The sequence below is a fragment of the Bacillus sp. SA1-12 genome, from assembly GCF_000981385.1.
Lineage (GTDB): Bacteria > Bacillota > Bacilli > Bacillales > Bacillaceae > Metabacillus.
Map to the genome: position 1 here is coordinate 115343 of NZ_LATZ01000009.1, position 43373 is coordinate 158715.

Consider the following 43373-nt stretch of genomic DNA (forward strand, 5'->3'; position numbering starts at 1 on the left):
ATATGGATTAGATGAAGAAGTTCTTGAACCAGAAGAAAGCCAAGAAGAAATGGATTTACTAAATGATTAAAAAAGGGCATCATTGCCCTTTTTTTATACGTTCATTAAGAAAATGTCCTTATATGAAAATAATATTTTCATCTGTTACGATCATGGAAATAACAGAATGTAATATAAAATGTAAAGAATGAGTATAGAAAAGGTTCATATTTGGATATAATCATGATAATTATTATTTATCCGCACTAAAATAATATGACACAATTCTACAAAATTCACTCTTGTCTTCTCGATTTTTAATAGGGTTATCACTCAAACAGTATACATGAGAGGCTATAATCGTTATAATGACAGGCTTGACAAGAAATTTTCACACATTTACAATTAGGATGTATATTTTACAATTTTGTAGAATGATGATTGAAGCATTTTGAAAGCAAAAATGTTGGTACTTGAATTAGTCTTCCTAAAAATGATTAAGACACAAAGTTCAACATGACAATTAAGCTTTGTGCTGTATGTTGACAACTTAAAATTGAACAATGTACATGCCGACACTTTAATCTAGAAAAACAAGTTCATAGCAAGAGGAGGTGTAATGATGGACATCGTTTCAATAATCATCTCCATTTTGCTTGGCCTAATCGTCGGTGCAGTTGTTGGCTATTTTGTTCGTAAATCCATTGCCGAAGCGAAAATTGCTGGTGCTAATCATGCAGCAGAGCAGATTCTTGAGGACGCAAAGCGTGATGCAGAAGCAACGAAAAAAGAAGCACTTCTAGAAGCAAAGGATGAAATCCACAAGTTGCGAACAGAAGCAGAGCAGGAAGTTCGTGAAAGACGAAATGAGCTTCAGAAACAAGAAAATCGCTTATTACAAAAGGAAGAGAATCTTGACCGTAAGGATGAGTCTTTAGATAAACGTGAAGTTATGCTAGAGAAAAAAGAAGATTCTCTGAATGAAAGACAACAGCATATTGAAGAGATGGAAAGCAAAGTGGAGGAGATGGTGCGCAAGCAGCAAACGGAGCTTGAGCGCATATCTAGCCTTACAAGAGATGAAGCAAAGTCGATCATTCTTGAAAAGGTTGAAAATGAACTTACACATGATATCGCTATAATGATTAAAGATAGCGAAAATCGTGCGAAGGAAGAAGCTGACAAGAAGGCTAAAGAAATCCTGTCGCTTGCTATTCAACGATGTGCAGCAGATCATGTAGCAGAAACTACTGTATCTGTTGTCAATCTTCCAAATGATGAAATGAAAGGTCGAATTATTGGACGTGAAGGACGGAATATTCGTACATTGGAAACATTAACGGGTATAGATCTGATCATTGACGATACACCTGAAGCTGTCATTTTATCAGGGTTTGATCCAATTCGCCGGGAAACTGCAAGAATTGCGCTAGACAAGTTAGTTCAGGATGGACGTATTCACCCTGCACGTATTGAAGAGATGGTTGAGAAGTCTCGACGTGAAGTTGATGAATATATCCGGGAAATTGGAGAACAAACGACATTTGAAGTAGGTGTACATGGCCTGCATCCTGATTTAATTAAGATCTTAGGTCGTTTGAAATTTAGAACAAGCTATGGTCAAAACGTATTGAAGCACTCGATGGAGGTTTCATTCTTAGCAGGATTGATGGCTGCAGAACTTGGAGAAGATGTGTTATTAGCGAAACGAGCAGGACTCCTGCATGATATCGGTAAAGCGATTGACCATGAAGTGGAAGGAAGCCATGTTGAGATCGGAGTGGAGCTGGCTACGAAGTATAAGGAGCATCCAGTCGTTATCAACAGCATAGCATCACATCATGGGGATAAGGAACCGACATCAATCATTGCTGTACTTGTTGCAGCAGCAGATGCGTTATCGGCTGCAAGACCTGGTGCTCGCAGTGAAACACTGGAAAATTACATTCGTCGCCTAGAAAAGCTTGAGGAAATCTCTGAATCGTATGAAGGTGTTGAAAAGTCGTTTGCAATTCAGGCTGGTCGAGAAGTTCGCATTATGGTTAAGCCTGACAGTATAGACGATCTTCAAGCCCATCGTTTGGCAAGAGACATTCGAAAACGAATTGAAGATGAACTCGACTATCCAGGACATATTAAAGTAACTGTTATTCGTGAAACACGAGCAGTTGAATATGCAAAATAGAGTGGTGCAGAAATGCGCCACTTTATTTTTTATGATGCTTATGCAAAAATTAATTTGGATATATAAAGAAATTCAATGATAACTAGAGAGGGCTTTAATGATGAGAATTTTGTTTGTAGGAGACGTATTTGGTTCTCCAGGACGAGACATGGTGAAAGAGTATTTACCAAAATTGAAAACGAAATATAATCCGCATGTTGTTATTATTAACGGCGAAAATGCCGCTCATGGTAAAGGAATTACCGAAAAGATATATCAGAAATTCATCGAATTAGGTGCACACGTTATTACGATGGGAAATCATACTTGGGACAATCGAGAAATTTTTGAGTTTATTGATCGTGCTCAGAAAATGATCCGCCCTGCTAATTTCCCGGAAGAAAACCCGGGAAAAGGAATGGTTTTTGTTAGCGTAGCGGGGAAGGAGATTGCTGTAATTAATCTGCAGGGTCGTGCATTTTTGCCTCCATCTGATTGTCCTTTTAAAAAGGCTGACGAGCTTGTTAAAGAAGCGAAAAAGCGCACACCTATCATTTTTGTTGATTTTCATGGCGAAGCGACAAGTGAAAAACAGGCGATAGGATGGTATTTAGACGGAAGAGTATCAGCTGTTGTCGGTACCCATACACATGTACAAACAGCAGATAATCGTATCTTGGAAAAAGGGACTGCATATATTTCAGACGTCGGTATGACAGGACCTTATGATGGGATACTTGGAGTGGACCGAGACATGATTTTAAAAAGATTCCTTACGAATCTACCTGTACGCCATGATGTAGCGAAAGGACGTACTCAATTAAGCGCTGTGGTAATTGATATTGACGTTAAAACAGGACAAGCGAAAAAAATTGATCGGATTTTAATAAATGACGATCATCTATTTTTTGAATAATGATTGCCAGCTGCTATTTGATCCTAAGAATAAATTTTCGAAATTATGTGCGAACAAGCAGGAATACTTTCCTTTTCTAGTGAATATAGTATCAATGGATGATGAACTAACACTGTTTAAAAGGGGAAATGAGGGGAGACCTTTTTAAACAAATTATACCAATGATGTTCTAATGAACACTCAAGGATTCATTGAAAATAAGGGGGAGCTAGAAATGGAAATATTAAAGGTATCAGCAAAATCTAATCCTAATTCTGTCGCTGGTGCATTAGCTGGCGTTTTGAGAGAGCGGGGAGCGGCTGAAATTCAAGCAATAGGTGCCGGGGCTCTTAATCAGGCAGTAAAAGCAGTAGCAATTGCAAGGGGCTTTGTAGCTCCAAGCGGTGTTGATTTAATTTGTATTCCAGCATTTACGGATATTCAAATAGATGGTGAAGAACGCACGGCAATTAAATTAATTGTCGAGCCGAGATAAGGATGTAAAGAATACGGACGAAGACATTTGTTATTTCGAGGGTTTGGCTCATAATATGGAGTCAAACCCTTGTTTTGTATATGGTGGAACATATTAGAAGGGGGACATTGACAATTGAGAGTGTTTGATGCGCATTGTGATATGTTATTTAAGTTATGGCGAGACAAAAAAATTAATGTTTATGATGATGAAAGCCTGCATGTCTCTATTTCCAAACTGAAAACAATGGATAAGCCAACTCAATGTTTTGCAATTTATGTTCCAGAGAATGTGCCATTTACACACCGTCTAGCTGTTGCCCATTCTCAAATCAACATCTTTTATCAAAAAATATTAAAAAAATATCCAGAAATAAAATTAATCAAAACGAAATCAGATATCGATCGTCTTACTGAAAATGAGATTGGCGCAATATTAACGTTAGAAGGCTGCGATGCAATCGGGGACCAGTTAGAACAGTTGGAAATCCTATTTCAATTAGGGGTACGCTCTGTTGGATTAACATGGAATTATGCCAACCTAGTTGCAGACGGTGCGCTAGAAAAACGGAATGGGGGACTTACAAATTTTGGGAGAAAGGTTATTTCCTATTTAAATAGTCAGAACCTCTGGACAGATTTATCCCATACTTGTGAACGAAGTTTTTGGGAGGCGCTTGATCTGGCGAACTACCCAATTGCTTCACATTCAAACGTATATAAGCTTTGCCCTCATGTTCGAAATTTAAAGGATGAACAAATCAGAGCTATGTTTAAAAAGAACGGAATGATTGGTGTGACATTTGTCCCATATTTTACAGCAAATACTCCACAGCCCATACTATCTGATGTTCTACATCATATCGATTATCTATGTTCTTTGGGCGGAGAGAACAATATAGGATTTGGCTCAGACTTTGATGGGATCGACTTAACAATAAAAGGCTTAGAAAATTATGCATGTTACTATGGATTTATCAATCATATGTTGAAATATTATCCGCAAAAATTGGTCAATAAGCTTGTTTATCAGAACTTTATTGATCACATTTCTTTTTAAATAATGTCTAGAATTGAAATGAATAAGCTCAACTCTTCAGACTGAGAATTCATCTAGGGAGAACCAAAGCCCAAAACGCTTAGGAGGCTCCCTTTCCTTTTCTAAAACCTTGTACATAAAGAAGACATCAATTAGCAAGTTTAAAGGATTATTTTAAGCTAAACTCTTGTTTTTTTTTGTTTAAGGGTCTAAAATTGTTAACGTTTAGTAAATTCCAATTAATAAACTCAGTTTTCTCAATGGTTAAAGAATAATAAAAAAATTGGACGAGATTATGATAAACTATAAATTATATGTACACAATTTATCCCGATCTTAATGGGCTGTAAACCACCATTTCAACATTCAAGAATAATTTATGCAGATAAGTGTGGTGGATAACAGCACGTTTAGCTTCGGAAAGTCTCACTTTATTTAGCATTTTTTAGAGGGGTGTAAATACACATGATAAATCAACTTTCCTGGAAAGTTGGAGGACAGCAGGGAGAAGGTATTGAAAGTACTGGTGAAGTCTTCTCTATTGCACTAAACCGACTAGGGTATTATTTATACGGATACCGCCACTTTTCATCACGAATTAAAGGCGGACATACAAACAATAAAATTCGTGTAAGTACAACACAAGTTCGATCAATTTCAGATGATCTTGATATATTAGTAGCTTTTGATCAAGAAACAATTGATGTAAACTTCCAAGAGCTGCGTGCCGGCGGGATTGTACTTGCTGATGCAAAGTTTAATCCAACGATACCTGAAGGTGCGGATGTTACGCTCTATTCAGTGCCATTTACAGAAATTGCAACAGAATTAGGTACGTCTCTAATGAAAAACATGGTTGCGATCGGTGCAACAAGTGCGATTCTTGATTTAGATCCGCGGGGTTACCATGAAGTTGTTAATGACACATATGGCCGTAAAGGTGAAAAGATTGTTGAGAAAAATATGCAAGCAATTGAAAAAGGTGCAGATTATTTAAAAAATGAGCTTGGTTATAACAGTCAGGACATGTTTCTTGAAAAAGCTGATGGAAAAAAACGTATGTTTATGATTGGGAATGATGCCATAGCATTAGGTGCGATTGCTGGCGGCTCGCGTTTTATGGCAGCATATCCAATAACTCCAGCATCTGAAATTATGGAGTATTTAATTAAAAAGCTCCCTAAATTTGGAGGAGCGGTAATCCAAACAGAGGATGAAATTGCTGCTTGTACGATGGCAATTGGGGCTAACTATGCAGGTGCTCGTACTTTTACTGCTTCAGCAGGTCCTGGTTTATCATTAATGATGGAAGCGATCGGTTTATCAGGTATGACTGAACAGCCATTAGTCATCGTTGACACGCAACGTGGCGGTCCAAGTACTGGTTTGCCGACAAAACAGGAGCAATCAGACTTAATGGCGATGATTTACGGTACTCATGGTGAAATTCCTAAAGTTGTCATGGCACCAAGCACAGTTCAAGAAGCGTTCTATGATACAATTGAGGCATTTAATATTGCTGAAGAATACCAGGTTCCTGTCATTTTGTTAACAGATTTACAGCTTTCATTAGGTAAACAAACAGTTGAACCACTTGATTATAGCCAAATAGAAATCCGTCGTGGCAAGCTTCAAACTGAAGAGTTGCCTGAAATTGAAAATAAAGGTTATTTCAAACGCTATGAGGTAACAGAAGACGGAATTTCACCTCGTGTAATTCCAGGTATGAAAAATGGTATTCACCATGTAACAGGTGTAGAGCATGATGAAACAGGCAAGCCGTCAGAGGCTGCAGGTAATCGTAAGGAACAAATGGATAAGCGATTAAGAAAACTTGCCAACATTCAATTTAATAACCCTGTTCATAAAAATATTCAACACGAAAACCCAGATATTTTACTTGTAGGGTATATTTCGACGAGAGGAACAATTGAAGAAGCGATGACACGTCTAGAGGCTGATGGTATTAAAGTAAACCATGCACAAATTCGCCTTATTCATCCGTTCCCAACGGAAGAAATGCTACCTTTAATTGAATCTGCAAAAAAAGTTATTGTTGTTGAAAACAATGCAACAGGCCAGCTGGCAAGTCTGTTAAAAATGAATGTAGGGTATGCGAACAAGATTTCTTCATTATTAAAATATGATGGCAACCCATTCCTACCTCATGAAATTCATACGAGAAGCAAGGAGCTGATCTAACATGGCAACAACGTTTAAAGATTTTCGCAATAACGTAAAACCGAACTGGTGCCCTGGGTGTGGTGATTTCTCTGTACAGGCTGCCATTCAGCGTGCTGCAGCAAATGTAGGGTTAACACCAGATCAGCTTGCTGTTGTTTCTGGTATTGGTTGTTCAGGACGGATTTCGGGTTACATTAATTCATATGGTTTTCATGGCATACATGGACGTTCATTACCGATTGCACAAGGCGTTAAAATGGCAAATAAAGATTTAACAGTTATTGCTTCAGGTGGAGATGGCGACGGATTTGCAATCGGAATGGGCCATACTATTCATGCGATTCGACGCAATATCGACATGACGTATATTGTCATGGATAACCAAATTTATGGTTTAACTAAAGGTCAAACATCACCCCGAAGTGATGCTGGTTTTGTGACAAAGAGTACACCTCAAGGCTCAATTGAGTCAGCCTTATCTGTAATGGAAATGGCATTAACAGCAGGGGCTACATTTGTTGCACAAAGCTTTTCAACTGATCTTAAGGATTTAACAGCCCTTATTGAGGCTGGTATTAATCATAAAGGCTTCTCACTTATTAACGTGTTTAGTCCTTGTGTTACTTACAATAAGGTGAACACATATGATTGGTTTAAAGAAAACTTAACAAAGCTTTCAAATGTTGAAGGCTATGATCCTCAAAATAAAGAAATGGCCATGCAAACACTTATGAGACATAAGGGATTAGTTACAGGTTTGATTTATCAAAATACAGAACAAAAATCATACCAAGAACTCCTAAATGGATATAGTGAAACACCTTTATCAAAAGCGGAATTAGCGATTGATGAAGAGGAATTTAATAAATTAGTTGCAGAATTTATGTAAGACTGTCTTAAAAGGGTTTGTCCCCAAACAAACATCTGTGAATGTGTTTGTGGGACTGACCCTTTTGTTTTTGACAGTCTTTTTGCTGTTTTTATCTTTAAATAAAAAATTTTATTTTCACAGCAACCATGTGTACGTATGAGATGGACTCTATTATTTACATTTTAATATGAGGTGATAAAATATTAATATGTAAGGGTTTACAATAAGAGGGGTGTACATCATGGGCGGAAAAATGAAAGCGGTTGTTAAGCATCACCAGGGGTATGGAGCTGAGCTTCAAATGGTGGAGATTCCACAAATAAACGAGGATGAAGTCCTTATTAAAGTAAAAGCCACATCAATTTGCGGGACAGATGTTCATATTTATAAATGGGATGAGTGGTCACAGAGTAGGGTAAAACCACCTTATGTTTTCGGACATGAATTTTCTGGAGAAGTTATACAAAAAGGAAAAAAGGTTACAAATGTTGAAATAGGAGATTCTGTATCAGCAGAAACTCATATTGTTTGTGGAAAATGTCAGCAATGTCTTACAGGAAGAGCGCATATATGTAAACATACAAAAATAATTGGCGTCGATACACAGGGCTGTTTTGCTGAATATATTGCTCTACCTTCAGTTAATCTTTGGAAAAATCCAAAGGAAATGCCCTTCGATATTGCTTCCATTCAAGAACCGATGGGAAATGCTGTCCATACAGTTTTATCAGGGGAAGTCACCGGAAAAACAGTGGCCATTATCGGCTGCGGACCAATAGGCATGATGGCAGTTGGTGTTGCTAAAGCTGCTGGTGCATCCCAAGTGATCGCACTTGATTTAAACGATTATCGTTTAAATTTAGCAAAAGAAATGGGGGCAACTAGAATCATTAACTCAAACAAGGATAAACCCCTTGAGGTTGTTGAATCTTTAACAAGAGGAATTGGTGTTGATGTTGTATGTGAAATGTCAGGACATCCGGTTGCGATCAATCATGGGTTTAAAATGGTTGCAAATGGGGGAAGAGTATCCATTTTAAGCTTACCATTACGTCCGGTTGAAGTTGATGTAACCAATGATATTGTATTCAAAGGGATAACCGTGCAAGGAATAACCGGCAGAAAAATGTTTGAAACCTGGCAGCAGGTTTCCGCACTAATACATTCAGGGCAGATTAATACAAGCCCGATCATAACCCATCACTTTTCACTTGACGAATTTGAAAAGGGTTTTGATTTAATGATTGAGGGTAACTGTGGCAAGGTTGTCTTACACCCTTAACGATAACTAATTTTCTCATAACATGTTGAATTGGAGGAATGAAAAATGAAAGGGTTCGAATATTTACAAGCCGAGCTTGATGAAATGAAAAAACAAGGTACATTTAGGAAATTAATTCCGTTGGAAAGTGATCAAGGTGCAAAGGTAATGATAAATGGAAAAGAGGTGATCCAGCTTTCTTCCAATAACTATCTAGGCTTAACCTCACATCCAAGACTGCGAAAGGCAGCCCTGGAAGCTGTTGAGAATTTTGGTGCGGGTACTGGATCAGTCCGGACAATTGCAGGTACGTTCACCATGCATAAAGAATTTGAAGAAAAGCTTGCACAATTCAAACATACAGAGGCGGCTTTAGTATTTCAGTCAGGTTTTACGACAAACCAAGGTGTTCTTTCTTCGATTTTAACAAAAGAAGATGTTGTTATTTCCGATGCACTTAATCATGCATCGATTATTGATGGAATTCGTCTAACAAAAGCAGCAAGAAAAGTATATAACCATGTTGATATGGCAGATCTTGAAAGAGCATTGCAAGAATCAAAGGATTTTAGAGTCCGGATCATCGTAACAGATGGTGTGTTTTCAATGGACGGAAACATTACACCACTACCAGAAATTGTTGAACTAGCAGAAAAGTATGATGCTTTAGTGATGGTAGATGATGCACATGCATCAGGTGTTTTAGGGGAAAATGGACGCGGTACCGTAAACCATTTTGGTTTAGACGGCCGAGTTCACATTCAAGTGGGAACACTAAGTAAGGCCATAGGCGTATTAGGGGGATATGTAGCTAGCTCTAGAACGCTAATAGACTACTTAATTCATAGAGGCCGTCCGTTTTTATTCAGCACATCACATCCTCCAGCTGTTACAGCTGCATGCAGTGAAGCAATCAGCGTACTCATAGAGGAGCCACACCTTATTGAACAGTTATGGGATAATACAAGATTCTTTAAGGATGGTCTTAGCCATTTGGGCTTCAATATTGGAAAAAGCGAAACCCCGATTACACCTGTGATTGTTGGTAATGAAGCCCTTTCACACCAATTTTCCGATAAGCTTTTAGAATACGGCGTTTTTGCGCAAGGGATCGCTTTCCCAACGGTAGCAAAAGGTCTTGCCCGGGTGCGAACAATTGTGACAGCGGAACATACAAAAGAACAGCTGCAGGAAGCATTGAATATTTTTGAGAAGGCAGGCAAAGAGTTAAAAATTATCTAAGTTTCATTCTTTAGTAACGTTAAAAGCAAATATTTATAACCTTAGGATGTCCCATTTAGTAAGAATTTCTGTCAATGGGGCTTTCTTCCCCACGCTTGTTTTTAAGTGAAGGGGTCGCTCAAGTACTTCTTTAGAGCTTCATCTAATGATCGGTATTTTTCATAGGTGTCTTCCTGAAAATTATCCAATTATAAACTTCTAAAAAATTAAACATACGAACATTAGTAGCACAGACCAAATCATTGGATTGTGCTATTTTTTTAGCAGAAGGAAAAGAAAAATGAATGGCCTTTCGGACCTTTTTGATTCGTATCAAAAATATGCTGTATCTAAGGGACGTGCAAAAGAAAATGGAATCGATAAGGAGCAGTGGAAACTCTTATGATTGGCAAAGAAGGTGTAAAGAGGATGAAATATGTATTGGCCTTTGACTTAAGAATTGGATTGAGTAAAAAAATTTAATAAAAAACTTAATAAAAAACTTGACCGTTGATAAGAAAAGATTGACTTAAAGTTCCATGAAATGAATATTTAGTCAGCCTTTAATGATTTTCCTTCCTATAATTTTAGTATCTAATCACGTTACGTATTTTTTATAAGCAGATTAGCCACTCTAAAATATGGGTTACACTATTTTAAATAAATATATAGATTAAGGAACGGAAAGGAGCATGGTAAATGATATTTTTTCAGCCGGAATTTCGCAATCACCAAGGTGAAATCCTAAATGTAGTGGATACAAAAGGTAAAGCGATTGGGTACATAGCTTATTTGTATAAAGATGACAAAGATCTTTATATCATGGGACAATTAGATAATCCTGGCGAAAAGCAAAACTTTATCGACATTACCTCTAAATACATCGACGGTCTTAAAAAGTCGATTCTCGGAGACGGGGAAAATGAACCAAATTTGTTTATTCATCTTGGCGGAGAATTGATTGATATTGATAAAGACAATCAAGAAGAACAAAGCGAATAGGATGCAAGGAAGAACTTCTTTAAAGTGTCATGCATAGGATGCTTCATAGACATTTTACCCACTAGGAGGGACCGTTCTGTGAAATATCCGCAAAATTTCTGTCACCCAAAGCTTTATGATCCGTCAGGAGAAAGGGTAAGTGAGTCAGAAGAACATGGTTTAACAATGCTGATTGATAAAGGAATAGGATTGGCTCTTTTCGAAGAATTGTTACAGTTTGCAGGTCAATATGTTGATTATATAAAACTTGGTTTTGGAACAACAATGTTGTATCCTCCAGAGCTTTTGAAAAAGAAGCTTGCTCTAGCTAAGAAAGAAAATATTGCCTTATATCCTGGTGGAACATTATTTGAAATAGCTGCCCATAAGGGTGTTTTAAGGGAGTATTTTGAATATATAGAAAGAATAGGCTTCAATCATATTGAAATCTCAGATGGCACAATTGAATTACCATATAGAAAGCGGAGAAAAGTGATTCAGGAGGCGGTAGCAAAAGGATTCACTGTCATCACAGAATGTGGTAAAAAAGCTGAAGGCAGCCATTTAGAAGTAAAAGAATTAGATAGAACTCTCTACTCTGACTTGGAATGCGGTGCTTCTTATGTAATTGTCGAAGGTCGGGAATCTGGGAAAAATGTGGGGATCTATAATGAGAAGGGTTTAATAGATAAGGAATTTCTTCATGATATTGAAAAAACGATTGCTAAGGATGTAAGAAAATATCTTATTTGGGAAGCTCCGCAAAAAAGCCAACAGATTGAATTAATACAATTTTGGGGAAGAAATGTTAATCTAGGAAATATTCAATGCGAAGATGCATATAATCTTGAATGCTTAAGAAGGGGCCTAAGATTTGATACATTTCCGCTGAATCGTTCTGAAACGATTCTACAGATTGAATAATGCAATGGAAAAAGGGCTATTTCAAGGGTCTGGGTTTTCTAATCATACACCAATATGTTTAGGAAGCTGTCCCTTTTAGCCCTATTTTTTTATCCTAATTAATGGTAAATTCTTCCATCCCACCGATACTTTTCCATTAATTCGATATCGATTTCGGTACCTATGCCAATACCGTCAGGAACCATCAAGCATCCGTTGTTTGGTTGAATGGAAACAAGGGATGTGAAAGGATTATCCATTACATCCCACTCAATAGGCTCAATGTCGTCCTTCTCCATTTTACTCCAAGGTGGCAGACAGGCTTGAGCAAATAACGCATAAAGCCTTGATAATGGTCCATCAAACGTATGAGGCGAACTTCGTAATCCGAAAGACCTCGAGAGATGCAATGTTTCAAGGTATTCATGTACCCCATTTTCATGCATGATATCCGGTTGTATAATATCAACCGCGCCATTTATTAATAATGGAAGAAATTGGACTGTAGAAGTAAGATTTTCTCCTCCGGCAATCGGTATAGAGATGTTGCCGCGAAGAAGTTTATAATCTGATATTTGTTCGATAGGAATCGGTTCCTCAAACCATAAGAAATTTTGCCACTTCTTAAAATATCTCTCCCATTTACGAGCAGTCGAAAAATCGTAACTTTGATTCGCATCTAGTGCAAGGTATATTTTTTCTTCAAGCATGCTCTGAATAGCTTGAATATGGCTGAAATCCTCCTGGAGCGTTCTTCCGCCAATTTTTATTTTTATCTGATCAAACCCCTTACTAATCGTTTGGTCAATTAACTGTAAGGAATGATTAACCCAATTCTTATCTTGAGAATACGATTGAAAAGATGCATAAACTTGTATAGACTCCCGTATCTTCCCGCCCCAAAGCTCACAAACGGAAAGTCCGGCAGACTTTGCTACAATTTCTGTCAATGCCATGCTAATTCCTGATGCAGCTCGTTTATTCCACTTTTTAACCACCTTGACAATTTGAGTCCGGTCTGTTGCTTTTTTTCCAATGAGGTATGGGATAATACGCTCATTAAATCCCTTTTCTATTGTAGGTAACCAGTCAATACATTCCCCCCATCCATGTATACCATCATTTGTTGTGATTTTAAACAAGAAACAACTGCGGTATTTCTTATAACCGTTTGCGTCACCGTAAGGTTCTGAAAGTTCATATAGCAACGGAAATGTTTCTATGTATTCAATTTCCAATGTAAAACCCATCCTTTTTGTTAGGTTATCTTAAACTTGACTATTGATATTGTCATCGGGCACTGGCTTTTCGTTCGTGGTTTGGTGGCATCCGCGTATCTATCTTCGGGGCGTTATCCCCTTGTTTCCTTACTAGCTTCTCACGCATTCTCCCCACTTTAGCGCATGCTAAAATCGCTAATGTTTAATAAGTTGTAGCATATGAAAAATTTAGAAAGAACATGTATTGTATCAAAATTTTAGTTAAGGGAAATGTAAACAAAGAAGTGATATTCTTTTTTGGAGGAAAGGGAAATGGCAGCAAAACAAGGAAAAGCAAACATAGTAGCGATCGCTCTCATTCCATTGGTCATGGTTTTGGGAAATTCTATGTTAGTCCCTGTACTACCGACAATGAAATCAAAATTAGGGTTATCAGAATTTCAAGTTAGTCTTACCATAACAGTATTTTCACTTGCTGCGGGATTAATCATTCCGTTAGTAGGGTATTTATCAGATCGATTTGGACGTAAGTGGATTATTGTTGCATCCTTGGTAATCTATGGGATCGGAGGCATCCTTTCAGGACTTGCGGCATGGTTAATTGATAATTCCTATACATGGATTTTGATTGGCAGAATCATTCAAGGAATTGGTGCGGCCGGCACTTCGCCAATTGCCATGGCCCTAATAGGAGATGTTTATTCGGGTGCACAGGAGAGTAAAGCACTCGGCATTATTGAATCAACGAACGGGTTAGGGAAAATTTTATCTCCTATCTTCGGATCATTGATTGCCCTTATTGTTTGGTTTGCCGTGTTTTTTACATTCCCGATTCTATGCTTTGCAACAGCCATCTTTGTTTGGTTTGGTGTAAAGGAAAAGAAAAAAATGAAGGGTAAGCCTCTGCCTCAGTATCTTGGGGATTTAAAACAAATTTTTAAACAAAAGGGGAAATGGCTGATTCCTTCGTTTTTTGTTGGTGCAGTCGGTTTGTTTATTCTTTTTGGTGTTTTATTTTATTTGTCAGATATTTTGGAAGAAACATTTAAAATTGATGGAATCATTAAAGGATGCATTCTGGCTATTCCACTATTTGGTATGGTGCTGACAGCATATATAACAGGGGCAAAAATAAAACAAAATAAACCTTTAATTCGAAAAGTCATGGTTATAGGGCTGATTTTGTTAACGAGCTCAATGGTAGCTGTATCTTTTTTTAAACAGATTGTACCTATGGTTGGACTATTAACGTTAGGCAGTATCGGAACGGGCCTTCTGCTGCCTTGTTTGAATACGTTAATTACCGGGGCTGTTGATAAAGCGGAAAGAGGAATGATCACCTCTTTATATGGCAGTGTTCGTTTCCTCGGCGTAGCATTCGGTCCGCCTTTATTTAGCTGGTTGATGAAAATTTCCCATCAAACGGTGTTTTTCAGTATGGCTGGTTTAAGTTTGTTGACCCTGATATTAGCCTTTTTCTTAATAAAGCCAAGTAAAAGCAACAAAGGAGAACCAGGCAAAACAAAGCAATTGGCTACCCTTTTTAAACAGAGGGAAAAGGTACCTACTTCATAATATTAGAAAATCTTCGCCAGTAAGTAGATGATTTTCATCAGTAATGCAGTGATTGCAGCTGCCATGAGGGGTCCTACCGGAATCCCGCGCAAAAAAACGATACCGACAATCGAACCAACAACAAGACCGACAATCATATGGGGTTCTACACGAAGCATTTCCAATCCTTTTCCGTTCATATATGTAGCAAGTGCTCCTCCTGCAAGGGCAACGGCACCAGAGAGTGTTGTCAGGAGGAGTAAAATATCCTTTCCTGTTATTTTTCCGCTAGCGAAAGGGACCAAAACTGAAATGGTTAAAAACATAAGCCCTAATTCCAATCCGCGCCGTTCCAGCATTGGGAAAAACCGCTCAAGTGAAGATAATTTTAATACGAGCAAAATGCTTGCAGCTGTTGCAATAATTGGAGAGCGGCCAATTAACCCTACTATAATTAGAATCACAAGTGATATTTCCCCAGCTGAAATATTCATTGATACCAACCCCTGTCCCATTTGCATTCCTGACATATTTGTATGTATAGGATGTAGAAAGTATTCTCTTTCCGTGATGAATTGCAAGAATCTTCTCCTATATAATTTCATTTTTCTCATTTTCCTATTGAACAAAAATAAAGTAAAATAAAGTGTGGTTTCTAACAGTGAAGGTTTAACTAATTGTAAAAGAATCATAGTTTCCTAACAAAATATAAGGTGATAAATAAATGAAGGTCATAATTGCAGAAAAGCCTGACCAGGCTTCCACTCTGTGTTCACAATTTCAGAGAGTCAAAAAAGATGGTTACTACGAAATAAAACCAAATGAACTTTTTCCAAATGGTGCATATTGCACTTGGGCTATCGGTCACTTAACTCAGCTTATGGCCCCTGAAGATTACCATTCAGAATGGAAGAAATGGACTTTATCAACGTTACCGATTATTCCTGAAAAATTTAAATATGAAGTAACGAAGTCTAAAGCTAAACAATATCAAATTGTGAGTCAGCTGATAAAAAATCCTGCGGTGAAGGAAATTATTCATGCAGGTGATGCTGGGCGTGAAGGAGAGCTGATTATAAGAAATATCATTCAGCTTTCTGGAGTAAAAAAACCGATGAAAAGATTATGGATTTCATCACTAACCCCTGCATCCATTCTTCAGGGCTTCCGCCAATTACTTAAGGAGGAGAATACGCGGAACCTCTATTATGAGGCCTATTCTCGTGCCTGTGCAGACTGGCTTGTGGGGATGAATGCATCAAGGGTTTATTCTATCTTACTAAAAGAAAAAGGAATGAACGATGTTTTTTCTGCAGGGCGTGTTCAAACGCCAACACTTGCATTAATTGTACAAAGGGAAAAGGAGATTGAAGAATTTAAGCCTGAACCATTTTGGGAAGTTGTCGCGACCTTTGGGATTGAGGGAAAAAAATATAAAGGGAAATGGCAAAAAGATCAACAAACAAGAGTAATGGATAAGGAGTTGGCTGAGAAAATTGCCGCTTTTTGCAAGGGGAAGCCTGCTAAAATTAAAGAACTGATTACGGAGCGTAAGGAGTATCAGCCGCCATTTCTTTTCAATTTATCATCATTGCAAGCAGCAGCCAATAAAGTCTATAAATTTTCCCCGAAAAAAACCTTGGATATTGTTCAATCATTGTACCAAAAAGGGATCGTATCTTATCCCCGCAGTGATTCTACTTTTGTAACAAAAGGGGAGGCAGAGCTCTTTCCGGAAATTCTAGCTAAATTAAGTGCTTTTGATGACTATAAAGATTTGTTTCCATTGCCAATGTCATCAATTTTAAACAATCCGCGCTATGTAAATGAAAAAAAGGTAACGGATCACTATGCCATTATTCCAACTGAACAAGTAAAGGATCCGAAAAAATTGTCATCAGATGAAGAGAAAATGTATGACATGATTGTTAGAAGACTCATTGCTGCTCACTACGATAAAGCAATATTTGATTATTCGACATTAACGACATTAGTAGACGGTCGTGCCGAATTTATCACTAAGGGTAAACAGCAAATTCAAGAAGGCTGGCGGAAAGTTATCTACCAGGATGAAAAAGAAAAGGATCAATTACTTCCAAATGTAAAGCAGGGAGATACTGGGCAAGTTGAAAAAGTAGAAACAAAGGAAAGCAAAACCCAGCCTCCAAAACGTTTTACAGAAGGTCAATTAATCACATTAATGAAAACTGCAGGAAAATATTTAGACAATGATGAATTAGAAAAGGTGTTAAGCAAGGTCGAGGGATTAGGAACAGAAGCGACAAGGGCCGGGATTATCACGATGTTAAAAGATCGTAAATACATCGAAATTAAAAAGAATCAAGTTTTCGCCACAGATAAAGGGAAAGTGCTTATTAAAGCCATTGGTGATCAAATATTAGCTTCACCGGAAATGACAGCAAAATGGGAACAGCGGCTGTCAGAAATTGGTGAAGGACAAGCTTCGCCATCAGTATTCATGGAACAAACAAAAAAACTGTCAACTAAAATAGTGAATGATGCAATAGCAGTTGCTCCAAACTGGAATTTTGAGGCATTTCAAATTGATACGATTCAACGTTCCTCGTCTCGTTACACATTGGGGAAGAAGGTCGGCAAATGTAAACTGTGTGATGGCAATGTTGTTGATAAAGGTCAATTTTATGGTTGTTCAAATTACAAGACTGCCAATTGTCATTTCACGATTTCAAAGCTGATCCTTGGAAAGAAAATAACTAAGACGAATGTTCAAAAGTTGCTTAAAGAAGGCAGTACAAATCTTATTAAAGGGTTTAAAAAAGGTGAGAAAACGTTTGATGCAAAGTTAGAATGGAAGAACGGGAAGATTGGATTCTTGATAGAAAAAAATGATTTGTAGGCAAACACCCTAATATTGAACCCCCTTCATGGAATTTTCATATGCTACATTAGTCCAGTTAGGAGGGGTGTTATGTATATTAAAAAGGAAATAATCAATCCTTTAAATAACCGGCAGATCGGTCCTGAAGCTATTAGATTTAAGCAAATAAAAGAAATTGATGAAGATGAATCTCTCATTCTAGAAGTTGAAGGTACAATTTGTCATGTAGGACTAAACTTTGTTGATTTAGTTCATAAAGATGGCAGGATTATTACGGTTTTAACTGACCGAATTTCAAAAGTTGAATGGCTGGATAAAAACTGTCAACCAAAATTCGAAGAACACCTTAAAGCTACAAATTGCAGATGTATTGAATTTCAGCGTTTTACACAGATCATGAGACATCTAGAATGTCCGCATTGTAAAGACAAGCGCCAAGGCTGTATTGAACTATGTCCGCACTGCCAAAACAGAAAAGATCAAAGAGAACACTGTCCAAAATGCCAAAACAAGAAACAGCGAGAAGAGCAATGCCCACATTGCCAAGACAAGAAACAGCGAGAAGAGCAATGCCCACATTGCCAAGACAAGAAACAGCGAGAAGAGCAATGCCCACATTGCCAAGACAAGAAACAGCAAAGAGAGCAATGCCCGCACTGCAAAGGCAAGAAACAGCAAAGAGAGCAATGCCCGCACTGCCAAAACAGAAAAGATCAAAGAGAACACTGTCCGCATTGCCAAAACAGGCAACGTCAAATCGAGCCATGTCCACACTGCCAAAACAAACGGCCAAATCATCTTGATCCTTGCCCGCATTGCCAAAATGAAAATCGAAACAGGTTCATTGCATTTAATCTTGAGCATAATCAAAATGAATTATGTCAGCCAAAATTTACATGTTTTTTCGATCATCCCATCCCATTTTGTGATGATCGATTTGAATTGCGCCTAGCAGGTTTAACAGATGATCTAAATTTTCAATTACTGAAGCATAAGGGCTGCAAAGTCAGATTTGATTTATCTTAAATATGTTAAAAAGAGTGAAATAAAAGGGTCTGATCTAACCAACAAACATTTATGCTGTGTTGGTTAGTCAGACCCTTTTGTATTGTAGCACATTCCGTAATACATAACGAATCGATTACGTAATAATCGGTGTCTCGTTAAATAAGAAAAGGCTCTTTGCCAATTTTTCTTGTTCGATTTCTAAAAAGCATAACTCATCAAAGTCGATACCCTGCTTCTCTCCGTCTACTTTCACTTCAATCCTTCTATGATTTACGTTCACTAAAAGACCATCTTTTTCCATCTTTTCGTTCTCGGCTTTTGCATAAACAAAACAGCCGACAAAGCTTTCAAGAAATAGCGATAATTTTAAACCAAAAAAAAGATTGAGTAAAAACGGGCTTTTAGACACAACCGCACCAAAGTGGAACGTGAGATTCCTTCTGAGGCAGGAATTAATATCAATAAGTTCTTCATCTCTCCCTGTCATCGATCCTGTTGGATTTGGATGCTCGAGTAAAATAATACGTTCTGTAGGAATGATTAATATGTTTCCCACATTGGTTTCTAATATGATGAAATCCAGACCTGCATCTACAAAAAGTCCTGAAAGCTTTAGCTTCTCCTCACCACAATTTATTTTTACAATAACTAGTTGATTTCTTAGCAGCCTTAAACTTTGCTGTAACGATCGTAAATTATCTGGATCTCTTTCTACACCTAATGTTAATAAGATGTCATTTGCCTGTTCAATACATTCGGTAATCTCCGCCAATTCCTCAGGGGAAAAGGAGCTGTTTGCAGAAGGAAATTTAGGCTGCGGTATTTGTTCGGGACAATGATTAGGTGAACAAAAAAAATCATCTTGTTCTGGATCCACACATTCAGGACAACGAAATTCTTGATTATGTGTTAGAAAATGTCTTTGATCTTTTAACTGTTTAATCGAAGGCACACTCCTTTCATGGATATATACCCAGTATATGCTCTAATGATCTTTAGGTGTTTTATGATATTAGCAATAAGAGTCTGTTTGTCCCTTACAGTCTTCATACAAAATTATCCAAACATCTAAAACAAGAAAAAGAATAACGACAAGCCCATCCCTCATAAAAATGAAGCATAGGACGATCAGATTATGAGGTGGTTTTATATGGTAAGCGGGTTTTTAGGTTATTTGTTATATGGAAACATATTATTGCTTGCAATAACCTACATGTACCTTTTAAAAATCCGTAAGCTGATTGGATTTCAGTTAGGAATGAACATTACCAATATGGCTGGAGGTTTTCTCGCAATCATTACTGGTGTGATCTTAATTTATCAATTCCCACTTCAATTTGTTTATGTAACAATCTTTTCAACCTTTATCGGTATGTTGGCAGGAGCGCTATTTGGAGGGTTATTTGATTATCAAACCTTATTAACGGGTTATGCGAATGGTTTGATGATGGGACTTATGGCGCCGATGATTGGGGCAGCAGCCAAGACTAATGTCATCTTCTTGAGCTTCCTTGAAGGAATTTTTCTAGTTTCCCTTCTTTTATTCGTCCTATCTGCCAGGCATACATAGTCTAGAGGGGATGATGTATGGATGACCCTTTATTTTGCATGTTTGCTGATCGTTAATATTGTCATTGGTCTGATCATGTACCGTATTCTGTTTAAAAAAAGAAGGCTGTTTAATGACCGTTTTGGAATGATTATGTCTATGAGCATTTCTGGAATTTTAAGTTTAACGATTGCGATGATTTTGCAATTTTTGTATGCCGACCAAATTTTTATGATGATGGCGCTAACAGTCCTAATTGGAGGGGGAATAGGCGTATTATTTGGATCACTAGTAAAATTCCAATCTCTCTTAGCTGGTTTTCTGAATGGAATTATTGGGAGCCTTATGGGGAACATGCTTGCAGCAGTAGTTAAGGATCCCGCTTTATGCAGCCTGCCTGCTTCTTATTTAATCAGCTTGGAAGAAAATATGGTTGCATTTAGCCTGTTTGGAACCCTGCTTGTTATCATGACGATCAGCTTAGTCAACTACTCGTTAAGAGTGTAATACCTTGCATGAGTTCAGCTGAAAAGGGGGGAGGGTATATGGAACATTACAATAAAACAAAGACAAATAAAAAGCTTTATTTAAATGAATATCGAAAAGACTTGCTAGAAAGACGTATGCTGGAACCCAGAAAAGAAGATATCATAAATGACTTTAATAACCAAAACGGTTACGGTTTCACTTCACCAACAAGCAGTAAGTCAACTGAAGAGACTAGGCTATTAATGGAATATATCGACAGGGCTAATATGTTCAATATCTCTGAGAAGGATGAGAAGCGAGGAAAAAACTTAAAGCTGAGAAAGTTTTTTAAGTCAAAACGAAATCAGCAAGTAGAGATCTATTTTAAATGCGGGTCAAAATCTCTTTATAAAGAAGGAAAGGTTAGTACGATCGGCAGAGATTTTGTCATGATAACAAATTTAAAGGATAGAACGTGGATTCCTTATTCTGTGATTGAATCTGCAAATATTCCATATGGCATTCCTAACTATTCCAATACACACCAGCATTTTCTCTTTGATAATAATTTGCGTAAAAAGCTTGTTCTTCAATTTGGTGAAACTGTCTCAAAGCGGGATATTCTAAAACAGCAATTTTTTGAAGAAACCCTTCAAACAAATTTACAAACCTGGAAGGAGACTTGGGTAGCAGTTTATTTAGATGAAAAGACAAAGAGAATCGGAAAAATTTCATATTCAACTAATCAACAACTTACACTGCATGCTTTCAAAGAAGATGAACATGTAAATCTAGAAGAGATTAAATACATTGAAACCATACGGTTCTTAAGCCTGTTCACTCATTTTTTGAAAAATTTTCATAGTTAAATCTTTTGAAACTTGCACAATGTTTTTAAATGTGAGGAGGTAGGGATATGACAAGTAACAAAAAAGATCATGGTGCAGAAAAGAAAAAACAAGCTGAAGAAAAGGAAAAGCGTCAAAAAATAAAAGAAAACCTAGAAGAATGTGAAGTTAAAGTGAAGAAACGAAAAGAGTGCGAAATTGTTTTTGATGAACCGATTCGTATTAATATAGAAGATGTAGTGGATGAATTGTTTGACCAGTTAGTAGGATTGATCGACACAAGTATTCTAATTATAACAGAAACAGATCAGCTGAATTTATTTGGCCAAACATTTAGACCGATCTTTTGCGGGACAATTATAAACGTGACACAAGGCGCTATTACATTATTTCCAGTCAATATTAAAATGATTAATGCTCCATTTTTCCAATTTCCAACCCCTTTAACGATCCCTTTAGAAAAAATTGCCCATTTTACGCCTAACTTTGATTGTAACCAACGCATACCACTAACCTAATTCAACTTTTGAACAGAGAAAAAGGAGGTACACTTAAATCATGAGACAAAATGAAATGTTTACTGAAATTACGATACCTTCAATAAATGACATCCATGATGAAGCCTTAATAAATGAATTTGAAGCAGGAATCGGAAGAAATGTATTCATTTTGACACCTTCTTATCCATTTGTTTTTATTGGAAGAATTGTTGATGTTATTGGAGATAATGTCGCTGTTGATGTCCAAGTTACAACAATCGGGGAATTAGAAAACAGAGTATGGTCGATCCATATTCATAATATAGAAGTCTTTTATATTGAACAAAGAGGAATGCCGCGAATCCCGGAATTAAGGGATGATTTATAGGAAAAGGGTGAGGGCGAATGAAACGATTTTTTCACGTTGTTGCGATCCCCATTCGAATTGTATTGAATAATTTTGGTGATCATGGTGATTCAAGCATGATGTATGTCTTAAAAGAAAATGAGGAAAAAGTAAAGGAATTGGTTAAAAAAAATCCGTTTACACCGGTTGATTTAGTCCAGCCACTTTGCATTCGCGCGAATAATGGGGATACGGTTGAAATATTATTTGAAAATAAAATCCATTTTGCAACCGGAATGCATTTTCAGGAAGCAGATTATGATGTATTAGATTCTGACGGGGCAAATGTCGGCTTTAATCCAAATACGTTAGCAGATCCAGGAGAAAAAGTTCTTTACCGTTTGAGTCTAAATCATGAAGGTATCTACTTCTTTACAGATATAGGTAATCCTGACAGCAGTGATGAAGGAACAAGTATTAATGGATTGTTTGGTGCGCTGTTTGTCCAAAGACGGGGGTCCTGGTGGACTGATCCTGTCACAGGCGATCCATTAAACAGCGGGATATTTGCAGATATTCATCATCCATATGCACCATCCTTTCGCGAGTATGCCTTTATTTTTCATGATGAAATGTCAACAGATGATATAACAGGAAACCGTCCGCTTGATCCTGTTACGAATCAGGATCGAGAATCTACCCATGCGATTAATTACCGCTATGAGCCTGTTGAAAATCGGGTGAGGCTAATTGAAGAGGGGGTTGTCTGCCCTGATTGTGAAGGGGAAGAGGTCCATCATGATTCATGGGTATTTGGCGACCCTGCGACGTCCATTTTTCGAGGCTACCGTGGGGATCCTGCTAGGTTTAGACTCGTTCATGCCGGAGTGAAGGAAACTCACGTATTCCACTATCATGCCCATAGCTTTTTTAGGGATCCGCTCAATACAGAATCGGATGTATTTGATGCGATATCAATTAGTCCGCAAACATGGCATACGATCGACACATTATATGGTTTGGGTTCTCTAGTTGGGGCATATGGTGATTTTATCATCCATTGTCATTTATATCCTCATTTTGGTGTAGGGATGTGGGCGATTAACAGGGTGTTTGATACGCTTCAGGATGGTAGCCAGTGCTATCCAAATGGCGTGCCGATTGAACCATTGCAGCCGTTGCCGGATCGTCCGATTCCACCTATGCCGACAAAAGAACGACCTGGCTTTCCTAACTTTATACCGGGCAAAGTGGGCTGTAAAGCACCGCGTCCGCCGCTTGGCATTGTCGGTGGCAGGGAAATGACAGAACTTGAGAGGAATGCAGCTGTACCAACAGCAAGGCCGGGAGCAGTGTTTACTGACCCATGTATCGTTGAAGAAAATCCTGAAGTCCAGGTATTCAATGTTTCACTCATTGAGTTTCCAATAGTCTATAACCGCCAGGGTTGGAATGATCCTAAAGGAAGATTTTATGTCCTTGATGAAGATCTTGATGATGTGTTAGCAGGAAGAAAACAACCTGAACCGCTTATTTTACATGTTAATGCGGGAACATGCATTTCGATAAACTTCACCAACCGACTTCCAGAAGTTGCCAGCGGTGATGCGTTTCAGCTTGTAACAAGAGCATACGAGACAGCATTTCATGTCCATTTCGTCAAATTCGATGTCATGGTTAGCGACGGAGCAAATGTCGGCTGGAATTATGATTCAAGCGTCCTTCCTGGTGAGACGATTCGCTATGAATATTTTGCAGACGTGGAGTTGAAAGCATGGTTTTTCCATGATCATTTATTTGCAGCTTTTCACCAGCAGCATGGGGTATTTGGATCAACTGTTGTTCATGGACGATTTTCAGAAGTACTCGATTCAAGGACTGGCGAAGAGGTAAATGTTGGTTCGCAAGTGACAGTCACCCATCCATTAATACCGGATTACCGAGATTTTGTTTTAATGGTCCAAGACTTTGCATTGTTATTTGATGAAAATGGCTGTCCATTAAATCCACCTGAGTTTCCCGGATCCCAAGACGATCCTGGATTATTCGCTGTGAATTATAAAAATGAACCGCTGCAGTTTAGGTTAGGAAAAGATTTTGATCCTGCCTACTCTTTTAGTTCATTTGTCAATGGGGATCCGATTACCCCCATTTTACATTGTTATGAAGGAGATCCGATTCGGGTTCGACTTTTACAAGGGGCGCAGGAAGAATCTCATAGCTTCAATATTCATGGGTTAAGATGGAAAAAGGAACGTCCTGATGTAGAAACTGAGTTCCAATCTCAGGAACATATTGGCATTTCTGAATCGTTTACATTTGATATGGAAGTTCCGAATTCAGGTGATTATCTTTGGACATTTGAAACAGAAGAAGATTTGTGGAATGGCTGCTGGGGATTAATCCGTGCATATGGAGAAGAGGTAGATTTCCTTATTCCGCTTCCAGATCGGCCTAATCCGCCTGAACGAACAAAGCCGCTGCCTGTCTGTACGGGAGAGCCGCCTCCTCCGGCAGAATGTGTGGAAGTGGATGCTCCGCCTAATGCTCGTGTAGTATTCTTTGATATTGTCGCTTTCCAAATACCAATCGTCTATAGCAAATGGGGGGAGACCGATCCATTTGGCATCGTATTTGCGTTAAGAGAAGATATGGATGACATCTTATGCGGACGAAAGAATCCTGAACCTCTCGTTCTTAGAGCAAATCAAGGCGATGTTGTCGAGGTTCATTTAACAAGCCTTTTACAATTTGATAAATTTCCTTTCCCTGACGGAATTTGGCCGTACCCACCGGTAAAGGAACAGGCATTTTATCCTCCATCAGTGCGGATATCACTTCACCCGCAGCTGATTCAATATGATGTAAAATCATCAGCAGGTGAAACGGTTGGCTTTAATCCAGACCAAACGGCAGGTCCAGGGGAAACGGTTGTCTATCGTTGGTATGTAGATGTTGCTGTTGGTGCATGCGGAATGTGGGATATGGCAGACATCCGAAATCATCGATCTCTTGGTACCTTTGGAACGTTTATCGCTGAGGGAAGAGGAACGAAAATCCTAAATCCTGTTGACAGAACGCCAGCTTTACTAACAAGCAGCAATGTGATTTTGAGTCATCCATTTGCCCCTGATATAAGAGAATTCGTTCTAACAATGTATGACGGTGCAAGATTAGTTGATAGCGAGGGCTGTGTCATCATTGATCCAGTTGATGGTATTTTAACAGGTGTTGACCCAGAAGAGCTTGGCGATTTAGTAGATACGTACGACAATGGTTCACGAGGCTTTAATTATCGCACAGAGCGGTTAATTAATCGCCTAAGACAATTTCCAGTGTTTAAAGATTTGTTTAGTTCCAAAGTTCATGGGGATCCTTCAACACCAGTTTTTGAAGCCTATCCTGGGGATCCGATTACAATCAGGCTGGTGAATCCGTCAGAGCGCAGACGGGCGCACAGCTTCCATCTACATGGCCATTATTGGAATACAGATGATCGGGATCTATTCTCCCAGGTTAAATCAATTGAAGATCATATTGTGTTGGGGCATGCAAGGGATCTTAAACTGCATTATGGCGCGGGAAGTTTCTTTAATTTTCCTGGAGACTATATGTACCGCTCTGGAAATATTCGCTGGGATATTGAGCAAGGAATGTGGGGTATTCTCCGCGTTCACAAAAATAAGCAAGTCTGTCTGGCACCGTTAAAAGATATGAAAGAACCTGACGTGGAGTAAACGATGAAGAAGCAAAGATGGTTAATCATTCTTCTTGTTAGTCTGGCTGGCTTTGCCATTATTTATTGGTTTTGGCCGCATGGTGAAAAATTGCCTGTTTTAGATAAGGTTGAAGCCTTTCAATTGGATGATGTTCATGGGCAAGGATATGAATTGTCTACTGAAAAGATCAAACTTGTCTCCTTTTTTTATACCAATTGCCCGGATATTTGTCCATTAACAATGGCAGATTTTAAAGTGCTGCAGGATCAGTTAAAAAGTCAGGGTTTATTCGGAAAAAAAGTTGATCTTGTCGCTATTACAATAGATCCAGAACATGATACCTCACAAATTATTAAAGACTATGCTGATTCGTTTGGAGCAGATACGACTGGATGGAAATGGCTAAGAGGTAGCCCAGAGAAGACGAAGGAAATTGCTGCTAATTTGCAAATGCAGTACCAAAAATTAGAAGGGGATTTTTTTGCTCATTCAACAACGATGTTCTTAATTGACAAGCAGAACCAAATAAGGGCTCTTTATGATATGGCTAATCAAAATAAACCAATTGAAAAAGAAAGGATCATTAAAGATATTCAGCTGTTAACTAAATAGTTGCTTGTTTTTTTAATGCTTAATTAAAACATTACTGTCCAATGACGGTAATGTTTTTTTATATGCTACATTCACCCATTTATGACAGGATAAATATCACAACCTATCCCGACATCATAGAATAAATGAGCATCTATTTCTAAATATTGGAGTGCAACTGAATGATAAAGATCATCTATCTAACGGATAAAAAAAATAATACGCGTTTGGGATCTATTGAGCTTCAAAGCAGACTGCCAAAAATACTATTATCAAGGTCATTTCTTAAGCATTACCTAATTAGATCAAGAGAAGTCATTATTAAGTTTGGTTATTGGTCACAGACATTTTCTGTTAAAAAATCAAATGATTTATCAGAAAATGAAATTGGGCTTACAAGAGGTACAATACCGTTTACTATACCTGACGAACTTGTTTATGATATTAAGGTTGACGGAAATGTTATTCATATTGGTCCGTTTATTGCCTATATAGCAAAAAACAAATTTAAACAATTAACGCCGAATTTGCTGGAAAAATGCAAAAACCGTTTTAAATTGGATGAAGCAAAAGTTCCCTTTTTAATTATTTGTTCCAGTGAGAGCATTAATCCTGCAAATAAAACAATAACGGGGTATTATTATCAGCCAAAAACGGGGAAATGGAAGAAAGAAGACTTTCCATTTCCAGACTCGATTTTTAAAAAATTAAGAATTCCTGAGGAAATTGAATTATCATTGGAGAATGTAATTGGCGGTAAACTTTTTAATACAAATCCTTTTAATAAGTTTCAGTTATGGGAGGCTTGCTCAGCAGATGAAAAGGTTAAAATGTTCCTTCCAGAAACAAAACTTTATAAAACATCTAATGACCTAGAAGAAATGCTGAAAAAATTTGATACAGTCTATATGAAGCCTGTTAAGGGTCAGCAGGGAAAAGGGATCTTTGTTGTGAAAAAGGAAGGAAACGGGTTCTTAATTATTAATAGAAGTAAAGAAAAAAGATTTTATAGAACAGTAAATGAGGCCGATAAGTATTTACACCGAATAATAAAAGTAGATTATATCATTCAACAAGGTGTTTCAACGATTTATAATAATAAAAAATTTGATTTTCGTTTGTACCTGCAGAAAAACAGACAAAAGGAATGGATTTGTCAAGGAGTCATTGGCAGGGTTGCACAAGAGAATAGCATTATAACAAACTTAAAACATGTTGCCCACCTTACAGACGGTCAAAAAATGCTTAAAATTATTTTTAAACTTGGGGACGAGGAAGCAGAGGAAATCATGAACCGTACAATTGAGGTTAGCAGGCAAATTTGTGAGGTTTTAGACCAAAAGCTGGGGCATTTTGGCGATGTTGCCTTAGACGTTATTATCGATCATGACTTCAATCCGTGGATCCTTGAAGTGAATAATCTTTATGGGAAAAAGAGCTTGAAGATTCTAGAAGATAATGAAGTGATTAGTAAATTGGATGCAACACCGCTTGAGTATGCAATATCACTAGCTGGATTTTAATAGGCTTAGAATAAGTGTTATTGGTGTTGAGCCTTTCAACTTACCTAAATATGTGACTGAAAGATTAGGTTGTTTTCTAGCAAAATAATCGATATACTATTATGTTGTATGTTTCTATATGATAAGGTAGTTCATACAACATTTTTCTTGTAACAATGACCGCTTTAACGTATAAGTAATAAACGTTCAACAATTAAAGGGTAGGTTGAAAGGAGAATCACATAATGAATGAACAGCAACGTAAGGAAAGTACTCAAGTAAATCCTTCGGACAAAAAATCCGAAAAGGATTACAGCAAGTATTTCCAAGCAGTGTATATGCCTCCTTCACTAAAGGATGCAAAAAAACGCGGAAAAGAAGAAGTAAAATATGAAGGCTTTGCCATTCCTGAAGAATTTAGAGGCATGGGACAAGGCCGCAAATTTTATATTCGCACATATGGCTGTCAAATGAATGAACATGACACAGAGGTTATGGCAGGAATTTTTATGGCGTTAGGCTATGAGCCAACTGATGGTGTTGAGGATGCCAATGTCATTCTGCTTAATACATGTGCGATTCGTGAAAATGCGGAAAATAAGGTATTTGGTGAACTTGGCCACCTTAAAGCATTAAAAAAAGAAAGACCAGACCTATTATTAGGTGTTTGTGGCTGTATGTCACAGGAGGAATCAGTTGTTAACCGGATTTTAAAGGTTCATCCGTTTGTTGATATGATCTTTGGTACCCATAATATACACCGTCTACCTTATATCTTAAATGAAGCTTATCTTTCTAAGGAAATGGTGATCGAAGTATGGTCTAAGGAAGGCGATGTCATCGAAAATCTTCCTAAAGTTCGTAAAGGAAATATTAAGGCATGGGTTAATATTATGTATGGCTGTGATAAATTCTGTACGTATTGTATTGTTCCTTATACTCGAGGTAAGGAACGCAGCCGTCGTCCAGAGGAAATCATCCAAGAGGTTCGTCACTTAGCAGCTCAAGGCTATAAAGAGATTACTCTCCTAGGGCAAAACGTAAATGCTTATGGGAAGGATTTTGAAGACATAGACTATGGCTTAGGAGATTTAATGGATGAGATTCACAAAATAGATATCCCAAGAATCCGCTTTACAACAAGCCACCCTCGTGATTTCGACGATCATTTAATTGAAGTTTTAGCAAAAGGCGGCAATCTTTTAGACCATATCCATCTGCCTGTTCAATCAGGAAGTACAGATATTCTAAAGATTATGGCAAGAAAATATTCTCGTGAACAATATTTGGAATTGGTCCGCAAAATTAAGGAAGCAATGCCGAATGTTTCATTAACAACAGATATTATTGTTGGCTTTCCAAATGAAACAGAGGAGCAGTTCGAGGAAACTCTATCACTTTATCGTGAGGTAGAGTTTGATAGCGCGTATACGTTTATTTATTCACCACGTGAAGGTACACCAGCAGCGAAAATGAAAGACAATGTCCCAATGGAAGTGAAAAAAGAACGTCTCCAACGCCTAAATGCAGTCGTAAATGAAATTTCTGCAAAGAAATTAAAAGAATACGAAGGCAAGGTTGTGAATGTTCTTGTTGAAGGGGAAAGCAAAAACAATCCAGAAGTTCTTGCTGGATATACGGAGAAAAGCAAACTTGTAAACTTTAAAGCACCAAAAACAGCGATTGGAAAAATCGTGAAGGTGAAAATTACAAAAGCAAAAACATGGACGCTTGATGGAGAAATGGTTGAAGAAGCGATTGAGGTGAAATAAGATGACGATTTATACAAAAGATGAAATAGTAGCAAAAGCGCGTGAACTTGCACAAATGATTGCTGAATCCAAAGAAGTTGATTTCTTTAAGCGGGCAGAAGCACAACTTAATGAAAATCAAAAAGTACGTGAAATGATTGCTAGTATTAAAAGCCTTCAAAAGCAGGCTGTCAACTTTAAACACTATGGAAAGCACGAAGCATTAAAACAAGTTGAAGCTAAAATTGAAAAAATACAAAATGAATTGGATGAAATACCAATTATTCAAGAGTTTCAAGAATCACAGGTTGAAGTAAACGATTTACTGCAACTTGTTTCTCACACGATTTCAAACAAGGTAACAAACGAAATTATTACATCAACAGGCGGAGATCTATTAGCAGGAGAAACAGGTTCGAAAGCTAGAAACTCAGCTGGCAGCAGCTGTTCATAAGTATATTGTTTTGAGGTTTGCCTTACCTTAGGCAGCCTCTTTTTTTTTAGTTGAAAGACTGTTTTTGTTAAAAAACCAAACGGTTTAACACTGTTCAATCTCCTCAACACATCTCTCATGTACTTTCTTTAAGTCCTAAAAACAAAGTATAAAAAACATTCATTAATTTTAATAGGACAGGCACGTTTTTTGTTTTTTAGGCACATATTTATTACCCCAAGCATACAATGAATTATAGGTTTCATTAATTGGCGTAACATGTCATCATTTCAGTAAATTATTTAGGCACAATCGTTACTAGCCTAGCATAGGATTAAAAGAAGATTCATTGAGGAGGTTATGCTCGAATGTCTGAATACAGAGAGATAATTACAAAAGCCGTAGTTGCGAAAGGTCGGAAATTTACACAGTGCACACATACGATATCACCGTCGCAAAAACCTGCGAGCATTTTAGGTGGATGGATCATTAACCATAATTATGATGCTCAAAAGAAAGGGAAAACAGTTGAGGTTGAAGGTACTTATGATATTAACGTTTGGTATTCTTATAATGAAAACACAAAAACAGAGGTTGTAACAGAGAGTATAGAATATGTCGATGTGATCAAATTAAGATACAAAGACGACAATGTCATTGATGATGAGCATGAGGTCATCTGTAAAGTATTACAACAACCTAATTGTTTAGAGGTAACCATATCACCAAACGGAAACAAAATAATTGTTCAAGCAGAACGCGAACTTTTAGCAGAGGTTATTGGTGAAACAAAAGTATGTGTTAAAGTTAATCCGCAAGGCTGTGAAAATGACGATGAGTGGGAAGAAGAATTAGATGAAGAATTTGAGGATTTAAATCCTGAATTTTTACTTGGAGATGTAGAAGAGTAACTAGGAGGAGGTATCTTCCTAGTTTTCTTTTTTTAATAAGGCCCTTTTAAACTTGACTATTGTTTTCCGTTGCAGGTGCTCATCCTTTGCGGATAATTCTGTGAGCTTCCCCTTAGGCTAAATGCCTGCTTTTGACCCACCTTGCCCCTAATCTCAGGTTTTCAGGGTATCTATCCTAATTAATAAAGGATAACACCCAATGCCAACTGCTCAAATACCCACTTACCTCAGTTTTCAGTTTTATTATTCACTTCTTTGTCCCATAGGCCAACATATTTTGAAAAAACAGCTTTTTTTTATAAATTTTTTAGATTCCTATCTTTACCTAACCCAATTATCACAAGAGTTTGTCGAATTATGATATAATAAACTGTGATTTTTTAAGAACGTTAAGGTGGTATTGGAGGATAAACATGGCTACTTACACGCCGATGATTCAGCAATATTTAAAGATTAAGGCAGACTATCAAGATGCCTTTTTATTTTTTCGTTTAGGTGATTTTTATGAGATGTTTTTTCAGGATGCAATCCAAGCGTCACAGGAGCTCGAAATCACACTAACCAGTCGTGAGGGCGGAAGCGATGAAAGAATTCCAATGTGTGGAGTTCCTTATCATTCTGCTCCAACATATATTGAGCAGCTCATAGCCAAAGGTTATAAGGTGGCAATTTGCGAACAAACTGAGGATCCGAAGCAAGCAAAAGGTGTTGTAAGAAGAGAGGTTGTACAGCTTATTACACCGGGAACTGTTATGGATGGGAAAGGGATTAATGATAAAGAAAATAACTATATCGCCTCAATGACAGTATTCGACTCATACATCGGCCTTGCATTAAGTGATTTAACAACAGGAGAAAATCTCGTAGCAATATGCTCAAACTTTGATGAGGTTTTAAATGAACTCTATTCAGTTGGAGCGAAAGAAGCGGTAATCGCAAATGATTTTCCGAATGAATGGAAAAAACAACTGATTGATCGTTGTCAGGCTACATTGTCATATCAAGAAGAAATCGTCATTTCTGATGAGTTGCGAGTGATTTTTGAGCAATTGCATGATGAACGTCTTTCAAAAACCTTTGGAAGATTAGTAAACTATCTTCAACGAACGCAAAAACGTAGTCTCGATCATTTGCAACCGGTAAAGGTGTTTTACTTACAAGACGCAATGAAAATTGATCTATATTCAAAAAGGAATTTAGAGCTTACAGAAACAATTCGTTCAAAAGGAAGAAAAGGCTCTTTACTATGGCTGTTGGATGAAACGAAGACGGCAATGGGTGGAAGGCTGTTAAAGCAGTGGGTAGATAAACCACTTATTGATCGCAAAAAAATCGAAGCACGCCTGGATATGGTAGAGACTTTTATTGCAAATTACTTTGAACGAGAGGATTTGCGCAGTCTTTTAAAAGAAGTATACGATTTAGAAAGACTAGCAGGGAGAGTTGCATTTGGAAATGTAAATGCGAGGGACTTAATTCAATTAAAAAAGTCACTGCAACAAGTACCGGCTATTGATGAATTATGTCAATCATTAAAAAATGAGGTTTACTTATCTGAGCGTCTTGATCCATGTAAGGACTTAACGAAGCTTCTAGAAATAGCAATCGTTGAGAATCCGCCACTCTCTGTTAAGGAAGGAAATATTATCAACGATGGTTATCATGATGTACTTGATCAATATCGGGATGCGAGCAGAAACGGCAAAACGTGGATTGCTCAGCTTGAGCAGCAGGAGCGCCAAAAAACAGGGATAAAGTCGTTAAAGATTGGCTATAATCGTGTGTTCGGCTACTATATTGAAGTAACAAGAGCTAATCTTCATTTATTAAAGGAAGGGATGTATGAGCGAAAACAAACATTAACAAATGCGGAACGATTTATTACCCCTGAATTAAAGGAAAAAGAGACGCTTATCTTAGAAGCGGAAGAAAAGAGCGTTGAGCTTGAATATCAGCTGTTTGTAGATATAAGAGAACAAGTAAAACAATATATTCCTAGATTACAGAAGTTGGCAAAGAGACTAAGTGAGCTGGATGTTTTGCAATGCTTTGCGACGGTTAGCGAGAACCGTCATTATTGCAAACCGCAGTTCTCTCCATCAGGTGAACTTTTCATTAAAAATGGCCGCCATCCTGTCGTAGAAAAAGTAATGGATTCACAGGAGTATGTACCAAACGATTGTTATTTTAGTAATGATCGTAAAATGCTTCTGATTACCGGTCCAAATATGTCTGGTAAGAGCACTTATATGCGCCAGGTTGCCTTAACAGCGATATTAGCGCAAGTCGGTTGTTATGTCCCAGCTTCAGAAGCCGTTTTGCCAATATTTGATCAAATATTTACAAGAATTGGTGCAGCAGATGATTTGATTTCCGGGCAAAGCACCTTTATGGTGGAGATGCTTGAAGCAAAAAACGCAATTGCTAATGCTACATCACAAAGTTTAATCCTGTTTGATGAAATAGGAAGAGGAACTTCAACCTATGATGGTATGGCTTTAGCACAAGCAATCATTGAGTATATCCATGAGCAAATCGGAGCAAAAACATTATTTTCAACACATTATCATGAGTTAACCGTCCTGGAGGGACAATTAAAATCATTAAAAAATATCCATGTAAAGGCTATTGAAGAAAATGGCAAAGTGGTATTTTTACACAAAATTGAAGAAGGTGCCGCAGATAAAAGTTATGGCATTCACGTTGCAGAGTTAGCTGATCTTCCTAAGTCTTTAATTATAAGGGCAAAGGAAATTCTTTCTGACCTTGAAGCAGGAAAGACAGATACGAAAACAAATTCAATCGTAAAGGAAGAATTCTTACTTGATTCACAACTTTCTTTATTTGCAGATGAACAACCTTCTGCTAAAAAGGTACAAACTTTACCTAAAAAGGAACAAGCTGTAGTGGATTGTTTAAAAACGATGAACATACTCGATATGACTCCGCTTGATGCAATGAACGAACTTTACAAGCTTCAGAAAAAATTAAAATAATTATCTAAACATGAGGATTATTAACATATAAATCTATCCCTTATTATCTTTTAAAAGGCGGTGAGAAACTTGGGGAAGATTATTCGCCTGGATGACCAACTATCAAATAAAATTGCTGCAGGTGAGGTAGTGGAACGACCTGCATCTGTTGTAAAAGAGCTATTAGAAAATGCGATTGATGCAAATAGCACGGTCGTCGAAATTGATATTGAGGAAGCCGGCTTAGGAAAAATACGTTTATTGGACAATGGTGAAGGAATTGAACAAGATGACTGCTTAAATGCGTTTCATCGTCATGCAACAAGTAAAATCAAGGATGAAAACGATCTGTTCCGTATTAGAACGTTGGGGTTTAGAGGTGAGGCCCTCCCAAGTATCGCATCTGTTTCAATGCTTGATATAAAAACCAGCACAGGAAATGGGGCAGGGACGAACCTTGTTTTAACCGGGGGGAAAATAGAAAAGCATGAATCTACATCAAGTCGAAAAGGTACGGATATTACCGTAACAAATCTCTTTTTTAATACTCCCGCCCGCTTAAAATACATGAAAAGTGTTCATACCGAGTTAGGGAATATTACCGATATTGTCAATCGCATTGCCCTGGCACATCCAAATGTTTCCATCAGACTCGTTCATAATGGCAAAAAGCTGTTACATACGAATGGGAATGGTGACGTACGTCAAGTGCTTGCAGCCATTTATGGGATAGGGATTGCTAAAAAGATGAAGAAAGTTTCACTGGAGTCGTTAGACTTTGAAGTAAGCGGGTATGTCGCACTTCCAGAGATAACGAGGGCATCGCGAAATTATATCTCGACTATTATAAATGGCCGTTTTATTAAAAATTATCCATTAGTAAAAGCGATTCAACAGGGATATCATACCTTGCTGCCGATCGGCCGCTTTCCTATTGTATTCCTGGAAATAAAAATGGATCCCATTTTAGTTGATGTCAATGTTCATCCATCGAAGCTTGAGGTAAGAATTAGTAAAGAAACCGAATTAAATGAGCTTATAACGAATGGGATCCGAGAAGTCTTCAGACAGGAGCAGCTCATTCCGTCTGTAGAAACTCCTAAAAAACAAAAAGTGAAACTAATCGATGAGCAGCAGCAATTTACTTTTGATCATTCTTCCGAATTGAAGCCAAGCATACAGCCAATTGAATATGCTAATCAACAAAAGGTTCTTAAAACAAAGGAGCCTGTGAAATCACCTTCCATTCCTGAGCCTCCATCCAAGGAATGGAAGGTTGCCGAAGCTATGAATCCATTTGAAGGGGTTGACCATGAAGAAACATGGGAAGAAACAATTGAAGTAGAGGTACAGGTGGATTACGCGGCAGAGCATGATGAGCAACAGGAGGAGCCAGTTTCTGATATGACTGAACGTGTCCCGCCGTTGTACCCTATTGGACAAATGCATGGAACATATATACTAGCGCAGAACGAGCGCGGGCTTTATATTATTGATCAACACGCTGCTCAAGAACGAATTAAATATGAATTTTACCGTGAAAAAGTAGGAGAGATCCAATCTGAAGTTCAAGAGCTATTAGTACCTTTGACATTTGAGTATTCGAATGATGAAGCAATGATTATAGAGGAACACCTTGATATACTTGCTAGTGTCGGCATTTTTCTGGAGCCCTTTGGCCGTAACAGCTATATCGTCAGATCGCATCCACAATGGTTTCCTCGAGGAGAAGAATCATCAACGATCGAAGAAATTATCCAGCAAGTCCTTGATGAGAAAAAAATTGAGATAAAAAAACTTCGTGAAGAAGCGGCGATTATGATGAGCTGTAAAGCATCAATTAAGGCTAATCACCATTTGCGTAATGATGAAATTTTTGCCCTGCTTGAAACCTTGCGAAAGACAACCGACCCATTTACTTGTCCGCACGGTCGGCCAATCATCGTCCATTATTCAACATATGAAATGGAAAAAATGTTTAAGCGTGTGATGTAGTAAGGTTTTTAGCGGCTTTGAAAATTTCTTGTCACTTAACTGTTTAAATAACGTTCAAGTTTTAAAACATTCTCTTCTTCATATTTTTTGTAATATGGAGATAAACATCAGCAGTCATATTTAAAGTTGTAAGTCCCATTTGATGATGTTTTTTCACATTTTATTTTTAAATTAATTAGGTATTCTACAAATAGTGTGTTATGCTTTACCTAACCATTTTAATACCAGTTTCATGTTTTCCTGCCCCATTCATTATTGAGTGGGGATTTTTTATTGTCTAAAATAAAAAAGGACTCTAAAATGAATTAGAGTCCTTTTCTTCATTAATTATGCTTTGTGTACGTTAGTTGCTTGAGGTCCACGTTGACCTTGTTCTACATCAAAAGTCACTTTTTGACCTTCGTCTAAAGATTTAAATCCTTCGCCTTGGATAGCTGAGAAATGAACGAATACATCGCTGCCGCCTTCAACTTCGATGAATCCAAAACCTTTTTCTGCGTTAAACCATTTTACTGTACCTTGTTGCATGTTTGTTGCCTCCTGTGTGGAATAGATCCACTGTTTATTACTATCCTTGCTCAATTAGATATCAAAGGCGAAAAGTTTAAATACTTATCTTTCCTTACAGACCGAACAAAAATAATTCTTATTTAGAATAACAGATAATTTTTGGAAAAGCAAATGGATATATAATTTAATGGTAAAATTCTAACCAGGAATTGATACAATCCCAAGGATTTTTAAAGAATAGAGGTCATTTGGTTAAATTGATACTTCCCGCTTTAAAGTGGTCAAAATAATGATCATTTAAGATGAGGATCATAAAATAACAAATTAGGTTGCTTAAATTTTGGATGAAACTAAGATAAATTAAAATGAGTGATATTTACAAAATAAAAAACCATCCTAATTGGATGGCCATTTAGTTAAAGATTTTCATGTTTCTAATGACTTAACTGGATTAGATAATTTAACCTACTTTACTTTCCTCTAGGGCATGTTGCCAACTTGGATAATAATACAAAGCACTCCGCATTAAATCAGGATAAAGTTGTTTTATCTCTTTTTTCCGTAGAGATTTACCTTCGTTCTGTAACTTTTGGATCTGAGCAATGACTTCCGCTGATGTTAATGAAACATCCATACAACATTCCTCCCTTTCCAAGTTATCATGATTAACTTATCCTTGGCTAACAAACTAAAACGATAAACATAAGTAGAGTATTTTTTATACCTATGTTTCAACAAATCTTAGCATATAGAAAAGGAGTTGTAAAGAAATCTTCATATAAAGAATTCTTATCAACAGTGAATATAGATATAACACTTACTAGAGGTTTTGAAGGCATCTTTAGACATGGTTGTTAAGCTGCAGTTAAAGTGTTCCAATAGAGAGAATGAATGACCGTTGATGGTGAGTTGGCAAAAATACGTTTGGTGTAATGAAACAGCTAATAGAATTTTTAGTTTTGCATCCCAAAATCTTTCTCTAATAAACTCACAGGTTTTTCACCATCAGCTAAAACAATTAAATGGTAATCATTTATTTTTAAACCATCTTTAAGGTATTGTGTTCTTTATTCCATATGTTTTTCATTCTTCTGCTGTATCATCTGATAGTAAAATGTCCTTTTCCATTGCTTGTATTGGTTTGTTGTAGTAAAAATTGGTTGACGTATTGATGTTTACCAATTTGATTAAGAGGGGAAAATATGTAAGAAGAAAAGTGAATAAACGTAAATGTAATGATAAAACATTATGAAAGCTATGGAAGAAGTGCAAATACAAATGTAAGTGGGTTTGCCCAAGGGTACGGAAACGTGTTTTCGAGTTTGTTTATCAATTGCAGACATGGTTACACACAGGCAATCACTTTAATTTGGGACGGTTCAAATTGGTTGGCAACAGGTCAGTAAAGAATTATTAGAAATAAAGTAATTTGAATAAAATCTTTCAGAAAAGAATTTGTAGCATGGCTTAATGTGCGTAATTGGTGGTTTATGGTATGTATTACTTACTACATGAATAAATCTATATGTCAATGAAAAAATATGACCTTATTTTTTCTAATGTAGGAAGCCCTCTTCTTTGGAAAGGAAGAGGGGTGATTTTTTATTTATTTCTTGGTAGTTCATCTTGCTTTTCAACTACGATTTCATCACCATCAAATTCATGGTTCTTTTTCTTTTTTCTTGCTGACTTTAAATAAAAAAATAAAAAAAATGATATTAACAATACTATAAATCCAATTAAGACGGGATTGACTGAATGATCCAAATAAATTCAATCCTCTACTATATACTTATCGAGAATATATAGTATCCCAATAATTTAAATGGATATGTAAAAAAGTAAAAGTCCCTCATACTAGGAAGGGGCTTTTACTGATTCAGACTTTATTTCTTTATTTGTTCTAATGAAATTCTTTACTATAATAAATACATCATTATAAGATAAATTATTGTTCTCAGCTAAATTAATTAATCGAGTCCATTTTGCTTCTAAATCAAATTGATTGTCTTCCAATTCCAAAACATAAGAAGGAGAAACATTATAAGTTATACAAAGTTTCCTCAATAGTAAACTTCCGACATTTGAGCTTCTTTCGGCTCTGGAAATGATTCCTTTGTCTACATTAATTATTTCTGAAACATCTTCTTGAGTAAGTCCTCTTGCTAATCTAATTACTTTAAGTCTTTCACCGATATGCATTTTACACCTCTTAGGCTTTTGTTCTAAGAGTAAAATATTAATTTTAAGAAATTGTTAAGTAAAGGTTAATTTTTGTAAATATTATTAATTAATGACTTTTATCCTATTTGCAATCAAATTATTTTGCTCGTCCATAATCAATAAGCCTCTTTGCATTAGTATCTCCACAGTTTCTTTTACATCTACTTCTGATTTTCTTGTCAATTTCATCAATTCTTTAAGTGTAGGGTTTTTACCATGTATGGAATGATTAAAGTAAATGCGGAAAATTTTCCTTTCAAGATCACTATACATAAAAATCACGCTCCTTTATTAAATATTATAAGAACAAACGTTCGTACTATCAAGTGGAAATTAAAATAACACGAAAACCTCACCATGGAAGAGTGAGGTTATTTGTTATTTTGATCATTATTGCTTATGTAAACTGATTATAAATGTTTTATGTCATTGTTGTTTTGAATAACAATATCCACATTTAACACAGTAAATAGTGCCTGACACATAATTATTCTGATATGGCATTTCTTTGTCACATTGAGGACAAAACTTTAAGATTGATTGTGCTTTTTTTACAATCATCATATAATCCCACCTTTAAACAAAATTAATAATATTATATGGATGGGAATAAAGAAAATGATTAAAATAACAAATTATTTAAAAGTGACTTTATAAAAAATAATATAAGAAATCCATTCTGCTAAATCACGAATGAAAGATAATGTTTATTATGCATAAAAAACGACTAGAATTCCGATGTATTGTATAAAAACTTATAAGTCAACCAACAAGCAGGACTACGTATTCAATTGTAGAATAAACTTATAAGTATGAAAAAATGAGAATTTTATTTATAAGTGCAGGAGGTAAAAAAATGAATACTAAAGAAATTTTATTATTACAGTTAAGTGCCTGTCATACCCAAAACACCTGGTTTGTCTCTTTAATAAACTCAATTAATGGTCTAACCGAGGAACAAGCAATCTGGAAGCCGAACGAAACAACTAATTCAATAGTCGAAATTACAAATCACTTAATATACTATAATCAACGTTTTTTAAATCGATTTAAAGACATAAAAAACGCAAAAGTTACTGAGAACAATACATTTAGAAGTGTGGAAGGAAGGAATTGGGATGCAACCGTTAAACAAATAAATGAAATTATGTCTGAGTGGAACAAAGCTGTTAAAGAGGCCGATGAAAAAAAACTTGATAACTGGGCTTCTGAAATTGCTCACCTTACTATTCATACTACATATCATACAGGGCAAATTCTTTATATAAGGAAATTACAAGGTTCATGGAATTCAGAAGAGGGTGTCAGAGGATAATTTTTTTAAAATATTAGGTGCTTTACTTCTTTAAGGCGGAATGTATTAGGTTGCAAAGAATGTTTTAGATAAATTTTCAAAACATAATTAATACCCTCGAGTATTAGGTGCCTTAAAAGTTTTGAAGCCCATTAAACAACCGGCGAGTTGTTCCAAGAAGGAGCAATACCTTTTTATTGAAGTCTTATTTTGCTATTGGGAGAATAGTTGAAGATGAACGGCACCATTTACTTTCTAATTGGACCTTTGGTTTTTGTCACACCTTTTTTGGCGATATTTAGGTAAAATGTCTACTCCTGGGACATTAGTGGAACATAATATGAAATTGCGAACAAATATGAAGGGAAGAAATCCACTAAAGGAGTTGATTTTAATTTAAGAATCAAAAACAATACTGTGAAGATCTGTTGGAATGGTGTAATAAAGCCTATTTTTGAAAATAGGTGATTGATCAAAAAAACTAATTCATATTTTTTACCGATGATTAAAAGTGTTTTAATGTAATTTAGAAATTATTAAGTATATGATGGATTTTTAACTGTAACTTTTAGGAAGGGATAGAATGATTATTAAATTTATACTTGAGGGACTACTCTTATTTATATTATTAGTAATAACTATTCATGGTTTAATACTTAAAAATTCTTTACAAAAGAAGAGTAAAGAATTGGATAAGAGTTAAATCTAAATTGAAACTATTCTCACAATACCTCCTCATTTTATTAGGAGGTATCTTTTTATTGTCATTTAATTGATGATATATCAGGTGCTCAATGTCTGAAATTTCGATACGGAGTTTATTCTAGCCCAGTTCTGAAATAACATGCTTGTACATACATTTATAGTAAAAAATTAAAAAGGTGATTTATATTTTTCAGAAGACTGCTGCTATAATTATAGGTAGTTTGTTAATAGGCGTAGGAATAAATGGTTTCTTAGTTCCCCATCATCTGTTAGACGGAGGGATAACAGGAATTGCTCTCATGTTACATTATTATTTGGGTTTTCCAACAGGTTTATCTATGTTTTTATTAAGTATTCCTCTATTCATATATGCTTGGATCTATAAACGCTCATTCTTTTATAATAGCTTTCTAGGTTTAATTGTTGTTTCTACAATGATTGATTGGTTAGCTCCTTTAAGAACCCAATTTTTGCTTTCAATTTATATAAGTGTATTATTAGGTGGAATAATAATTGGAATCGGAGTAGGGCTCATGCTTCGATATAAAACAAGCACTGGCGGAACCGACTTGTTAGCTTTAATTATCTCGGAGGCTTTGTCTGTCAATATAGGAGTTATTATTTTGATAATAGACGGGCTAATTGTAACAGCAGGTTTTAATACGCTGGGAATAAAAACAATCATTTTTTCTTGCTTGAATATTAGTATTATTGGAATAATTACTTCGATGATCACTAAGCCGAGTATCCATATGAAATAAGGAGTTGTAAACTAATTAAGTTAACACTTCATTTGAGACTCGTGGAAATTTTACATTCATACTAATATTTTTTCATCATTAATTATCAATAAATGGGAGCTTTCCAATAAAAAGGAAAGCTCCATTTTCATTTTTATTGTCATTTATTAAGGATTTGGAAAGGGACAGAAATGATATGTTCGTTTATTAGTGCATAAAAGATTGTGAAGGATTGAACTTAAATAACCCTTTTAGAATAATTACAGATGAATTTTATGGTAAAATTATTTAGATAAAATTTTAGAAGTGAGGAATTATATGAGTACAATCAAAAAGCAAAAGCCTAAAAAACTAAAATTGATTTTACGAGGATTGATGGTAATTATTGGTGGATTTATAGCAGCGTATGGATTAGAAGCCGTATTAATCCCAAATAACGTATCAGATGGAGGTGTTACCGGTCTTAGTATCGTTGGTTCACAACTATTTGGATTGCCATTAGGAGTTCTAATAGCAATTATAAACCTTCCTTTTATCTGGCTAGGCTATCAACAAATTGGTAAAGATTTCGCAATTTATTCCATTATCGGAATAGCTTCCCTAGCTGTTGGTACAATCCTTATGCATCATACTCCAGCTATTATTGAGGGGGATACTTTATTAATTACTGTTGTTGGCGGTATTATCCTCGGTTTTGGGATGGGGTTAGCATTGCGTAATGGCGGAGCATTAGATGGAATTGATATGCTGGCTGTTCTTCTATCTCGAAAGTTACCATTTGGGACAAGTGATTTCATTCTTTTCTTAAACACGTTTGTCTTTATTGTCGTTTCAACCGTATTCGGTCTACAAGGAGCGATTCTTTCAGCAATTGCTTACTTTATTGCTTCTAAAGTGATTCACATCGTTGAAGAAGGTTTAAGCGGCTCTAAAACCTTTAAAATTATTACTACTCAACCTAAATTAATGGTAGAGACCATACGTGACCGTTTAGGCCGAAGTGCGACATATAACGAGGTTTACGGAGGTTATTCACATGAAAAATTTAAGGAAATCACATGTGTTATTAATCGTCTAGAAGAAAGCAAAATGAAAGAAATCATCAATGAAATCGATGATACTGCCTTTGTTACGGTATATGACGTAGCAGAAGTTAAAGGCGGTAATTTCAGAAAACATAATATTCATTAAATAAAAATAGGTAAATTAGTTAACACAAAAAAACACCTTTTTGCTAAAAAGGTGTCAGCTTGTAGACAAAGTCTGATATTCAGGCAGGTCTACAAGCTTTTTTTGTCGAATAAAGAAGTAAAGTTGGTTTGAGGGGTGCAAATATATGTTATCGAAACAATCAATGGAAGGTCGTTATCAAATATCGATGATTGCACTTGATGAAGTAGTTCCTGCTAATCATCTTGTTCGAAAGCTTGAAGCCGCTATTGATTTTAGTTTTATTTATGACCTAGTTGAAGATTTGTATTGTTTGGATAATGGTCGTCCAAGTATCGACCCTGTTGTGTTAATAAAGATGGTCTTTATTCAATATGTATTCGGAATTAAATCAATGAGAAAAACAATAGATGAGATTGATACGAGCGTTGCGTATCGCTGGTTTTTAGGTTTTGACTTCAATAAAAAGATTCCCCACTTTTCCACCTTCGGTAAAAATTATGAGAGACGATTTAAAGACACTGATCTTTTTGAGAAGATTTTTTACCAT

The 43373-nt window shown here is 36.6% G+C and carries 38 protein-coding genes (1 of these 38 cut by a window edge); 31 read left to right on the forward strand and 7 right to left on the reverse strand.

Annotated features, from left to right (window positions below):
- The 11 genes from recA to WQ54_RS08555 all read left to right on the forward strand — a co-directional run.
- Nucleotides 1-70, forward strand: partial view of a recombinase RecA gene (gene recA, locus WQ54_RS08505; RefSeq protein ID WP_046514849.1) — the 3' portion only. The gene continues 971 nt to the left of window position 1, outside the view; the window shows 70 of its 1041 coding nt (coding positions 972-1041); its start codon lies off the left edge, out of view; it ends in the stop codon at nt 68-70.
- Nucleotides 71-598: 528 nt separating this feature from the next.
- A complete protein-coding gene (rny, locus tag WQ54_RS08510; RefSeq protein ID WP_156177825.1) occupies nt 599-2164 on the forward strand; it encodes a ribonuclease Y in 1566 nt (521 codons plus the stop codon).
- A gap of 100 nt (nt 2165-2264) precedes the next feature.
- Nucleotides 2265-3059, forward strand: a complete 795-nt coding sequence (locus WQ54_RS08515) for a TIGR00282 family metallophosphoesterase (protein WP_046515051.1) — start codon at nt 2265-2267, stop codon at nt 3057-3059.
- Between the two features lie 214 nt (nt 3060-3273).
- Complete coding sequence (spoVS, locus tag WQ54_RS08520) at nt 3274-3534, forward strand: stage V sporulation protein SpoVS (protein ID WP_003181955.1); 261 nt, start codon at nt 3274-3276, stop codon at nt 3532-3534.
- Between the two features lie 114 nt (nt 3535-3648).
- Entirely contained in the window at nt 3649-4572 is a 924-nt protein-coding gene (locus tag WQ54_RS08525; protein WP_046514870.1) for a dipeptidase, read from the forward strand.
- A gap of 444 nt (nt 4573-5016) precedes the next feature.
- Nucleotides 5017-6753 carry a 2-oxoacid:acceptor oxidoreductase subunit alpha gene (locus tag WQ54_RS08530; RefSeq protein ID WP_046514874.1) on the forward strand — a complete coding sequence of 579 codons (1737 nt, stop codon included), beginning with the start codon at nt 5017-5019 and terminating at the stop codon, nt 6751-6753.
- A 1-nt stretch (nt 6754) separates the two neighbouring features.
- Nucleotides 6755-7624, forward strand: a complete 870-nt coding sequence (locus WQ54_RS08535; RefSeq protein WP_046514876.1) for a 2-oxoacid:ferredoxin oxidoreductase subunit beta — start codon at nt 6755-6757, stop codon at nt 7622-7624.
- A gap of 223 nt (nt 7625-7847) precedes the next feature.
- Complete coding sequence (gene tdh / locus WQ54_RS08540; protein ID WP_046514877.1) at nt 7848-8888, forward strand: L-threonine 3-dehydrogenase; 1041 nt, start codon at nt 7848-7850, stop codon at nt 8886-8888.
- A gap of 45 nt (nt 8889-8933) precedes the next feature.
- Nucleotides 8934-10109 carry a glycine C-acetyltransferase gene (locus WQ54_RS08545; RefSeq protein WP_046514880.1) on the forward strand — a complete coding sequence of 392 codons (1176 nt, stop codon included), beginning with the start codon at nt 8934-8936 and terminating at the stop codon, nt 10107-10109.
- A gap of 678 nt (nt 10110-10787) precedes the next feature.
- Nucleotides 10788-11090 (forward strand): hypothetical protein, encoded by a 303-nt coding sequence (locus WQ54_RS08550; protein WP_046514884.1) that lies wholly within the window; start codon nt 10788-10790, stop codon nt 11088-11090.
- Nucleotides 11091-11168: 78 nt separating this feature from the next.
- On the forward strand, nt 11169-11993 hold the full coding sequence (locus tag WQ54_RS08555; RefSeq protein WP_046514887.1) for a phosphosulfolactate synthase: 825 nt from the start codon (nt 11169-11171) through the stop codon (nt 11991-11993).
- 98 nt (nt 11994-12091) lie between these two features.
- Here the strand turns inward: WQ54_RS08555 and WQ54_RS08560 are convergent, their stop codons facing one another.
- Entirely contained in the window at nt 12092-13210 is a 1119-nt protein-coding gene (locus WQ54_RS08560) for a mandelate racemase/muconate lactonizing enzyme family protein (RefSeq protein ID WP_046514889.1), read from the reverse strand.
- A gap of 294 nt (nt 13211-13504) precedes the next feature.
- Here WQ54_RS08560 and WQ54_RS08565 point away from each other — a divergent pair, with 294 nt between their 5' ends.
- Entirely contained in the window at nt 13505-14767 is a 1263-nt protein-coding gene (locus WQ54_RS08565; protein WP_046514891.1) for an MFS transporter, read from the forward strand.
- 2 nt (nt 14768-14769) lie between these two features.
- Here the strand turns inward: WQ54_RS08565 and WQ54_RS08570 are convergent, their stop codons facing one another.
- Entirely contained in the window at nt 14770-15234 is a 465-nt protein-coding gene (locus WQ54_RS08570; protein ID WP_197089571.1) for a DUF441 domain-containing protein, read from the reverse strand.
- Between the two features lie 236 nt (nt 15235-15470).
- Between WQ54_RS08570 and WQ54_RS08575 the strand changes: the two genes are divergently transcribed.
- A complete protein-coding gene (locus tag WQ54_RS08575) occupies nt 15471-17624 on the forward strand; it encodes a DNA topoisomerase III (protein ID WP_046514894.1) in 2154 nt (717 codons plus the stop codon).
- 72 nt (nt 17625-17696) lie between these two features.
- On the forward strand, nt 17697-18632 hold the full coding sequence (locus tag WQ54_RS08580; protein WP_046514896.1) for a hypothetical protein: 936 nt from the start codon (nt 17697-17699) through the stop codon (nt 18630-18632).
- Nucleotides 18633-18747: 115 nt separating this feature from the next.
- Here the strand turns inward: WQ54_RS08580 and WQ54_RS08585 are convergent, their stop codons facing one another.
- Nucleotides 18748-19566, reverse strand: a complete 819-nt coding sequence (locus WQ54_RS08585; protein WP_046514899.1) for a hypothetical protein — start codon at nt 19564-19566, stop codon at nt 18748-18750.
- A gap of 198 nt (nt 19567-19764) precedes the next feature.
- On the opposite strand from WQ54_RS08585, the gene WQ54_RS08590 reads away from it, so the two are divergent.
- From WQ54_RS08590 to mutL, 13 genes are all read left to right on the forward strand, one after another.
- Nucleotides 19765-20184: a hypothetical protein gene (locus tag WQ54_RS08590; RefSeq protein ID WP_046514903.1), complete on the forward strand. Its 420-nt coding sequence runs from the start codon at nt 19765-19767 to the stop codon at nt 20182-20184.
- A 21-nt stretch (nt 20185-20205) separates the two neighbouring features.
- Complete coding sequence (locus WQ54_RS08595; RefSeq protein WP_046514906.1) at nt 20206-20670, forward strand: hypothetical protein; 465 nt, start codon at nt 20206-20208, stop codon at nt 20668-20670.
- A gap of 38 nt (nt 20671-20708) precedes the next feature.
- Nucleotides 20709-21500, forward strand: coding sequence for a hypothetical protein (locus WQ54_RS08600; RefSeq protein ID WP_052737714.1), 792 nt, complete (start codon nt 20709-20711; stop codon nt 21498-21500).
- A gap of 47 nt (nt 21501-21547) precedes the next feature.
- Nucleotides 21548-21997 (forward strand): hypothetical protein, encoded by a 450-nt coding sequence (locus WQ54_RS34625; RefSeq protein ID WP_231597480.1) that lies wholly within the window; start codon nt 21548-21550, stop codon nt 21995-21997.
- Between the two features lie 40 nt (nt 21998-22037).
- On the forward strand, nt 22038-22346 hold the full coding sequence (locus WQ54_RS08610; RefSeq protein WP_046514908.1) for a hypothetical protein: 309 nt from the start codon (nt 22038-22040) through the stop codon (nt 22344-22346).
- Nucleotides 22347-22363: 17 nt separating this feature from the next.
- On the forward strand, nt 22364-26041 hold the full coding sequence (locus WQ54_RS08615) for a multicopper oxidase domain-containing protein (RefSeq protein WP_046514911.1): 3678 nt from the start codon (nt 22364-22366) through the stop codon (nt 26039-26041).
- A 3-nt stretch (nt 26042-26044) separates the two neighbouring features.
- A complete protein-coding gene (locus WQ54_RS08620; protein WP_046514914.1) occupies nt 26045-26635 on the forward strand; it encodes an SCO family protein in 591 nt (196 codons plus the stop codon).
- A 161-nt stretch (nt 26636-26796) separates the two neighbouring features.
- Nucleotides 26797-28137 carry a YheC/YheD family protein gene (locus WQ54_RS08625; protein ID WP_046514995.1) on the forward strand — a complete coding sequence of 447 codons (1341 nt, stop codon included), beginning with the start codon at nt 26797-26799 and terminating at the stop codon, nt 28135-28137.
- 224 nt (nt 28138-28361) lie between these two features.
- Nucleotides 28362-29888 (forward strand): tRNA (N6-isopentenyl adenosine(37)-C2)-methylthiotransferase MiaB, encoded by a 1527-nt coding sequence (gene miaB / locus WQ54_RS08630; RefSeq protein WP_046514999.1) that lies wholly within the window; start codon nt 28362-28364, stop codon nt 29886-29888.
- A gap of 1 nt (nt 29889) precedes the next feature.
- Nucleotides 29890-30321, forward strand: coding sequence for a RicAFT regulatory complex protein RicA family protein (locus WQ54_RS08635; protein WP_046515002.1), 432 nt, complete (start codon nt 29890-29892; stop codon nt 30319-30321).
- 347 nt (nt 30322-30668) lie between these two features.
- Nucleotides 30669-31211 (forward strand): outer spore coat protein CotE, encoded by a 543-nt coding sequence (cotE, locus tag WQ54_RS08640; RefSeq protein ID WP_046515004.1) that lies wholly within the window; start codon nt 30669-30671, stop codon nt 31209-31211.
- Between the two features lie 413 nt (nt 31212-31624).
- Nucleotides 31625-34207 carry a DNA mismatch repair protein MutS gene (gene mutS, locus WQ54_RS08645; protein WP_046515006.1) on the forward strand — a complete coding sequence of 861 codons (2583 nt, stop codon included), beginning with the start codon at nt 31625-31627 and terminating at the stop codon, nt 34205-34207.
- Nucleotides 34208-34276: 69 nt separating this feature from the next.
- Nucleotides 34277-36181 (forward strand): DNA mismatch repair endonuclease MutL, encoded by a 1905-nt coding sequence (gene mutL, locus WQ54_RS08650; RefSeq protein ID WP_046515009.1) that lies wholly within the window; start codon nt 34277-34279, stop codon nt 36179-36181.
- A 327-nt stretch (nt 36182-36508) separates the two neighbouring features.
- Here mutL and WQ54_RS08655 read toward each other — a convergent pair whose 3' ends face one another.
- The 4 genes from WQ54_RS08655 to WQ54_RS08665 all read right to left on the reverse strand — a co-directional run bounded on the left by WQ54_RS08655 (nt 36509) and on the right by WQ54_RS08665 (nt 39187).
- Nucleotides 36509-36709, reverse strand: coding sequence for a cold-shock protein (locus WQ54_RS08655; RefSeq protein WP_046515012.1), 201 nt, complete (start codon nt 36707-36709; stop codon nt 36509-36511).
- Between the two features lie 442 nt (nt 36710-37151).
- Nucleotides 37152-37325, reverse strand: a complete 174-nt coding sequence (locus tag WQ54_RS34235; protein WP_197089569.1) for a hypothetical protein — start codon at nt 37323-37325, stop codon at nt 37152-37154.
- A gap of 1223 nt (nt 37326-38548) precedes the next feature.
- Nucleotides 38549-38893: a helix-turn-helix domain-containing protein gene (locus WQ54_RS08660; protein ID WP_046515015.1), complete on the reverse strand. Its 345-nt coding sequence runs from the start codon at nt 38891-38893 to the stop codon at nt 38549-38551.
- A gap of 84 nt (nt 38894-38977) precedes the next feature.
- On the reverse strand, nt 38978-39187 hold the full coding sequence (locus WQ54_RS08665; RefSeq protein WP_046515018.1) for a hypothetical protein: 210 nt from the start codon (nt 39185-39187) through the stop codon (nt 38978-38980).
- Between the two features lie 583 nt (nt 39188-39770).
- On the opposite strand from WQ54_RS08665, the gene WQ54_RS08670 reads away from it, so the two are divergent.
- The 4 genes from WQ54_RS08670 to WQ54_RS08685 form a co-directional block, all read left to right on the forward strand.
- The gene (locus WQ54_RS08670) at nt 39771-40229 is read left to right on the forward strand and encodes a DinB family protein (RefSeq protein ID WP_046515021.1); all 459 of its coding nucleotides are present in this window, start codon (nt 39771-39773) and stop codon (nt 40227-40229) included.
- 860 nt (nt 40230-41089) lie between these two features.
- The gene (locus WQ54_RS08675; RefSeq protein ID WP_331435089.1) at nt 41090-41674 is read left to right on the forward strand and encodes a YitT family protein; all 585 of its coding nucleotides are present in this window, start codon (nt 41090-41092) and stop codon (nt 41672-41674) included.
- A gap of 297 nt (nt 41675-41971) precedes the next feature.
- Nucleotides 41972-42844: a YitT family protein gene (locus WQ54_RS08680; RefSeq protein ID WP_046515024.1), complete on the forward strand. Its 873-nt coding sequence runs from the start codon at nt 41972-41974 to the stop codon at nt 42842-42844.
- A gap of 145 nt (nt 42845-42989) precedes the next feature.
- Nucleotides 42990-43373, forward strand: a 384-nt coding sequence (locus tag WQ54_RS08685; protein ID WP_046515026.1) for an IS1182 family transposase, incomplete at its 3' end; no start/stop codon positions are given.

Coding starts and splice junctions, on each gene's coding strand:
- WQ54_RS08680 (WP_046515024.1), top strand. CDS start 41,972: ATGAGTACAATCAAAAAGCAAAAGCCTAAAAAACTAAAATTGATTTTA.
- spoVS (WP_003181955.1), top strand. CDS start 3,274: ATGGAAATATTAAAGGTATCAGCAAAATCTAATCCTAATTCTGTCGCT.
- rny (WP_156177825.1), top strand. CDS start 599: ATGATGGACATCGTTTCAATAATCATCTCCATTTTGCTTGGCCTAATC.
- WQ54_RS08530 (WP_046514874.1), top strand. CDS start 5,017: ATGATAAATCAACTTTCCTGGAAAGTTGGAGGACAGCAGGGAGAAGGT.
- WQ54_RS08610 (WP_046514908.1), top strand. CDS start 22,038: ATGAGACAAAATGAAATGTTTACTGAAATTACGATACCTTCAATAAAT.
- cotE (WP_046515004.1), top strand. CDS start 30,669: ATGTCTGAATACAGAGAGATAATTACAAAAGCCGTAGTTGCGAAAGGT.
- WQ54_RS08535 (WP_046514876.1), top strand. CDS start 6,755: ATGGCAACAACGTTTAAAGATTTTCGCAATAACGTAAAACCGAACTGG.
- WQ54_RS08670 (WP_046515021.1), top strand. CDS start 39,771: ATGAATACTAAAGAAATTTTATTATTACAGTTAAGTGCCTGTCATACC.
- WQ54_RS34235 (WP_197089569.1), bottom strand. CDS start 37,325: ATGGATGTTTCATTAACATCAGCGGAAGTCATTGCTCAGATCCAAAAG.
- WQ54_RS08565 (WP_046514891.1), top strand. CDS start 13,505: ATGGCAGCAAAACAAGGAAAAGCAAACATAGTAGCGATCGCTCTCATT.
- WQ54_RS08660 (WP_046515015.1), bottom strand. CDS start 38,893: ATGCATATCGGTGAAAGACTTAAAGTAATTAGATTAGCAAGAGGACTT.
- tdh (WP_046514877.1), top strand. CDS start 7,848: ATGGGCGGAAAAATGAAAGCGGTTGTTAAGCATCACCAGGGGTATGGA.
- mutS (WP_046515006.1), top strand. CDS start 31,625: ATGGCTACTTACACGCCGATGATTCAGCAATATTTAAAGATTAAGGCA.
- WQ54_RS08665 (WP_046515018.1), bottom strand. CDS start 39,187: ATGTATAGTGATCTTGAAAGGAAAATTTTCCGCATTTACTTTAATCAT.
- WQ54_RS08655 (WP_046515012.1), bottom strand. CDS start 36,709: ATGCAACAAGGTACAGTAAAATGGTTTAACGCAGAAAAAGGTTTTGGA.
- WQ54_RS08600 (WP_052737714.1), top strand. CDS start 20,709: ATGGAACATTACAATAAAACAAAGACAAATAAAAAGCTTTATTTAAAT.
- WQ54_RS08550 (WP_046514884.1), top strand. CDS start 10,788: ATGATATTTTTTCAGCCGGAATTTCGCAATCACCAAGGTGAAATCCTA.
- WQ54_RS08620 (WP_046514914.1), top strand. CDS start 26,045: ATGAAGAAGCAAAGATGGTTAATCATTCTTCTTGTTAGTCTGGCTGGC.
- WQ54_RS08595 (WP_046514906.1), top strand. CDS start 20,206: ATGACCCTTTATTTTGCATGTTTGCTGATCGTTAATATTGTCATTGGT.
- WQ54_RS34625 (WP_231597480.1), top strand. CDS start 21,548: ATGACAAGTAACAAAAAAGATCATGGTGCAGAAAAGAAAAAACAAGCT.
- WQ54_RS08515 (WP_046515051.1), top strand. CDS start 2,265: ATGAGAATTTTGTTTGTAGGAGACGTATTTGGTTCTCCAGGACGAGAC.
- WQ54_RS08575 (WP_046514894.1), top strand. CDS start 15,471: ATGAAGGTCATAATTGCAGAAAAGCCTGACCAGGCTTCCACTCTGTGT.
- WQ54_RS08590 (WP_046514903.1), top strand. CDS start 19,765: ATGGTAAGCGGGTTTTTAGGTTATTTGTTATATGGAAACATATTATTG.
- WQ54_RS08545 (WP_046514880.1), top strand. CDS start 8,934: ATGAAAGGGTTCGAATATTTACAAGCCGAGCTTGATGAAATGAAAAAA.
- miaB (WP_046514999.1), top strand. CDS start 28,362: ATGAATGAACAGCAACGTAAGGAAAGTACTCAAGTAAATCCTTCGGAC.
- WQ54_RS08580 (WP_046514896.1), top strand. CDS start 17,697: ATGTATATTAAAAAGGAAATAATCAATCCTTTAAATAACCGGCAGATC.
- WQ54_RS08615 (WP_046514911.1), top strand. CDS start 22,364: ATGAAACGATTTTTTCACGTTGTTGCGATCCCCATTCGAATTGTATTG.
- WQ54_RS08625 (WP_046514995.1), top strand. CDS start 26,797: ATGATAAAGATCATCTATCTAACGGATAAAAAAAATAATACGCGTTTG.
- WQ54_RS08635 (WP_046515002.1), top strand. CDS start 29,890: ATGACGATTTATACAAAAGATGAAATAGTAGCAAAAGCGCGTGAACTT.